The organism is Eggerthella timonensis (assembly GCF_900184265.1).
Lineage (GTDB): Bacteria > Actinomycetota > Coriobacteriia > Coriobacteriales > Eggerthellaceae > Eggerthella > Eggerthella timonensis.
The window spans coordinates 1,552,843-1,610,513 of record NZ_FXXA01000002.1 but is presented as its reverse complement, the minus strand read 5'-3'; the positions used below and the strand labels follow the sequence as shown (position 1 = coordinate 1,610,513).

The 57,671-nt window shown below is 64.8% G+C and carries 50 protein-coding genes (2 of these 50 only partly in view); 15 read left to right on the top strand and 35 right to left on the bottom strand.

All coding sequences use genetic code 11. The features are described from left to right. Positions 1–69 carry the final stretch of a tRNA preQ1(34) S-adenosylmethionine ribosyltransferase-isomerase QueA gene (queA, locus tag C1A15_RS06645; RefSeq protein WP_009304885.1) on the top strand. Its footprint begins 1,011 nt before the window's first position, so only the last 69 of its 1,080 coding nucleotides appear in the window; its start codon lies off the left edge, out of view; its stop codon occupies positions 67–69. Positions 70–236: 167 nt separating this feature from the next. Here the strand turns inward: queA and C1A15_RS06640 are convergent, their stop codons facing one another. The 8 genes from C1A15_RS06640 to C1A15_RS06605 form a co-directional block, all read right to left on the bottom strand. Continuing rightward, entirely contained in the window at positions 237–440 is a 204-nt protein-coding gene (locus C1A15_RS06640) for a cold-shock protein (RefSeq protein WP_009304886.1), read from the bottom strand. Positions 441–621: 181 nt separating this feature from the next. After that, positions 622–1,122 (bottom strand): hypothetical protein, encoded by a 501-nt coding sequence (locus tag C1A15_RS06635; RefSeq protein WP_101721821.1) that lies wholly within the window; start codon positions 1,120–1,122, stop codon positions 622–624. Between the two features lie 43 nt (positions 1,123–1,165). Continuing rightward, positions 1,166–2,248, bottom strand: coding sequence for a Holliday junction branch migration DNA helicase RuvB (gene ruvB, locus C1A15_RS06630; protein ID WP_101721820.1), 1,083 nt, complete (start codon positions 2,246–2,248; stop codon positions 1,166–1,168). Between the two features lie 47 nt (positions 2,249–2,295). Beyond that, entirely contained in the window at positions 2,296–2,889 is a 594-nt protein-coding gene (gene ruvA, locus C1A15_RS06625; RefSeq protein WP_101721819.1) for a Holliday junction branch migration protein RuvA, read from the bottom strand. After that, positions 2,886–3,464, bottom strand: a complete 579-nt coding sequence (gene ruvC / locus C1A15_RS06620) for a crossover junction endodeoxyribonuclease RuvC (protein WP_101721818.1) — start codon at positions 3,462–3,464, stop codon at positions 2,886–2,888. Before ruvC ends, ruvA begins: the two co-directional genes overlap by 4 nt. A 162-nt stretch (positions 3,465–3,626) precedes the next feature. Continuing rightward, positions 3,627–5,618: a sulfatase-like hydrolase/transferase gene (locus C1A15_RS06615; protein WP_245864953.1), complete on the bottom strand. Its 1,992-nt coding sequence runs from the start codon at positions 5,616–5,618 to the stop codon at positions 3,627–3,629. A gap of 76 nt (positions 5,619–5,694) precedes the next feature. Next, positions 5,695–7,686, bottom strand: coding sequence for a membrane protein insertase YidC (gene yidC / locus C1A15_RS06610; protein WP_101721816.1), 1,992 nt, complete (start codon positions 7,684–7,686; stop codon positions 5,695–5,697). Positions 7,687–7,951: 265 nt separating this feature from the next. Next, positions 7,952–8,752, bottom strand: coding sequence for a YebC/PmpR family DNA-binding transcriptional regulator (locus C1A15_RS06605; RefSeq protein ID WP_101721815.1), 801 nt, complete (start codon positions 8,750–8,752; stop codon positions 7,952–7,954). A gap of 695 nt (positions 8,753–9,447) precedes the next feature. Here C1A15_RS06605 and bfr point away from each other — a divergent pair. Both bfr and C1A15_RS06595 read left to right on the top strand, forming a co-directional pair. Then, positions 9,448–9,912: a bacterioferritin gene (gene bfr / locus C1A15_RS06600; RefSeq protein ID WP_101721814.1), complete on the top strand. Its 465-nt coding sequence runs from the start codon at positions 9,448–9,450 to the stop codon at positions 9,910–9,912. A 171-nt stretch (positions 9,913–10,083) separates the two neighbouring features. Then, positions 10,084–11,259: a phosphoglycerate dehydrogenase gene (locus C1A15_RS06595; RefSeq protein WP_101721813.1), complete on the top strand. Its 1,176-nt coding sequence runs from the start codon at positions 10,084–10,086 to the stop codon at positions 11,257–11,259. Between the two features lie 372 nt (positions 11,260–11,631). Here the strand turns inward: C1A15_RS06595 and C1A15_RS06590 are convergent, their stop codons facing one another. Then, complete coding sequence (locus C1A15_RS06590) at positions 11,632–12,564, bottom strand: diacylglycerol/lipid kinase family protein (protein WP_101721812.1); 933 nt, start codon at positions 12,562–12,564, stop codon at positions 11,632–11,634. 39 nt (positions 12,565–12,603) lie between these two features. Next, positions 12,604–13,788 carry an FprA family A-type flavoprotein gene (locus C1A15_RS06585; protein WP_101721811.1) on the bottom strand — a complete coding sequence of 395 codons (1,185 nt, stop codon included), beginning with the start codon at positions 13,786–13,788 and terminating at the stop codon, positions 12,604–12,606. Between the two features lie 228 nt (positions 13,789–14,016). Between C1A15_RS06585 and C1A15_RS06580 the strand changes: the two genes are divergently transcribed. Further along, the gene (locus C1A15_RS06580; protein ID WP_101721810.1) at positions 14,017–14,895 is read left to right on the top strand and encodes an SDR family oxidoreductase; all 879 of its coding nucleotides are present in this window, start codon (positions 14,017–14,019) and stop codon (positions 14,893–14,895) included. A gap of 76 nt (positions 14,896–14,971) precedes the next feature. Here C1A15_RS06580 and C1A15_RS06575 read toward each other — a convergent pair whose 3' ends face one another. The 3 genes from C1A15_RS06575 to aguA all read right to left on the bottom strand — a co-directional run bounded on the left by C1A15_RS06575 (position 14,972) and on the right by aguA (position 18,772). Next, complete coding sequence (locus tag C1A15_RS06575) at positions 14,972–16,465, bottom strand: APC family permease (protein ID WP_101721809.1); 1,494 nt, start codon at positions 16,463–16,465, stop codon at positions 14,972–14,974. Between the two features lie 68 nt (positions 16,466–16,533). Next, positions 16,534–17,577 carry a putrescine carbamoyltransferase gene (ptcA, locus tag C1A15_RS06570; RefSeq protein ID WP_101721808.1) on the bottom strand — a complete coding sequence of 348 codons (1,044 nt, stop codon included), beginning with the start codon at positions 17,575–17,577 and terminating at the stop codon, positions 16,534–16,536. Positions 17,578–17,650: 73 nt separating this feature from the next. Next, complete coding sequence (aguA, locus tag C1A15_RS06565; protein WP_101721807.1) at positions 17,651–18,772, bottom strand: agmatine deiminase; 1,122 nt, start codon at positions 18,770–18,772, stop codon at positions 17,651–17,653. 214 nt (positions 18,773–18,986) lie between these two features. Between aguA and C1A15_RS06560 the strand changes: the two genes are divergently transcribed. The 3 genes from C1A15_RS06560 (at position 18,987) to C1A15_RS16975 (ending at position 20,493) form a co-directional block, all read left to right on the top strand. After that, positions 18,987–19,763: a helix-turn-helix domain-containing protein gene (locus C1A15_RS06560; protein ID WP_180953016.1), complete on the top strand. Its 777-nt coding sequence runs from the start codon at positions 18,987–18,989 to the stop codon at positions 19,761–19,763. A gap of 95 nt (positions 19,764–19,858) precedes the next feature. Next, on the top strand, positions 19,859–20,083 hold the full coding sequence (locus C1A15_RS16980; RefSeq protein ID WP_180953015.1) for a type II toxin-antitoxin system Phd/YefM family antitoxin: 225 nt from the start codon (positions 19,859–19,861) through the stop codon (positions 20,081–20,083). Next, positions 20,080–20,493 carry a type II toxin-antitoxin system VapC family toxin gene (locus tag C1A15_RS16975; RefSeq protein WP_180953014.1) on the top strand — a complete coding sequence of 138 codons (414 nt, stop codon included), beginning with the start codon at positions 20,080–20,082 and terminating at the stop codon, positions 20,491–20,493. The genes C1A15_RS16980 and C1A15_RS16975 overlap by 4 nt, the downstream gene beginning before the upstream one ends. Here the strand turns inward: C1A15_RS16975 and moaC are convergent. Further along, entirely contained in the window at positions 20,490–20,990 is a 501-nt protein-coding gene (gene moaC / locus C1A15_RS06550; protein WP_101721804.1) for a cyclic pyranopterin monophosphate synthase MoaC, read from the bottom strand. The two genes, C1A15_RS16975 and moaC, sit on opposite strands and share 4 nt — an antisense overlap. Before the next feature lie 119 nt (positions 20,991–21,109). Continuing rightward, positions 21,110–22,111 carry a GTP 3',8-cyclase MoaA gene (gene moaA / locus C1A15_RS06545; RefSeq protein WP_101721803.1) on the bottom strand — a complete coding sequence of 334 codons (1,002 nt, stop codon included), beginning with the start codon at positions 22,109–22,111 and terminating at the stop codon, positions 21,110–21,112. A 355-nt stretch (positions 22,112–22,466) separates the two neighbouring features. Between moaA and C1A15_RS06540 the strand changes: the two genes are divergently transcribed. Further along, complete coding sequence (locus tag C1A15_RS06540) at positions 22,467–22,742, top strand: hypothetical protein (protein WP_101721802.1); 276 nt, start codon at positions 22,467–22,469, stop codon at positions 22,740–22,742. Positions 22,743–22,754: 12 nt separating this feature from the next. After that, on the top strand, positions 22,755–23,024 hold the full coding sequence (locus C1A15_RS06535) for a ribbon-helix-helix domain-containing protein (protein ID WP_101721801.1): 270 nt from the start codon (positions 22,755–22,757) through the stop codon (positions 23,022–23,024). Between the two features lie 62 nt (positions 23,025–23,086). Here the strand turns inward: C1A15_RS06535 and C1A15_RS06530 are convergent, their stop codons facing one another. The 11 genes from C1A15_RS06530 to C1A15_RS06480 all read right to left on the bottom strand — a co-directional run bounded on the left by C1A15_RS06530 (position 23,087) and on the right by C1A15_RS06480 (position 41,075). After that, positions 23,087–27,991, bottom strand: coding sequence for an InlB B-repeat-containing protein (locus C1A15_RS06530; RefSeq protein ID WP_180953013.1), 4,905 nt, complete (start codon positions 27,989–27,991; stop codon positions 23,087–23,089). 361 nt (positions 27,992–28,352) lie between these two features. Continuing rightward, positions 28,353–29,465 (bottom strand): sulfate/molybdate ABC transporter ATP-binding protein, encoded by a 1,113-nt coding sequence (locus tag C1A15_RS06525; RefSeq protein WP_101721799.1) that lies wholly within the window; start codon positions 29,463–29,465, stop codon positions 28,353–28,355. After that, on the bottom strand, positions 29,462–30,919 hold the full coding sequence (gene modB, locus C1A15_RS06520) for a molybdate ABC transporter permease subunit (protein WP_101723729.1): 1,458 nt from the start codon (positions 30,917–30,919) through the stop codon (positions 29,462–29,464). The genes C1A15_RS06525 and modB overlap by 4 nt, the downstream gene beginning before the upstream one ends. A gap of 80 nt (positions 30,920–30,999) precedes the next feature. After that, positions 31,000–31,932 carry a molybdate ABC transporter substrate-binding protein gene (modA, locus tag C1A15_RS06515; protein ID WP_101721798.1) on the bottom strand — a complete coding sequence of 311 codons (933 nt, stop codon included), beginning with the start codon at positions 31,930–31,932 and terminating at the stop codon, positions 31,000–31,002. A 187-nt stretch (positions 31,933–32,119) separates the two neighbouring features. Then, positions 32,120–32,722 (bottom strand): ABC transporter ATP-binding protein, encoded by a 603-nt coding sequence (locus tag C1A15_RS06510; protein ID WP_101721797.1) that lies wholly within the window; start codon positions 32,720–32,722, stop codon positions 32,120–32,122. A 217-nt stretch (positions 32,723–32,939) separates the two neighbouring features. After that, positions 32,940–34,028 (bottom strand): ATP-binding cassette domain-containing protein, encoded by a 1,089-nt coding sequence (locus C1A15_RS06505; RefSeq protein WP_101721796.1) that lies wholly within the window; start codon positions 34,026–34,028, stop codon positions 32,940–32,942. A 10-nt stretch (positions 34,029–34,038) separates the two neighbouring features. After that, positions 34,039–34,968, bottom strand: a complete 930-nt coding sequence (locus C1A15_RS06500) for an ABC transporter permease (protein ID WP_219618184.1) — start codon at positions 34,966–34,968, stop codon at positions 34,039–34,041. Continuing rightward, complete coding sequence (locus C1A15_RS06495) at positions 34,961–35,944, bottom strand: ABC transporter permease (RefSeq protein WP_101721794.1); 984 nt, start codon at positions 35,942–35,944, stop codon at positions 34,961–34,963. Before C1A15_RS06495 ends, C1A15_RS06500 begins: the two co-directional genes overlap by 8 nt. 203 nt (positions 35,945–36,147) lie before the next feature. Further along, positions 36,148–37,797 carry an ABC transporter substrate-binding protein gene (locus C1A15_RS06490; RefSeq protein ID WP_101721793.1) on the bottom strand — a complete coding sequence of 550 codons (1,650 nt, stop codon included), beginning with the start codon at positions 37,795–37,797 and terminating at the stop codon, positions 36,148–36,150. Positions 37,798–38,261: 464 nt separating this feature from the next. Next, the gene (gene ligA, locus C1A15_RS06485; RefSeq protein ID WP_101721792.1) at positions 38,262–40,403 is read right to left on the bottom strand and encodes an NAD-dependent DNA ligase LigA; all 2,142 of its coding nucleotides are present in this window, start codon (positions 40,401–40,403) and stop codon (positions 38,262–38,264) included. Positions 40,404–40,547: 144 nt separating this feature from the next. After that, a complete protein-coding gene (locus C1A15_RS06480) occupies positions 40,548–41,075 on the bottom strand; it encodes an HdeD family acid-resistance protein (RefSeq protein WP_101721791.1) in 528 nt (175 codons plus the stop codon). Between the two features lie 255 nt (positions 41,076–41,330). Between C1A15_RS06480 and C1A15_RS06475 the strand changes: the two genes are divergently transcribed. Then, positions 41,331–42,203, top strand: coding sequence for an NAD(P)H-hydrate dehydratase (locus tag C1A15_RS06475; protein WP_101721790.1), 873 nt, complete (start codon positions 41,331–41,333; stop codon positions 42,201–42,203). 68 nt (positions 42,204–42,271) lie between these two features. On the opposite strand, the gene C1A15_RS06470 is transcribed toward C1A15_RS06475, so the two are convergent. Then, entirely contained in the window at positions 42,272–43,885 is a 1,614-nt protein-coding gene (locus C1A15_RS06470) for a L,D-transpeptidase family protein (protein WP_101721789.1), read from the bottom strand. 187 nt (positions 43,886–44,072) lie between these two features. Between C1A15_RS06470 and C1A15_RS06465 the strand changes: the two genes are divergently transcribed. Both C1A15_RS06465 and C1A15_RS06460 read left to right on the top strand, forming a co-directional pair. After that, positions 44,073–44,630 carry a hypothetical protein gene (locus tag C1A15_RS06465; RefSeq protein WP_101721788.1) on the top strand — a complete coding sequence of 186 codons (558 nt, stop codon included), beginning with the start codon at positions 44,073–44,075 and terminating at the stop codon, positions 44,628–44,630. A 9-nt stretch (positions 44,631–44,639) separates the two neighbouring features. Continuing rightward, on the top strand, positions 44,640–44,912 hold the full coding sequence (locus C1A15_RS06460; protein WP_101721787.1) for a helix-turn-helix domain-containing protein: 273 nt from the start codon (positions 44,640–44,642) through the stop codon (positions 44,910–44,912). Positions 44,913–45,091: 179 nt separating this feature from the next. On the opposite strand, the gene acpS is transcribed toward C1A15_RS06460, so the two are convergent. The 5 genes from acpS to C1A15_RS06435 form a co-directional block, all read right to left on the bottom strand. Further along, positions 45,092–45,691, bottom strand: a complete 600-nt coding sequence (gene acpS / locus C1A15_RS06455) for a holo-ACP synthase (protein ID WP_101721786.1) — start codon at positions 45,689–45,691, stop codon at positions 45,092–45,094. Continuing rightward, complete coding sequence (glmS, locus tag C1A15_RS06450; protein ID WP_101721785.1) at positions 45,684–47,513, bottom strand: glutamine--fructose-6-phosphate transaminase (isomerizing); 1,830 nt, start codon at positions 47,511–47,513, stop codon at positions 45,684–45,686. Before glmS ends, acpS begins: the two co-directional genes overlap by 8 nt. 110 nt (positions 47,514–47,623) lie before the next feature. Beyond that, complete coding sequence (locus C1A15_RS06445) at positions 47,624–48,223, bottom strand: hypothetical protein (RefSeq protein WP_146001817.1); 600 nt, start codon at positions 48,221–48,223, stop codon at positions 47,624–47,626. 140 nt (positions 48,224–48,363) lie between these two features. Continuing rightward, positions 48,364–48,696, bottom strand: a complete 333-nt coding sequence (locus C1A15_RS06440) for a helix-turn-helix domain-containing protein (protein WP_101721783.1) — start codon at positions 48,694–48,696, stop codon at positions 48,364–48,366. 10 nt (positions 48,697–48,706) lie between these two features. Further along, entirely contained in the window at positions 48,707–49,246 is a 540-nt protein-coding gene (locus C1A15_RS06435; RefSeq protein ID WP_245865085.1) for a hypothetical protein, read from the bottom strand. A 328-nt stretch (positions 49,247–49,574) separates the two neighbouring features. Between C1A15_RS06435 and C1A15_RS06430 the strand changes: the two genes are divergently transcribed. Both C1A15_RS06430 and C1A15_RS06425 read left to right on the top strand, forming a co-directional pair. Beyond that, entirely contained in the window at positions 49,575–51,203 is a 1,629-nt protein-coding gene (locus C1A15_RS06430) for an FAD-dependent oxidoreductase (RefSeq protein WP_101721781.1), read from the top strand. 233 nt (positions 51,204–51,436) lie between these two features. Next, positions 51,437–52,867 carry a helix-turn-helix transcriptional regulator gene (locus C1A15_RS06425; protein ID WP_180953012.1) on the top strand — a complete coding sequence of 477 codons (1,431 nt, stop codon included), beginning with the start codon at positions 51,437–51,439 and terminating at the stop codon, positions 52,865–52,867. Between the two features lie 30 nt (positions 52,868–52,897). Here the strand turns inward: C1A15_RS06425 and C1A15_RS06420 are convergent, their stop codons facing one another. The 3 genes from C1A15_RS06420 to C1A15_RS06410 form a co-directional block, all read right to left on the bottom strand. Beyond that, positions 52,898–53,557, bottom strand: a complete 660-nt coding sequence (locus C1A15_RS06420) for a TetR/AcrR family transcriptional regulator (protein ID WP_101721779.1) — start codon at positions 53,555–53,557, stop codon at positions 52,898–52,900. A gap of 73 nt (positions 53,558–53,630) precedes the next feature. Further along, positions 53,631–56,261: a YhgE/Pip domain-containing protein gene (locus C1A15_RS06415; protein ID WP_101721778.1), complete on the bottom strand. Its 2,631-nt coding sequence runs from the start codon at positions 56,259–56,261 to the stop codon at positions 53,631–53,633. A 3-nt stretch (positions 56,262–56,264) separates the two neighbouring features. Then, positions 56,265–56,975, bottom strand: coding sequence for an ATP-binding cassette domain-containing protein (locus C1A15_RS06410; protein ID WP_245864951.1), 711 nt, complete (start codon positions 56,973–56,975; stop codon positions 56,265–56,267). A 642-nt stretch (positions 56,976–57,617) separates the two neighbouring features. On the opposite strand from C1A15_RS06410, the gene C1A15_RS06400 reads away from it, so the two are divergent. Continuing rightward, positions 57,618–57,671 carry the start of a VOC family protein gene (locus tag C1A15_RS06400; RefSeq protein ID WP_101721776.1) on the top strand. Its footprint extends 324 nt past the window's final position, so 54 of the gene's 378 nt are visible here — the first part of the coding sequence; it begins with the start codon at positions 57,618–57,620; its stop codon lies off the right edge, out of view.

Here is a 57,671-nt window from a genome sequence, read left to right as displayed (position 1 = left end):
GCCTACCGCCATGCCATCGAGGAGCGCTACCGCATGCTCTCCTTCGGCGACGCCATGTTCATCTGCTAGGTACGGCCAGCCGCCGTTCCGAAGCTGCGCGCACGCCCGAAGCACACGCTCCAGCAGGTTGTAACGTGTGTTTCGGGCGAATGCGCGCAGCTCGAACGCGACATCCCAAGCACAAAAAAATGGCCCCGCGTTTGCGGGGCCATTTCAGCATTCTATAGTTAGTCTGCTTATGCCTTCGTCACGTTGCTTGCCTGAAGCTTGCCATTCTGACCGGTCGTGACGTCGAACTGCACCGCAGCACCTTCGTCAAGCGTCTTGAAGCCGTCCATCTTGATCTCGGAGAAATGCACGAAGAGATCTTCGCCATCCTTCTGAGAGATGAAGCCGTAGCCCTTTTCCGGGTTGAACCACTTAACAGTACCTTCCGCCATTTTAAATCCTCTTTCCTCTCCTCGTCCCCGAGGAGGTAACACTGTGTGCTGCATGGCCGCAACACTCGCCCTCACCTCGAGGGCACATGCTTACTATACGCTATGCGACACCGAAAAAGCTCGGGATTCTCTTTTTCGTCCTTATTTTACCGATCCGTTGCATGAGGGTTATCGACCGCGCTTATCGGTCGGAGTCGAGAGGCGCTTCTATCACAGCCGACGGGACGATGGGCTCGGTGCCGTAGCCCAGCACGTCCATGGTGGAATCGGCCTCCTGCGCAAGCTCCGCGTCGGCCTCGTCCAGCAGCAGCGCCAGCTCTTCGGGCGTATCGGGCAGGTCGAGGTCGTAGGCGACGGCCAGTGCGCGCGCCTGCTCGGCGCGCAGGGCGGCCAGCTCGTGCTCGCCGGCCTCGCCCAGGTAGCCCGAAGCCAGCAGCAAGCTGCGCGCGATGTACTCGGACACGCGCGGATCGACCCCCGACACCTGCATGACGCTCGCGATGGACTCCGGCGACAGCGACAACAGCGTGGCGCCGTCGATATCGGTGGCGTCGCCCACGGCGCGCTCCAACATGTTGGCGGCGTCGCGCGGGTCGCGATCCTCCACCGCCCGCGACCAGCTGCGACGGATGGCTTCCGCGAACTGCAGCAAGATGCGCATGAGATAATCCTGTTCGAGCATGCGAGCTCCTTTCAAAGGCCCGGGCAAGCCCGGGCACGTGAGATTACGAGGATGACGGGACCTTGATTCCCAAGTGGTCGTAGGCCCGCTCGGTGCAGATGCGGCCCTTCGGCGTGCGCACGAGCAGGCCCTGCTGCATGAGGTAGGGCTCGTACACGTCCTCGAGCGTATCGGTGTCTTCCGACAGCGCCGACGCGAGCGTGGTCAGACCCACGGGACGCCCGCCGAACTGCACGGCCAAGAGCTCGAGGATGCGATTGTCCACCGCGTCCAGACCGAGCGCGTCCACCTCGAAGAAGCTGAGCGCCTGCGCGGCCACGTCCTCGTCGATGACGCCGTCGCCGCGCACCTGCGCCCAGTCGCGCACGCGCTTGAGCAGCCGATTCGCCAAGCGCGGCGTGCCGCGGCTGCGGCGTGCGATCTCGAGCGCGCCGTCTTCCTCGATGGCGACGTCCAGGATGGACGCCGAGCGGCGCACGATGGAGGCCAGCTCCTCGGGCGAGTAGTACTGCAAGCGGAACGCGATGCCGAAGCGGTCGCGCAAGGGGCCCGTCAACAGCCCGGTGCGCGTCGTGGCGCCGACGAGCGTGAAGCGCGGCAGGTCGAGGCGGATGGAACGCGCCGCCGGTCCCTTCCCCACCACGATGTCGAGGGCGAAGTCCTCGAGCGCGGGGTAGAGCACCTCCTCCACCATGCGGTTCAAGCGATGGATCTCGTCGATGAACAGCACGTCGCCCTCTTCGAGGTTCGTGAGGATGGCCGCGAGATCGCCCGTGCGCTCGATGGCGGGGCCGCTCGTCGTCTTGATGTTCGCGCCCAGCTCGTTGGCCACGACGGCCGCGAGCGTGGTCTTGCCGAGGCCCGGAGGCCCCGAGAACAGGATGTGGTCCACCACGTCGCCGCGCGCCTGCGCGGCCCCGATGAGAATGGCGAGCGACTCCTTGATCTTCGTCTGGCCCAGGTAGTCGCCCAGGCGCTTGGGGCGCAGGCTGCGGTCGAGCGCGAGGTCGTCCTCGGTGAGCGCAGGCGTCACGGCGCGCGTGCGAGCGCCGACGAGCGAGTCGTCGCTTCGCCCCGCGCCCGCTTCGAACACGAGCCCTTCTATTTCAATGCCGTTGTCAGCCATAGCCGCCTATCCGTCCCGACGGCGCGCGCGGCGCCGCCCGGCTTCGCCTAGTTCGTCCCTAATCGCTTCAGCGCATATTGTAGCAGCACGCTTTCGGCCGCGCCTTCGGGAGCGCCCTTGAGCGCGACGTCCGCCTCCTCGGACGTGAAGCCCATCGACAGCAGCGCCTCCCGCGTGCCCGCGAGGTTCGCCGCCGACGCGACTGCGGGCACCGCCTCGTCGAACAGGCCCGCCAGGCCCTCGTCGAACGAGCCCTTCAGCTCGAGGATGATGCGCGAGGCCGTCTTCTTGCCCACGCCGGGAATGCGCTGCACCGCGGCCACGTCCTGCGCCTGCACGGCGGCCACGAGGCCCGCGGGCGAGAACGCCGACAGCGCGGCGAGCGCCACCTTCGGCCCCACGCCGCCCACGCCGATGAGCCGCTCGAACAGCGCTTTCTCTTCCAGCGTGAGGAAGCCGAACAACGACAGTCCGTCGTCGCGCACCTGGAGGAACGTGTGCACCTCCACCGCCGCGCCCGCCTCGGGCAGCTTCGACAGGCTGGCCTGGGACATGCCCACGGCGTAGCCCACGCCGTTCACCTCGATGAAGGCGGTCGTGGCCGTCTTGGCCGCCAACACCCCTTTGAGAAACGCGATCATAGCCTATCCTTTCCAGCGGAAGCACCGCACGCGAGAATGCCGCGATCGGGAACGTCGTAGGCAGCGCACGCCGCGCCCGTGCGGCGCGCAAAGCCCTCGTGGGTGGTGTAGCAGATGGCGGCCGCCAGCGCGTCGGCGGCGTGGTCGGGCCGCGGGACGTCCTCGAGCGCCAGCAGCTGGCGCACCATGTACTGCACCTGGTCCTTCTCGGCCGAGCCCATGCCCACCACCGCCAGCTTGATCTGGCTGGGCGAGAACTCGAGCACCTCGAGGTCGCGCTCGGCGCAGGCCACGAGCGCCGCGCCGCGCGCCTGCCCCGTGGCGAACGCGCTCTGCACGTTCACGCCGAACCACACCGTCTCGATGCCCACGCACGCCGGTTCGAACCGCGCGATCACCGCGGCCATCTGCTCGTGGATCTTCCGCAGGCGCTGGGCCAGCGGCAGGTCCTTCGCCGTGGACACGCAGCCGTACGCCGTGCACGCGAGGCGCGGCCCGCGCTGCTCGACGATGCCCCAGCCCGTGTTGGCCAGGCCGGGATCGATGCCTAGGATGGTTCGTTCGGTGCGCGTCATCGGTTCCTTCTCGTCGTCGCGCGGGGCGTGTTGCAGCGGCCGCGTTTCGGTTGCAAACGTTTGTTCGTTCACATCCTAGCACAAAGCCTCGGAGTCAGCCCTCGGAAGACGCGCTTTTTCACAGCCTCGTCAGAGGCCGACGGCGGAAGCGGCGCGGCGCGATCAGCCGATGGGCCATTTCACACCGGTTTCGCGCCAATCGTCCCAGTTCATCGCATCGCCCTCGATCTCCCACTGAATGATGGACGTGTACACGTGCTCGGGACCCACCACCGACGAGGCGTTGTAGTAGCGGATGCGCGGAGCGTCGGGCACGTCAAACACGCTCATCCCGCCGTATGCGGAGGCATCGCCCCCGGCGGCTTCGAGCAGCGTAGCCGCGAGATCGACGTGCCCCGTAGGCACCGAAGAGCGCTTCACGGGCTCGTCCGAGCCGTACGGCTGCGTCGAAGGCTTCACCAGCATGATGGGGCTTGTCGGACGCACTATGTCTTCAGCGATGTACCACTCGCCATGGTCAGCGGTCACCACGATGGTGGCTTCGTCGTACAAGCCCAGCCGCTTAAGCTCCTCAAGGTACTCGCTCACGATATGGAGGGAGCCGAGCCCTTGCTCGATGGCGCCGGTTCCGCCCTCCACCGTCTCGGCATTGCGGTTCAACGTGTACGGCGGATGGGGACCTGCCAGGTGTATGACGCGGAAGCTCCCCTTCCCATCGAGGTCGGCGGCGCTCAGTCCCTGCTCTTTGAGAGTAGCGTAGTAGCGCGCGTCGTCCATGGTCCACAGCGCGTTCACGGCGCTCTCGGCACCGCTTCCCAGCGCGGCGCTGTTCACCTCGTCGGTGTAGAACCAGAACGGCGGCTTCAGCGCCCAAGGCAGATCGCGGTACAGCGAACACTTCACCAGCATCGCAACCGCCGACGGATAGTCCAGCCGGTTCTCGCGAAGCTTGATGTTCTCCACCCGATCGGACAGGGAGCCGATGGCATCGTTGATGTCGGTGGCATACAAGCACGTCTCGTATCCCTGCGCGTTGATGTCGTCGATCAGGCCATGCTGCTCGTACCAGTCGATGATCAACGACGTGGAGAAGCCCTTGTCGTCCTCGTCGAGAGCGCGCCCCGTCAGAATCGAGGCCATGGCGTAGCGCGTGGGGATCATCGAGCCTGTGGAGTTGTCGAACCAGGTGAACCCGGTGAACTCGTCGAGGCAGCCGGGCTCTTCCTCCAGGCCCTCCTCCAAAAACAGCGTGTCGTACGTATCCAGTACGAACATGATTATGTTGCCGTTCGACGAAACCTCCGAGACGCCGTCGGTGGTGACGGAGTGCCTCGCCGCGACAGGGGGTAGGCCGTCGGGCGCCGGCGCGGTGAGCAGGACTCCCAGGCTCACCGATTGCGCGACGACGCCCACCAGGCACAGCGCGGCGGCCGTGCCCTTGAACGCCAGCGACTTCCTCAGCGACAGGAACACCGCCGACCCGATGAGGACGATCCACACGACGGCGCTCACCACGGTGGCCGTGGTGTAGTCGTCCCAAACCACCTGCGTGCCGTCGGCTGCGGGAAGCGATCCGTTCAGGAACAGGGCCTGCACAAAGCCGGCCACGCCCACGGCCGCCACAACCGCGAAGCACACGTTGAACGCCCTTCCCCGCAACAGCGACAACGCTAAGGCTAGCACGACAGTGCCCGCGAGCCCGACGACGGCGAAGGGAACCCAGACGTCCGTCACCGTGAAAAGCAGGCTGTTAACGCTGCTGGCGACGATTTCCAGCGGAGCCACCACCGCGAAAGTGTAGACCAGCATCAGCGAAGCCACCAGCGAGAACAGGAAGCGCGCACGCCAGCACAGCGTCTCAGGCTTGTTCGACGCTTGCTTGGCCTTCATCCTGCGCGCTTCCGATTCCGCCCTATCGAGGCGGTCTCGGTAATCGAACGCAAGAGGATCGAGCGCGTGCACCGCGCTTTCAACCTGTTTTCCCTCGTTCTCGTCGATGCGCAGGATCCGCAGCAAGTGCTTGCGCACCCGGCGCCAAACGACACCGAGTACAGCCGAAAGCGCCACCGCGACGCCCGCAAGAGCCTGAATGGTGTAGGTCATGACGGAAGGATCGACGTAGGCATAGGCCGGCGGGGCGAAACCGAGCGTCAAAGCACCGGCAATCATTAGAGGGAACGCAATGTCGGACGCCGCAAGACCGACACGCGCGGTAAAGCGCGGCAGACTGCTATTCACCATGACACACCTCCTCGAAGACCCAATCAGCTTCGCCAACCCGGTCTGTCTGGAAGTCGATGCCGGCCTCGTCAGCCCTACCACCCTGCTTTGCCAACATGCGATCGAGCAGATACGCTCCGGCAGCCTCTGCACCGTGACCACTGTGGTAGATCATGCGTGAGCGCACCTCCTCGATGCGGTTTCGCCACGTTTCGGGACGAGAGATCATATCCTCCACGACATCGCCCAATCGAGACAGCTCCTCCACGGCTAACGACGCGCCGATCTGGTTGCGAATGGCTATATCGGTGGGCTCGATCCCCAGCTCCTGCCAATCAGAGTTGGTCGTCTTCATGGGAGTGTCCACAAACACGCACGGCTTCATGGTGGTGAACGAATATTCGCACGCGATCGAAGACCAGTCGGTGACCAGCACGTCGGCATCGTAGATGGAATCGGACGTACTGAAATCCTGTTCGAAGTAAAGGTCGTCGCGCGACCACGAGGCATAGCGTTGCTGCAGCGACTCCCACCGCGCGCGGTAACGCTTGGTGTACTCGGGGTGCGGGCGCACGATCACGCTGTATCCACGTCCCAGCAAAGGCTCGATGACTTCGTCGGCACACAGATCGAGCAGACAGTCCTCCTGCCACGAGGGAGCGATGAGGACGGCGGGGCGCTTCGACCTTGCAGGGTCGCCGGCTTTCTCAGCCTTGCGCGACTCGTAGGCCTCGATCTGTCGATCAAGCAGATCATAGCCGCATTCTACGAGGTTGCGCTTGGGAAGCCCCCGCATCTCCTCAACCCGTTCAAGCTCCGCCTTCTGATGTGGGCCGACGCACAGAACAGTATCGTAATGGTCGAAGGCCTCCTTCGTGCACACCAGATGCGTGGACGTCATATGATGGAACGCGTATACGTACTCAATGTCCTTGCGAATGTACGAGCGCTTGATGTAGAAGTTCTCCAGATCGTCCAATGTCATCACGGCCACGTCGCAATCGAGCTTCATCATGAGCGTGATCAGGCGTTTGTCGCCGATATAGTACGGTACGATGCGGGGGTTAGCCTCATGCAACCCGAACACCTGATCGTTGGGATCGCTGGTAACGTAATGGATGCTCACGTCGGAGTTGGCCAACAACCATTCGATAGCGCCTTGGAAGTACTTGTAGAAGCCGCTACGCTCAGAATAGAAAACGATATGCTTGCCGACCACGCTCACGAAGCGCCTGTAGTCCTCCTTCTCGCGCTTCGCCAACGGATCGCGCTTGTACCAAGGCATTTTGCGCGCCGTGAAAGCGTTGAGTTCGTCCAGCTCCACACGACTTGCAGCGAGTTCGGCATAGTCGATATACTTCTCAGGTCGGATGATCAGGTTGCACAGCGCCTGCACGACGATGGCCATCAGATTCGAGCATATCCAGTAGAAAGCCATGCCGGCGGCCACGTACACGCCCAGGACGAGGGACAAGACGATGGAAAGGCCGTTGGTGGTGTTCTTCTCCATCTTGGACTGCTCGCGCTGCAAGGGGTTGATGCGGTTCTGCGCGAAGCCCATCGCCACGGCCGACAGACCCGCCAACAGCGGCATGATCCACGAAAGCCCTCCGTCTTCGATGGGCACCATGCCCAAGAACTCGGTTCCCGGAGCGCCGTGGTCGGTGATGCCGTGGATCACCTCCACCAACCCGAACAGGACGAGGATCTGCGCCGCAAGCGGGATGAGCGAGAGAAGCGGATGGTAATGATGCTTTTTGTTCAGCTCGGTCTGCTTCTCGCCGATAGCCTCAGCGTCGCCGAAGTACTTCACCTTGATGCGGTTGAGCTCAGGCATGACCTCGACCATGACGATGCTGTTCCACTGGCACCACAGCGACAGCGGCATCAGAACGATCTTGATGATGACGGTGAACAGCAAAATAGCCATCCACCAGTTTCCCGTCAGGTCGTAGCACGGCTGCACGATGTACGAGAAAAGACGCGCGAGCGCTTCCAGCATGTTCGTTCTTCCTGTATCCCCCGTCGCGCGGAAAGGCGCGGTCAATGTAACAAGCGAGTAACGCACCATTATACACGAAAGCGTCGCGCCCAAAACGTCTAAGGCCGAGCGATGCCTTGGGCCGCGTCGACCGCGTAGGCCCCCGCATCAAGAAAAAGAACCGATCCAGAATGCTTCATGCGGGACGACCGCTTCCCGAACGCGAAAAACCGCCGCAAGCAGGAGGCTTGCGGCGGTTTTGCGTTCCGGGGCTGTTCCGAACCCGCTACTCGTCCAGGGCTTCGGCGATCTCGTCGGTGATGTCCATCACGTGGTAGACATTCTGGAGGTCTTCGAGCTCTTCGAGGCGATCGATGAGGCGCATGACCTTCTTCGCGTCGGAGACGCTCACCGTCGCCGGAGTGGTGGGCACCATGGTCATCTCGGCGCCCTTCGTGGCGACGTCGGCTTCCTCGAGCGCCTTCTTCACGGCCATGAGGTCGGAGGGGCTCGTGTAGACGATCCACTCGTCCTCAGCGTCCTCGTAGTCGTCGCCGCCCGCCTCGGCGACGGCGAGCATGAACTCTTCCTCGTCGGCCGCGGCGCCGTTCGGCTTCACCGGGTTCTTCTTGTCGCCGGTCTCGACTTCCTTGGGAACCATGATCTGGCCCTTGCGCTCGAACTGGAACGAGACGGAGCCGGACGTGCCCAGGTTGCCTCCCGCATGGCTGAACGCCGCGCGCACGTCGGCGGCGGTGCGGTTGCGGTTGTCGGTCAGCGCCTCGCACAGCACGGCGACGCCGGCCGGGCCGTAGCCCTCGTACACGACGGTCTCGTAGTTCGCGGCATCCTTGCCGGTGCCGAATGCCTTGTCGATGGCGACTTTGATCTTATCCTTCGGCAGGGAGTAGCCCTTGGCCTTCTCGATAGCGGCCGCAAGCGATGCGTTGTTGTCGGGATTCGGGTCGCCGCCCTCTTTCGCAGCCACCGTGATGTTGCGCGACAGCTTGGAAAACAAGGCCGAGCGCTTCGCGTCCTGCGCCGCCTTGCGATGTTTCGTGGTAGCCCACTTTGAGTGCCCTGACATATACGTCCCTTCCGTTGGTGCTTTTGCCAGCCGTTAATTCTAGCACACGAGTCAAATCCCCCGGTCGCCTTCCGCACGGTCTTCAAAAAACGGCACGGCGACGGGAGCTTGCGACGGGCAGGTTTGCAGCGATCGACGGCGCGACGGCATCTCCTCGAGCGTACCGCGATGCCGCGGATCCCGTTGCCGAACCGCCCCTCTGAGACAGCCCCTTTTTGGAACAGAATGGAGCGATTCGGCGCCGACCGGCCTCAAAATGGCAGAATCGCGAGGCGTGTGACTTTTTCTTGGGCATACCGGGCAAGGAACGCGAACCCGAATACGATCGACCAGGCATACCCCGCTTCGATGAGGAACGGATGCTTGCTCCGGCAAAATCACACACCTCGGAATCTCCGCTTGAAACGTGCCTTCCGCCGCCGAAAACGGCCGCGGCTCGCGAGATGCACGGTAACCATCCAGGATACGCAAGATGCCGCCGTCCTGGGTGGAGGCGTCGCGAGCCTGCGCAGTCGAAGGACACCCCGATGCCACCGTTCCACCCCTCGCCCTCGCGATCTTGACGGGACGGCGACGGGACGGCGACGCTTCGCGTAACCGGACGTCGCCCCTCATCTTCATCCCTACAATGAGGCGTCGAGGATCCCCGAAGGGCTGATCCTCCCTAGTATCGTGCCTTTGGAAGGAGCACTGCCATGAAGGGTAACCAAGAACTCGTCAATGCGCTGAACGACCTGCTCGCGAGCGAGCTGACCTCGATCAACCAATACTTCGTCCACGCCGAAATGGCCGAGGACTGGGGGTACGGCCGCCTGAGCGAGAGCTTCAAGAAGCGCGCCATCACCGAGATGAAGCATGCCGAGCGCCTCATCGAGCGCATCCTGTTCCTCGAAGGCACGCCCATCGTGTCGCACCTCAACGAGATGCACATCGGCGGCGAGATCCCCCAACAGGTGAACAACGACCACGAGCTGGAGCTCGAAGCGGTCAAGATGTACAACGAAGCCATCGTACTGGCCGGGCAGGTGCTCGACTACGCCACGCGCGACCTGTTGACCGAGATCTTGCGCGACGAGGACGAGCACGTCGACGAGCTGGAAGAGCTGCAGGACCAGATCGAGCAGATGACGCTGCCCACCTTCCTTTCCACGCAGAACTAGCCTTGCCTGCATGAGGCGCGAGCCGGGTGCGCGCTTTACCGAGATAAAGTGCGCACCCGCTGAACGGTAGTTGACAACAGGTTGCGACCTGAGCACTATAAGAGGATGTAGCAAGAACCGGCGACGAGCCGCGCACCGACGGAGCCGCCCGCCATCCTCGAAGGAGACCTCATGCGCAACATCCACTGCCTCAACAACATCTCGGCGTACGGCACCGACCTCTTCACCGACGAATACGAGCTCGTCGACGCCCTCGACCAGGCCGAGGGCGTTTTGGTACGCAGCGCCGCCCTGCACGACACCGTGTTCCCGGAAAGCCTGCTGGCCATCGCCCGTGCCGGCGCCGGCGTGAACAACATCCCGCTCGACCGCTGCGCCGAGGAGGGCATCGTGGTGTTCAACACCCCCGGCGCGAACGCGAACGCCGTGAAGGAGCTCGTGGTGTGCGCCCTCATGCTGGGCAGCCGCGACATCGCCGGCGGCATCGCCTGGTGCCGCGACAACGCCGACGACCCGAATATCGCGAAAGCGGCCGAGAAGGCGAAGAAGGCGTTCGCCGGGCGCGAGGTCAAAGGCAAGAAGCTGGGCGTCATCGGCTTGGGCGCCATCGGCGCCGAAGTGGCCAACATCGCCGTCGAGCTGGGCATGGACGTGTACGGCTACGATCCGTACGTGTCGGTAGGCGCCGCGTGGCGCATCTCGAGCGCCGTCCACCACGTGACGAACCTCGACGACATCCTCCGCACCTGCGACTACATGACCATCCACGTGCCGGCCATGGAAGGCACGATCGGCATGGTCGACGAGCGCGCCTGCTCGCTCATGAAGGATGGGGCCGTGTTCCTTAACTTCTCGCGCGACACGCTCGTGAACGACGAGGCGATGGCCGCCGCGCTGGCTTCCGGCAAGGTGCACGCCTACATCACCGATTTCGCGAACCCCGCCGTCATGCGGATGGAAGGCTCCATCGTGCTGCCCCACCTGGGCGCTTCCACCGCCGAGGCCGAGGACAACTGCGCCATGATGGCCGTGCGCGAGCTCATGGACTACCTGGAGAACGGCAACATCGCGAACTCCGTGAACTATCCCGCCTGCGACATGGGCCCCGTGCCCGACGGTCTGCGCCGCGTGGCCGTGCTGCACGCCAACGTGCCGAACGCCATCGCCCGCATCACGAACGTGTTCGGCGACGCCGGCGTGAACATCGAGAACATGGCCAACAAGTCGCGCGGCGACAACGCCTACACGATGCTCGACCTCGATGCCGGCACCCCGGGCCATCCCGACGACGCCATCGACCGCCTGGCCGCCATCGACGGCGTCCGTCGCGTCCGCGTGGTGAAGTAGCCGAAGGCGACGACCGCCAGGAAAAGCGTCGGGCCCGCATGCTGGAACGGCATGCGGGCCCGCTTCGTTAAAATCGCCCGAGCAGATCGCCTCGGGACGCCTTGGACAAAAATCCGAGTTTTCCTTATCCTGAATGCAGAATAAGGAAAAAACCACCTCCTCCACCAGGGGTTTCACAAACCATAAATGCCGTGGCACTTGATTTTCGCCAGAAACCTACAGATTGGAGGCGTTTTTGTCCATGATGCTTTCGGTCATCTTACCCGATGGGCGCGACGCTTGCAGGCTGCCGGACCAAGCTTGCCCTCCTTTGCCTCGAGCCGCCTCGCATCGTCAACCGCGGCATCCTCGGAAAGGATGCCGGCAGCCGCCTCATTTCGCGTCGAGAGCTTGCGGCACGAGGACGTCGAGAGCCTGAGGATCGACCGAAACCTCGAAGGAGCGGCCCTCGATCAGCTCGCCGTCCATCTGCGCGGGCGGCGGCTCGTCGAACTCGAGGCGCAGCGTACGGCACCGGCGCATCTCGATCTGCTTGAAGCGGGTGTGGGTTCCCGCCTTCGCGCGCAGGAAGATGTAGAGGGCCCGGGCCACGCCGACCGGCGGATGGGCGATGCACACGTCCAGCAGGCCGTCGTCGATGCGCGCATCGGGGCAGATCTTGAAGCCGCTGCCGTAGTAGGGGCCCACCTGCACGGCGAACATGACGGACAAGGACTCCTCCGGCTCTCCCCCGTCGAACGATGCGCGATACCGTCGCACGTCGAGATGGCGCAGCAACTGGTTCACGCCGGCTTCCATGTACAGCGCCGTGCCGGTGCGGCCCGTGCGCTTGCGACGGTCCATCGTGTCGATGGCGATGGCCGCGTCCAGGCCGAACGAGAGCGTCTCCACGAACCAGTGGCCGTTCACGCGACCCACGTCCACGGGCAGCGCGCGGGCCGCCAGAAGCTGCGCGCACGCCTCGTCCACGTTCTCCGATATGCCGAGCGTGCGCGCGTAGTCGTTGCCCGATCCCACCGGGATCACGCCGAAGGCCGGGCGCTCGCCGGCAGGACGGCGCATGATGCCGTTCGCCGCTTCGTGGATGACACCGTCGCCGCCGAGCGCGATCACGGTCGAGCAGCCTTCGGCGCGCTCGGCCATCTCGCTCGCATGACGCGGCCCGGCCGTGCGCGCGAGCACCACGGCGTCCTCGCCCAGCGTGGCGCGCAGCAGCTTCGCCGCTCGCTCGGCCGCCGGGCCCCCGTTGCCGTTCTGGGCGGCAGGATTCGCGATGAGCAGCACCTTCTCCCAACCCTTGTCCACAGGCGTCCCTTTCCCTTTGCTCTTCCTCGTCCGGAAACCCTATCGGCCGATCGCGCCGGCGACAGCCTCCTGCAGCTCCTTCAAGCTGGGCGCATCCTCGATCCACTGGTGCGAAAGCGTGCCCAACGACAGGTCGAAACCGCAGTTCGCGAGCACGTCCGCCACCTCGTCGGGGCCGTTCGTCCCCCAGCCGTACGAGCCGAACGGGATGCCCACGCGCCCCTGCCAGCCCGCTTTCGGCGACAGGCCTTTGAGGTAGCAGAGGAACGCGGCTACCGTGGGCATCATGGAGTTGTTGAGCGTGGGCGAGCCCACGGCCACGTACTTCGCCGACAGAACCTCGGTCATGATGTCGGAGATGTGGTTCGCCTTGAGGTCGAACAGCCGCGCCGGCACGCCGCGCTCGATGAACGCCTCCAAGATCTCGTGCGCCATGGCCTCGGTGGTGTGCCACATGGAATCGTACACCACCACGGCGTACTCCTCGGGCTGAAGCGAGCTCCAGCGCGCGTACGTCTCCATGATCTCGGGGACATGGCTGCGCCAGATCACGCCGTGGCTCGGCGCGATCATGTCGATGTCAAGGCCCTCGAGCGCCCCCAACGCGCGCTCCACGTGGCGCGAATACGGCATGACGATGTTCGCGTAGTACTTCTTGGCCTGGGCGAGCACCTCGGGCAGGCCCACCTCGTCGTCGAAATGCTTCGAGGACGCGTAGTGCTGGCCGAAGGCGTCGTTCGAGAACAGCACGCGGTCGACGTCGGAATAGGTTGCCATGTTGTCCGGCCAGTGCACCATCATGGTCTGCGTGAACGCAAGCGTACGTTTGCCGATGCAGAGCGTGTCGCCGGTCTTCACGGGCACGTAGCCGCGGTCGCCGTAATGGGCCGCGAGGCCGCTCACCCCGTACGGAGCGCTCGCGTACACGCGCGCATTCGGCGCGAGCTCGCACACGGCGGGCAGGGCGCCGGAATGGTCCTGCTCCACGTGGTTCGCGATCACGTACTCGATGCGCGCGGGATCCACCACCTCGCGCACCCGCTCCAGAAGCTCGCCCGCGAAGGCGGGCTTGCAGGTGTCGATGAGCGTGGGGTGCTCGTCCATGATGAGGTAGGCGTTGTACGTGGATCCCCGGTCGGTCGTATAGCCGTGGAAATTCCGCTCGTTCCAGTCGATGCCGCCCACCCAGTACACGTCGGGCTTCACTTCAACCGCATGCAGCATAGCATCCTCCCGTCTCGTAGGTTCGCGAACCAGTATAGCGAAACCGAGCGAGCGCCTGCCCGCATTCCCTCAAATGAGAGCGATCAGGCCGCATTCGGACGGGACGAAGCGCTTCCAGCGGCGTCGTCGTTACCGGACAGCGGAGACGGGGTAACGCCTCGGGCGGCCCCGGCGCGGGCATCTGCCGCTGCGCTACGCTGCCGACACGAACCGTGAAAGGAGGCTTCCATGCCCGAACTCGTAGAACTGGAAACCCAAGCCCCGAAAGCGGGCTATGCCATGGACGACGTCCGCGCGAACATCGATCCGAAGCCGCAGCTCGAAAGCGACCGCTATCGCCCGGCGGGCAAGCTGGAGGGCAAAGCGGCCCTCGTCACCGGTGGGGACAGCGGCATCGGCGCAGCCGTCGCCATCGCGTTCGCCAAAGAAGGCGCCGACGTGGCCATCGCGTACTACTCCTCCGACGACGACGCGCAAGCCGTGGCCAACCGCATCCGCGAGCTCGGCCGGCGTGCGCTCGCGTTCAGGGGCGACGTGGGGGACGAGGCGTTTTGCCGGAGCATGGTCGAGGGAATCGTGGCCGAGTGGGGCCGCCTCGACGCGCTCGTGAACAACGCGGGCGAGCAGACGCCTGCGGAAAGCATCCTCGATCTGGAGCAGGAACAGCTGGTCCGCACGTTCCAGACCAACCTGTTCAGCATGTTCTACCTGGTGAAAGCCGCCCTCCCCCACCTGCCCGAAGGCGGCGCCATCGTGAACACCACCTCGGTGACCGCCTACCAGGGCTCGCCGAACCTGCTGGATTATTCCGCCACTAAGGGGGCTATCACCGCGTTCACCCGCTCGCTTTCCGAGAACGACGACCTCGTGAGCCGCCGCATCCGCGTGAACGGCGTGGCACCCGGCCCCATCTGGACGCCGCTCAACCCCGCCTCGTACGGTCCGGACAGCGACAAGGTGAGGCACTTCGGCGAATCCACGCCGATGGGGCGCCCCGGACAGCCCTACGAGCTGGCCCCCGCCTACGTTTTCCTGGCGTGCGACGACTCCAGCTACGTGTCGGGCCAGGTGATCCACGTGAACGGCGGCACCGTGGTGAACGGGTAGGCGCCCGCGGTCCTCGGCGCGGCGGGAAACGCACGGACCCGTGCGCTCCCGCCGCGCGAAGAAAGGTTCGAGGCGGCTATCCGCGCTCGAATTCCAGATCTCGCTCGGCCGCTTCCTCCAAACCCGCTTCCACCGCCGGATCGAGGTAGCCGTGCGCCGCGTCCCACTCCTCGGGGTCGCCGTCGAGGGCCATGCCGCGGTACTCCTCCGTGCGCTTGCGCGCCGATACCACGCGCACGATCTCGCCGATCACCGCAAACGCTACGACGCCGATGAGCATGGGGATCTTCGAGAGCTCTTCCTCCGAGCCGTTGAGCGGCACGATGGTGGCGATCATCGACAGGATGAGCAGCACGACGGGCACCCAGCACGCCACCGTGGCGGCCGCCGTGCCCCCGGGCATCCGGAAGATGCGCGGACGGTTCGGGTCCACCTTGCGCAGCTTCAGGAACGCGGGGAACATCGGCATGTAGCAGATCAGAAGGAACACGATGTTCATCGAGAAGAAGATCCAGAAGAACCCGTCGAGTCCCACGGCCGACATGACGGGCGACACGAGCACGAGCGCGCTCGCGATGACGCCGTTCACGAGCGCCGCGCCGGTGGGCACGCCCTTCTTGTTGAGCCGCGCGAACACGCCGGGCATGTTCTTCTTGTCGGCCGCATGGGCCGCCACGTAGTTCACGCCGAACGACCAGCTGATCATGTTGCCGAACAGCGTCACCAGGAAGACGACGCCGATGGCGATGAACAGCAGGCTGCCGTTGCCGGCCATGATGGCCACCGCGTCCATGATGCCGGAATCGAGCGACACTTCGTTGGACGGGATGGCCGCGCCGATACCGAACGAGCTGAACAGGTAGATGGCCGCGATGGCGATACCGCCGGCGATGATGGCCGTGGGAATCTGCTTCTTCGGGTTCTCCATGTCGTTCGCGAACACGGCGATGGCCTCGAAGCCCATGAAGTTGAACAGGATGATGGACAGGTACGTGAGGCTGCTCGCGTCCATCGACGGCAGGAACGTGGACGGCGACATGTCGCTGGCGAAGCCGTTCGTCACGGCGTAGTAGATGCCGAGGCCGCCCACCGACACCGCGATGAGCACCTTCAGCACGGCGGACAGGTTGAGGATCCATGCCGAGTCCGACACCTTCGAGAAGCTCATGAACACGACGATCCACACGAAGGCCAGCTCGATGGCGAGCGTCGGGATCAGATCGAGCTCGAAACCGGTCATCAGCGCGATGGTCTCGGGGAACAGGAAGGCGAGCGACGCCATCCACAGCGGGAAGTTGATCCAGTAGTACCAGCTCACGCGACTGCCCCATGTGTCGCCGAACGCGCGGCGCACCCAGTCGGCGATGCCGCCCTCGTCGTCGGCGTACGTGGTTCCCAGCTCGCACACGATAAGGCCGTACGGCATGAGGAACGCGATGATGAGGAAGATCCACCAGAAGAACTGGGAGTTGCCGATGGCGGCGGCGGGAGCGGCCGCTTCAGCGACGAACACGACGCAGATCACCGTGAGGATCGCGTCGATCATGCGGAATTTCTTCTTCTTGGCCATGCGGCTCCCCTTTCAAGAGCGAATGTCCCAAATGGGGACAGTCCCCATTTGGGACATTTTGGCGTTTGCTACTTGCCGATCTTCGCCAGCACCGCGTTCATGCGGGCCTCGGCGGCGTCGGCGGCGGCGTCGTCCTCCGGCAGCTTGGGGCAGAGGTAGGCGAGGATCGCGCGGATGGAGTGCTTGCGGTTCTCGGCCTCGACCCAGCACAGGCTGCGCTCGGGATGGTCCATGACCTCGTCGACGACCTCCTCGCCGCGGGTGGCCGGCAGGCAGTGCAGGAACTTGGAGTCCGGGCCGGCGAAGTCCATCATGTCCATGGTCACCTGGTACTTGGGGTAGAAGACGTCCATGTAGCTCTCGCCGCCCTCCTCCTCGTCGTAGAGGCCGTACCACACGTCGGTGTAGACGAAGTCGGCGCCCTTGATGCACTCGACGTCGTCGGAGACGGTGACCGTGCCGCCGGAGACCTTGCAGTTCTCCTCGGCGATGGCCATGATGTCGACGGTCTTGTCCACCACGAGGCCGCCGTCGGTCACCTGATGGCCCTTGGGGCCGAAGTGCACGAAGTCCATGCCCATCTTCGAGGCGATGAACATGAGCGAGACGCACACCTGCGTGGCGTCGCCGACGAAGGCGAGCTTGCAGTCTTCGATCCTCTTGCCCTCGGGCATGTTCTCGATCATGGTCAGAAGGTCGCCGAGCTCCTGGGTGGGGTGGTTGTAGTCGGACATGCCGTTGATGACCGGCGCGGCGGAGTTCGCGGCCAGGCCCACCACGTCGGGGTGGCGGTTCACGCGGGCCATGAGGATGTCGACGAGCGAGCCCATGACGCGGGCGGTGTCCTCGAGGGTCTCGTGGCCGCCGAGCTGGATGGTGCCCGGGCCGAAGAACTGCGCGTGGCCGCCCAGGTCGGTCATGGCCGTCTCGAAGGAGATGCGGGTGCGGGTGGACACCTGCTGGAAGATCATGCCGAGCGTGCGGTTCTTCAGGATCAGCGGGTAGCGGCCGCCCTCCTTGATCATCGCCTTCATGGAGCGCGCCAGCTCGATCATGTCGAGCAGCTCTTCCTTGGTGAAGTCGTTGGTGTCGATGTAGTCCTTGACGGTCACGATGCCTCCTTCATGAGGGAAGCGGGCCGTTCAGAACGGCCCGCACACGGATGTAACGGTTCGCGCGATCTGCCTAGCCCAGCTTCGCGGCGATAGCGGCCGGATCGGGCTGCTGCAGCGCCATGCAGTGGATGTTGCCGCCGCACAGCGACCACTCGCGCGTGTAGATCTTGATGATCTCGCGGTCGGGCATGAGCTCGGCGAACATATCGCACGCCACCTGGTCCATCGGGTCGCCGTACTGGGGGACCAGCAGGCCGCCGTTCACGAAGTAGCTGTTGATGTACGTGATGGCCAGCGGCAGGTCGGCCTCGCGCGACGCAGCGTCCTTGCAGAGGTCCACGCCGGCGCTCTCCTCCTCGGAGATGCGGATGATGCCGGGAATCGGGATCTTGTGGATCTCGAATTTCCGCCCCTTCGCGTCGGTCGCCTCGGACAGCACGTCGTAGGCGGCCTTGAGGTTCGGGTACTGCGGGTTGTCCTCATCGTCGGTCCACGAAAGCGCCAGCACGCCGGGGCGGATGAAGAAGCACACGTCGTCGATATGGCCGTCGGTCTCGTCGAACGCCATGCCGTCTTTCAACCAGATGACCTTCTCGAGGCCCATGTACTCCTTGAAGTACCACTCCACCTCTTCCTTGGTGAGATGCGGGTTGCGGTTGTGGTTGAGCACGCTGTTCTCGGTCACGATGAGGGTGCCTTCGCCGTCGATCTGCATGGCGCCGCCCTCGAACACCATCTTCGTGGCGTCGTATGCGTCGTAGTTCTCGAGGTCCAAGAGCTTCGTGGCGAATTCCTGGTCGCGCTTCCACGGGAAGTACAGGCCGCCCTCGAGCCCGCCGTACGCGTTCCATCCCCAGGTCACGCCGCGCATGTCGCCCTTGTCGTTCACCACGTAGAAGGGGCCCTTGTCCTGCGCCCACGCGTCGTCGATGGTCATCTCCACCACGCGCACGCCCTCGGGAAGGCGGGTGCGCGCGTTCTCGTACTGGTCGGCCGAGCAGAACACCGTGAGCGGCTCGTGCTTGATGATCTCCTTCGCCACTTCCACGAGGACGGCCTGCGCGGGCTTGCCGCCGTTGCGCCACGTGTCCTGGCGCTCGGGCCAGATGAGGAAGTCCTGCTTGCGCGGCTCGAACTCTCCGGGCATGCGGAATCCGTCTTGCTTCGGCGTGCTGTCGGTGATGATCTTCATGGTGCGCTCCTTCGCTGATCGTCGTGGGCGTTCCCACCTGATGGCCCCATCCTACCGACGCGCGGCGCGCGGCGTCAGTACCCGCGAGGAGGGCTTTTCAACAGTACCCCTTCGCGTCGAGGTACCCGATCGGGTACCTCGACGCGAAGGGGTGCGGATATGGTACGATTGCCATCGAAGCGGATGGCCGACGCGAAGGGAAACGGGGAAACCCATGGTGGAGCTGAGCGACAAGCGATGGCGAGCGATCGACGACCTCCTGCTCACGTTCTACGCGGCGACGGATCTCGCCGACCTGCGCCGGCGGGCGATGTGCGGCTTGCACGCCCTCGTGCCCTACGACAAGGGATTCTTCGATCTGTGCGATTGCAGCGAGAGCGGCCGCTTCGTGTTCTTCGACCCCGTCTCGACGGACATGACCGACGAGGAGCTGCTGTCGTACTACCAGAAGTACGAACCCGGCGACTACACGACCTGGCTGTTCTCGGTCAACGATCCGGTGGTGTACCGAGACTCCACCTTCGTCACCGACGAGATGCGCGACCGATCGGAGCTGTACCGCGAATGGATGATCCCCATGGACGTCCACTACAGCATGGGCAGCACGCAGGTGGGCAACGGGATGATCTACGGCTCCATCACCCTGTTCCGCACGCGCGCGTCGGGCGACTTCACCGAAGAGGAAGAGGAATGCCTCGCCGTGCTGAACCGGCACCTCTCGACGTATTTGGCCGTGACCTATCCCGCCGGGCTCAAGCGCGACGAAGGTAAGCCCGTGGTGGCGGGCACGGGCCTCACGGCGCGCGAGCAGGAGATCGCCGCGCTCATCGCCGAGGGGCTGGGCAACCAGCAGATCGGCCTGCGCCTGTTCATCTCGGAGAACACCGTGAAGAAGCACGTGAAGAGCATCTATCAGAAGATGGGCGTCTCGAACCGCCACCAGCTCATGGCCGAACTGTATCGAAGCGCCGCCATCGTGGTGGACGCGTAGGCGCTTTCTTCGAAGTGTTGAAATGAGTTTGTACAAAATTTTTCATTTTATTGTACAATATAAGCACGACCTGTAAGCACGACAGGAGGTGCACCATGACGCCGACCACGATTCCGGCATCGGAGTTCCGACAGAATTTCGGGAAGTATCTATCCCTCGTGGATGTGCAAGACTTCCAGATCACCAAGAACGGGAAAGTCATCGGGCTTTGGACGAACCCGCATCGCGACAAGCTCGCCCTCGTCGAGCGCTTGGCGGGCAGCGTGCATGCCGAAATCGACCTCGAACGCGATCGCGAAGAACGACGAGATCGACAGTGAGGGTATTTCTCGACACGAGCGTCATCCTCGATTACCTGTTGGACAGTCGGGGCGCATTCCACGAGCCCGCCGTACAGCTCATGAGGCTCGTCGCAACCGACTGGCTGGAAGCCGGGTTCTCTACGTCTCAGGCGACCGATCTATACTACAGCTTACGGAAAGCGGCGGGAGACGAAACAGCCCGGTACGCTTTGCGCGGGCTGTTCACCCTATGCGAGCTGTACCCCACGCCCGTTTCGGCATGCGTCGATGCGCTGGAGCTTCCCATCGACGATTACGAAGACGCTGTGCAGATAGAAACCGCTCGAACGAACGGATGCGACTTCATCATCACGAGAAATCTGCGCGATTTCGAAGACTCGTCCGTTCCGTTCATCGACCCCATCGGGTTCTTAGCGCTGCGCCGTTAGGCGCGCTCCCAAAGGCCGGACTTGCCGCCTTCCTTCTTGAGCAGGCGCACGTCGGTGATCTCCATGCCGCGGTCGACGGCCTTGCACATGTCGTACACGGTGAGGCATGCCACGCTCGCGGCGGTGAGCGCCTCCATCTCGATGCCGGTCTTGCCCGTCACGCCGCAGGTGCAGGTTACGTGGATGCCGACGAGGCCGTCGGCGCGCTCGCCTTCGGCCACCGGCGCGCACTCCACCTTCGCCTTCGTGATGTTGAGCGGGTGGCACATGGGGATGAGCGCGCTCGTCTGCTTGGCCGCCATGACGCCGGCCACGCGGGCGCACGCCAGCACGTCGCCCTTCGCCGCCTTCCCCTCCACGATGAGCGCGAGCGTCTCGGGATGCATGGCGATGAAGCCCTCGGCCACGGCGATGCGCTCGGTGTCGGCCTTCTGCGACACGTCCACCATGCGCACGTCGCCGTGCTCGTCGATATGGGTCAGCTGCTGCTCGGTCATGGGTGTCTCCTTGGTTCGTGGTCTTGCAGGTTGGAAGGGCGCAGGTTGGCGCGGTAAGCCAGCGAGAAGGGACGAGGTGCGTCGGCAGGTTCCGACGGTCGGCAGACCGTCGGACCGCCTCAGCCTCCGATTTGGCTCATGCCGCGCTCGGTGCCCACCTTGTCGTGGTGCTCGTCGGGCTTCGCGCCGAGCGCTTCGGCGAACACGGCGCGCGAAGCTTGCGCATCGCCCGAGCGCAGCGCGCCTCGCAGGTCGTACTCGTCATCCGAGAACAAGCACGGACGCAGCTTGCCGTCGGCCGTCAGGCGCAGGCGGTTGCACTCGCTGCAGAAATGGCGCGACAGCGGCGAGATGAACCCCACCGTGCCCAGAGCGTTCGGGAACTCGAAGTAACGCGCCGGCCCCCACCCCAGCGGGCGGTCGTCGCCGGCCGGCACGAGCTCGTCCATCACTGCGGCGCGGGCGCGCTCGTTGATGAGATCGAACAGCTCCTCGCTGGGAACGACGTCGTCCTTGCCCCAGCCGCAGCCGTGGCTGCCCGAGCTCTCTCCCACGGGCATGTACTCGATGAATCGCACGTGCAGCGGGCGGTCGATGGACAGCTTCGCGAACTCCAGGTAGTCCTGGTTCAGGCTGCGCACGGCGACGGCGTTGATCTTCACCGGGTTGAACCCGGCCGCGAGGGCGGCGTCGATGCCGTCGAGCGTCTGCTGCAGCTCGCCGCGACGCGTGATCTGCTTGAACTGCTCGGGATCGAGCGTGTCGAGCGAGATGTTCACGCGCGATAGGCCCGCCTCCTTGAGGTCGGCCGCCATCTTCGGCAGCAGCACGCCGTTCGTGGTCATCGACACGTTCTCGATGCCGGGCGTGTGCGCGATAGCGCGCACAAGGTCCACCACGCCGAGGCGCACGAGCGGTTCGCCGCCCGTCAGGCGGATGCTCCGGATGCCCATGCCCGCCGCAACGCGTACCGCTTCCTCCATCTCCTCGATGCGCAGGATGTCCTCGTGCGCGAGGGACTGCACGCCTTCCTCGGGCATGCAGTAGATGCAGCGGAAATTGCAGCGGTCGGTGAGCGATATGCGTAAATAGTCGATGGTACGACCATGGCTGTCTTTCACAGGACCAGCTCCCTTCTCGTCCGAGAATATAGTATAGGCCATCCTTTACCTCGCATGCGCTGCAATATGGCAAATGGAACAGCGTGCATCAGATCCGGGAGCAATGCGCGCTGGAAACACGGGCACGGCATATGGAATCGGCGTGGGATCGGCGTTGAAAGCGCATCGGATTCGGAGGCGCGCCGCGTTGGATGCGCGTCATCGGCGCGTGAGACAAGGTTTCTACCCTGGAAGAGGGAACGGAAAACGGAAGGGAGCACGTCAGGCGGCCGACTCCTCGCCCGCCCTCCTGCGCCCTTCTTGCAATCGCTCCCCATTTCGTATTATAATTTCGTATCACAAAAGGATGATCGCCATGGATCTGCCCGAGCAACGCGTCGTCGTCCATCACCGCATCCGCGAGCGGCATCCCGACGTGACGGAAGACGACGTGCGCACGGCGTGGAACAGCCAAATCAAGCGTCGCAAACGCGAGGAGCTGCACCCTCCCCAATACGCCGCCGTGGGCTTCGACGCGAAGGGACGCTTGCTCCAGATGGTTGCCGTGTACGATCCGTTGAACGACGTCGTGCTCATATTCCACGCCATGAGGGCGACCTGGAACATGCTGAACGAGCTTGGATTGTCATAGTGAGGAGCAGTCATGGAAACGCTTTGCACCGAAGACGGGATCGAGATAACCGACGAGCTCGTCGAGCAATGGGCTGCGCCTTGGGAGCGTGGGGAAATTCCGGGCACCCCCGGCAAGATCGTGGTCGGACGCCCCCGCATCTCGACGGAGGATCTTGCCACGGTCACGTTCAAGCTACCGAAATCCCAGGTCGACGCGCTCGACGAAACCGCGAAGCGGGCCGGCGAGACGCGCTCGCAATTCCTGCGCGCGCTCGTCGCCGAGGCGATCTCGCAAAGCTGACCCCCGTATGGGCACGGGGAGCGGGCTCTTGCTTCCCACTCCCCGCTCGCGTGGACGGCGGCTCAGCCGCGGCTGCGACGGCGCTTCGCCGCCACGACGATCGCCGCTGCCGCCAGCACGACCAGCGCGATAGACGAAGCCGCGAGCCAACCCGCGCCGTCTCCCGTCGCAACGAGCTTCTTGGGCACCTGCGCCTGCGGCAGCGGCTTGGAAGAGGGTTTCGCGCCGTCATCGTCGACAACGGCATCGTCGCCTCCGCTGCCGGAGCCGCCTCCGCCGGAGATTGCCGTCCACTTGGCATACAGCGTCATCGAGCGATCGACCGGCACGGCGAAATCGTACGCCATCGTCAGCGCCTCGTCGGAGAACCAGCCTCCGAACGCAAAACCCTCGCGCTTCGGGTCGACAGGCTTCGATGCCTTCTCGCCAAGCTTCAACGTCTGCGCCTCGATAGCCGTACCGCCGTTCGATTCGAACGTCACCGAGACGGTGTCGGAGGTCAACAGGGCATAGGTGGAAAACGCGCTCGCATAGAAACGCACGATGCCCTGCTCGCGATCGACGCTTTCCGGATAGATGATCTCGGTCGCTCCCTCATGGACATGCGCGATGCGCACGTGCTTCCCCTTGACGAGGTCTGGGTCCACATGGATTTCGAACAGGAGCGGCGTGCTCACCTCGTTGAGCGAAACGGTCCTCTGGTCTTTGACGCCCTCATCGCCCACCACCTTCACGGTCATCTCGACGCCCAGATCCAAGTACAGCGCCACGCCCTCGCTATCGTTCACGACGCTTCCGATGGCCTGCTGCTCGCCCTCTTCGACGTCCGACGCGCCCTTCTCCTCGAACCTGAGCGAAATGACGACCGACACCGTGTCGTCGGATCCTGCCGCTTCGAGCACGTCGGCCACCGCCTGCGCGTCCTGCGCGCTCATCCCCGCAGGAACCTCGCCGTTGCCGATGGACTCAAGGGACTTTTGCGCGTGCTCGGCCGCCGCCCTCACCGCCTCGTCCGGCACCGCCGCGTACGCCGAGCCATCCCCGCTCGCTTGCGGCAGCTCCACCTGGATCTCCACATCGGCATCGGGAAGCGGCACCGCGTTCCACTTGGCATAGTACGTGATGGCACCCGCCTCGAACACCGCGGGAAGCTGCGTCACTGGCGCGGTCAGCGCCTTGTCGGCATACCATCCGGCGAACGCGTAGCCTTCGCGCATCGGCGCAGGCAGCGACCCGCGGACGGGCGCGCCCGTAACGCCCACGAGATCGTCGGCCTTCGACCCGCCGTTCGCCTCGAACACGATGCGCGCCTCGTCGGCCGTATAGAAGAACGTCGCTTCCTTGTCGTACGCGTCGAGCGTCACCTGCTGGACCTTCGAGCCCTTCACCGTGTACCCCGCAATGTCGAGAGCGGCTTCCTCGTAGGTTTGGCCGAAGGTGCGCTCGCCCACCAGCTTGTCGTCGGCGAGCTTCGTGTCGGTGCCGTCCAGGAAATAATGCACGGTGTAACGCACGTCGGCGTTCGCCGCCCAAGAACCGGTGATGACAACCTTCTCGGCGGGCATCTCGAAGGCGACGTCCTTCGACCAGCCGGAGAACGTGTAGCCCGTCATCGTCGGAACGGCGGCGGGCTCCACCGTCGCGCCGTACGCGACCGAAGTCGTCTGCGGAACGGCAGGGGCGCCGACGGGAACTGCGCCCGCGTAAGCGTACGATACCTCGTAGGAGTTGCGGTCGTAGAAGAGCTTGAGCACGAGGCTGCCATCGCCCTTGACGGCGCCAGAAGCCAGCGAGCCCGGAGCGTCCTCGCGATACGAGAACCCGGTGAACGTCTTGGGCGCGGCCGTGACCGCGGAATCGGTCATCCCCTCCAGCTCGTCGGCGGCAACCAGCTGGTAGACACCGTCGAGGCTCTGCCGATAATGCTCGACCCTGTACGCCGTATCGCCGTTGGCCGTGAACGAGCCCGTGAGCTCAACGTCCTCGTCGGGCATGGTGTAGCCCTCGGCGACGCCCCAGCCCCCGAACGTGTAGCCGGGGGCGGTGGCTTGAGCGGCCGTCGCGACCGGAGCCCCGTAGCGAAGCTGCCGGGCGTCCGGCAGCGCCGAGGCGCCGTCGGGAACCGTGCCCGCGTAAGCGTAGCTCAACGTGTGCACGTTGCGGTCATAGCGGATCTCGACGACCGTCGAACCGTCGCCGGCGATCATTTTCTGGCTGACAGCCTTCGCCGTGAAACCGGCCACCTCGAGAGCAACCGCGCTCGTCTCGGCATCGGTCGTGCCGGAAAAGGACTGGGTTTTGGCCGCGTCGAGCGTGTACCCGTCGCCCTCGACGTTCTGGAAGTAATGCTCGACCGCATAGGCGGTGTTCGCGTTCGGCGTCCATGTGGCGACGTAGGAGCGATCGCCCGTGGAGTTCTTGGCGATCGTCACGTTCATGGCCGCATTATCGAGACCGGTGCCCGTCCAACCCGCGAACGCGTACCCGACCTTCGACGGGTTCGCAAGCACGACGTCATCGTCGAAGTAGGTGTAGGAAACGGGGTTGCTCGCCCCCTCCTCCAACGTGCCGCCAGCCAGATCGTACGAGACGGCATACGCGCGCGGCACCACGGCACCGGGGTCGTCGATGGCGTCGAGGGCGATCTGGGAATATTTATCACCGTCGAAGTGGTCGGAAACATCCGTCGAGAACGTGCCGCCGGTGATGAAGAACTTGTCCGCCCCGCTCACGATATAAACGCCCGTCCCCCCGATGAAGCGACCGCCGGAAATGGAAGCTTCCATAACGTACGACGGATCGGCTTCCTGTTCATTGGCGAACAGGATCGCATCACCGTCGGCAGAGGTGTTCTCGAAAATGCCCCCCGATACGTCGATCTTGATGGAGCCCGCATACTCTTCCGCATTGGCGCCAAGCGGATTCACCGCAACGAGCGCTCCTGTGTATTTTCCGGTTTTACCGTTTCCGGCAGCAGCTTCGGGATGTCGCTGTTCCGAAGCCTTGAACGTGCCGCTCTCGATATTCAGCTCTCCCGAGCGAATCTCAATCGCCCGGGCCGTTCCCTCGAGAACCGCATCGCCCGAAACGTTTGTCACGCCCGCCGAAGGCAGGTAGAGCGTCTGCTCGCCGCCCTTGAGCACCCCGCCCGTGATGTCGATCTGGTACCCGGCATTTGCGCTTTGCCCGTTCGCCGCCAAGCAGACCCCGCCATCTTCCCAGGTTCCCCATTGGTTGTCGAGCACGCCGCCCGAGACGATTGTATGGGTGCCGGAGCCGTTCGTGCCCACAAGGTAGTACACGCTTTCGACGCCCTTCAAGGTTCCGCTTTCAAGCTTGAAGGTGCCGTGGTTGTCTACGAAAGCGCGCAGTACGCTGCTTCCATCGCTCGGGGCGATCGCGGTTATCAAACCCTCGCCCACGCTATCCCTGATCGTTAGCCCGCCCCCTGGATGCACTTGGAACAGCCCTTTGTGGGCGTTGTTTCCCGACATCGCGCTCAAATCGAGCGTCACGCGCTTGCCTGCGAGGTCGAGCGTGATCGACTTGTCCATCAGATAGGCGAAAAAATTGTTGCCCATCGGAAAAGTATCGGCGTCAATGGCGACGTCCCTCAGCAACGTCACCGTGTCGCCATCGCCCGCATCGGCAATCGCGCCGGCCAGCGTGGCGTACTTCATGTCGCCGATGGCCGCCTCCCGCGCATCGGCTACCGTGAATGTGCCGTCGCCGTTGTCGAGCGCTCGATATCCCGGAGCGCAATAGGCGCTCGGATCGGACGCAAACGTGCCGCCGACGATCGAGAGCTTGTCCGCCTTATCAAAACCGACCGTGTTGCCCACATTCGACCCGCCGACGAAAGAGCCTCCCGAGATGGAAGCGTTCAGGTCGTACAGTCGGCCATCGCCCACCTGCTCGTTCACGAACACGAGCGCATCACCGTTGACGGCAGCGGTGTTCTCGAACGTGCCGCCGGTGACGTTGATTGAGATATTTCCGGCGTAGCCCGTCTCTTTTGCATCGAGAGGGTTGACCACGACAAGCGCGCCGGTATAAGCGCCAGTCGTGCCGCTTCCCGCGACTGCGTCCATTCGACGCGATTCGGTGGCCGAGAAGGTACCACCTGCAATGTTCAGCTCTCCTGCGCGAATCTCGACCGCGCGCGCGGTTCCTTCGAGAACCGAATCCCCTGAAATAGTCGTAACGCCTGCTGAGGGAAGATACAGCGTCTGCTCGCCGCCCTTGAGCGTTCCACCTGTGATGTCGATAGAAAATCCTGCGTTTGAGGACTTCCCATTCGCCCCGAGGCAAGCACCGCCGTCTTTCGACGTTCCCCATTGGTTATCGAGCGTGCCCCCTTTGATGAGAACACGAGCGCTTGGTCCGTTCGTGCATACCAGGTAATACACGCGCTCGACGCCCTTGATCATGCCGCCCTCAAATGCGAAGTAGCCGTAATTGTCGATTAAGGGTCGCGCCGAATACGATCCCGCCTTCGGCGGCAGTGCCGTTATCGTTCCTCCGGTTCCGCTGTCCTTGATGGTCAGTCCGCCATCGGCGTTCACCCTGAAGACGCCTCGCTCATCATTGTCGTGGTTTTCAATGGCGATCTCGCTCATGTCAAGCGTCACCGTTTTGCCGGCAAGGTCCAAGGTGATGTTCTTGCCGCTAATATAGTTGTAGAATGCGCCCTCGTCAGCATCAGACGCTTTGATCTCAGCAGCGTCAATGGTGACGTTGTTAAGCATCGCAACCGTTTCGCCGTCCATCGCGCCATCGATAGCTTCTTTGAGCGTTGCGCACGTCGCTCTAACGGAATGATCAGAGTGCAAGATCGCCGCAACGCCTTCGGCCGTCGGCTCTACCGCCTCCTCGCCCCAAGCTAGCGCCGGGACGTTGATGGACGCGATCAGAGCGAATGTCAGGATTATCGCAAACAACCGATTGACGCGCTTCTTCCACTTCATAGCTTCGCCCTTCTCCCATGCCCCTACGTTGTCTCCCATGCTTGTGGAAGATCGCCCGTCGAAAAAAGCAGCTCTCTTGCTGCACGAAGCGGACGATCCTGTCAATACCATTCAAATAGTAATTTACACCTCCCCCCGGGTCAATAAAATTAGTCGTGGATAAGGATGCGCGGGGACAAACACCGTGATTAGCGTAACGAACGCATGCTGCACGAAGCGGGCGGCCCGCAATCGCATCTCAAGACTCGTCAGCGGCAAGGCCGAAAAGCAAACGAACCGCCGAAGCAGGCGGTTCGCAGCAATTCATTCATGTCACAAGCGCGGCCTCGCGAGCGCCGAGCGGCCCGCATTGGCCCTTTCCCTACCGCGACACCAAATACACCTTGTCGGGCGGGATGCGGATCCAGAGCTCCTCGCCCTCGTACGGCAGTCGCTCGGACGGCACGGACAGCTTGTCGACGCGCCAGAACAGGTGCTGGTGCAGGTATTTCATCTCGTCGTCGGTGCGGGCCACCGTGGGCGCCTCGGTCTCATCGCGATCGAGGAATCCCAGCAACACGGTGCGCTCGAAACGCGAATCGCTGACGCGGTCGACGCGCACGCGATAGCAGTTCTCACCCGGGCCGTCGGCGCGCTCGAGGAAGAACGCGCGAACACCGAGCGCCCTCACGTCCTCGGGCACCTCCTGGCGCGCCGTCGCCTCGATCCCCCACTTCGGCAGGCGCACGCGATGCTCGCCCGCACGCACGGCGACCGTGGCGTTCTTGCAGCCCGACAGCTTCACGCCCGCGAGAGACTGCGGCCGGTTCACCAGGTCGTCGCCAGTGCCGGTCTCGGTGATGGAGCCGGCCTCCACCACGGCGATGCGGTCGCAGAAGCGCAGCGCCTCGTCGATGTCGTGGCTCACGTACAGCACGGTGCCGGAAAACGCGTCGAACAGGCTGACGAGGTTCTGCTCGAGCACGCTCTTCAAGTGGGCATCGAGCGCCGAGAACGGTTCGTCCAGCATGAGGATGCCCGGGCGCGCCGCCAGCATGCGCGCGAGCGCCACGCGCTGCTGCTGGCCGCCCGACAGCTGCGCCGGATAGCGCTTGTCGAACCCGTCGAGCCCGAAGCGCTTGAGCTCGGCGGCCACGAGCGCACAGCGGTCGGCCTTCGACACCTCGCGGCCGATGCCCGCAGCGACGTTCTCGGCCACCGTGAGGTTCGGGAACAGCATGTAGCTTTGGAACAGCAGAGCCGTCTTGCGCTCCTGCGGCGTGAGGTTGATCTTCCGCTCGGAGTCGAAGAACACCCGGTCGTTCACCACGATCCGCCCCTCGTCGGGCGTCTCGATGCCGGCGATGCAGCGCATGGTCAGGCTTTTCCCACAGCCCGACGCGCCCAGGAACCCGAGCGTCTCGTCGCCCGCCTCGAACGCCACGTCCAGCGAAAACGACGAGAACGTCTTCCTTATGTCCACCTGTAGGCTCATGCTTCGACCCTCCTGCGGTACTTCGTCGTGCGCCTGCTCCATAGGTTGATGAACAGGATCACGACGAAGCTGAACGCCATGATGACGGCCGTCCAGAACAAGGCCACGTCGGTGTTGCCGTTCATCCATTCGAAGTAGATGGCGATCGGGATGGTGCGCGTGACGCCCAGATAGTTGCCGGCCAGAAACAGCGTCGCGCCGAACTCTCCGAGGGCGCGCGCGAACGACAGCACGGTGCCCGCCGCGATGGACGACCACGACAGCGGCAGCATGAGCTTGAAGAAGATCTTGGCGTTGCTCCAGCCCAGCGTGCGGGCCGCGTCGAGCATGTTCGGATCGAGGTTCTCGAACGCGCCGCGCGCGCTGCGGTACATGAGCGGGAACGCCACCACCACGGCCGCCAGCACGGTGGCCTGCCAGCTGAAGATGAGCGGGAAGCCGATGTCGATGAACCACTGTCCCAGCGCCGTGTTCTTGCCGAACGCCAGCAGCAGAAGAAAGCCGCACACCGTGGGCGGCAGCACCATCGGGATGGTGAAGATGGAATCGGCGACGTCCTGCGCACGCACGGGGATGCGCAGGCTGAAGTACGCGGCCGCCAATCCCAGGATGAAGATGAACACGATGGCGGTGAGCGTGGTCTTGAGCGTCACCCACAGCGGGCTGTAGTCGATGCTCCGCAAGAACGACGAGAGCGCCGCGAGGCCCTCGGGGGCGCCGACGACGCTTACCCGGTCGGCGGGCGAGAGCGTGGCGAAATCGGCGTGGGTGAGCCGCACGTGGGAAGGGTTGGACGCGTCGGTGACGTCGGAGCCGTCGGCGCCGATGACGCAGGCGTAGTACTCGCCCGGTTCGAGCTCCTGGTCGAAGCGGTACTCGACGCCTCCGTACTCCACGACCGGCTCGTTCGAGAATATCCAGTTGCCCTGGCGCCCCAGCACCGAGCCACCTTTTGAGTTTTCGGAATCCAAGGCGATGATCAGGCTTTTAAGATACGATCGGCTCTCCGACGAGCTCTTGTCGAACCCGTTTTGCTCGGCGACGCCGTGCGGCACGTAGACCACGATGCAGGCGTCGGAAGCGATCACCGCGAGGCTGCCCGGCTCGTCGGAGACGAAGTAGCGGTAACCCTCGTAGACGCCGTCGACGTCGCCGTTGCTGCCCACCTGGGAACGCGAGAAGTTCTCGAGCGCGAAGGGGCTGCCGTCGATCGACGCCGCCGTGCCGTCAGCGTCGAGGTTCACGGCATCGTCGGATGCCGTGTCCTCCTGCGCCGTCTGCGCTGCGGGAGCGCCGGCAGGAGCGTTGGGCGCAGCGAGATCGCCTTCGTCGTCGGCGTCTGCGCGGGCGATGCCGGGGACGAAGGCGATCGCCAGCGCCAACGCGCATGCGCCGAGCAGCAGCGCGGGACGCGGAAAGGCGCGGGCGATGCGGTTGATGAGCGTGTTGATCATGAGGCGTCCTTGTCGCACGGAAAGGATGGGATCGAGCGATCCCATCCTTTCCTCATCACTATACCGTATGCGTGCGGGCTTTAGGAAACGAGTTCGAAGCCCCACTCCTGCCACAGCTTCTTGGCCTCCGCATCGGTGGTGGCCCACTCGATGAACTCGCTCGCGGCCTCGGCCTGCGTGGAGTCCTTGCAGATGGCGGCCGGGTAGACGATGTTCTTATGCGTGTCGGCCGGCACGACGCCGATAACCTTCACGCCGCCGAAGCGGTACACGTCGGAGGTGTACACGAACGCCACGTCAACGGCGCCGGACTGGGCCTGCTTGCACACGTTGCCCACGGAGCTCTGCAGGTTGACCTTGCCCTCGAGCGGCGTGCCTTCGTAGGAGCCGTCGGTTCCGGCGCTGTCCTTGCCCGTCTTGCCGTCGGCATCGGTGAAGCAGCCGATGGTGGAAAGCGCCTGGTTGGCGTAATTGCCGGCCGGCACCGACGCGTCGCCCACGGCCACGGAGTAGTCGCCCGTGGCGAGGTCGTCGAGCGTGAAGCTCTGGTCGGCACCGTACGTCTTGGCCAACTCGGTATCCTCGCCTGCGACCATCACGAGGTCGTTCTTGAACATGTCGAAGCGCGTGGCCTCGTCGACGTAGCCCTTCTCCACGGCGTCGTCCATCTTCCCCTTGGAGGCGGAGATCAGCACGTCGGCGTACGCACCGCCGGCCAGCTGTTCGTTGAGCTCGCCCGAGGACAGGTACTGCGTGTCCTTGAACGTCACCCAGGCATGATCTTGCGCGTACAGCTCCTGCACGGCGTCCATGGCCTTCGACAGCGAGTTCGCGGCGAACAGCTGCAGTTCCACGGCGTCGTGCTGTTCGGCCTTGTTGGCCTGGTCCTCGGCTTGCTGCTGCGGCTCGGCCGCTTGCTGCTCGTTGCTCGACGAGCATCCGACCAGCGCGAACGCGCCCACCAGGGCGAACGCGCACGCGGCCGCGAGCATGATGCGAATGTGCTTCTTCATGGATTCCCTTCCCTGACGCTCCCATCCCGACGGCGCTCGGACCGGGGAGATCGCGTACGCGGCGCAGAGTCCTCGCTCGGTTCAAGCTGCCCTCATATTATTCTTTTCAATGATTATAGTCAAACTCGAATATTGTCAAAAGAGCATGTTTTCAGTGCAGAATGTCCTGGATCGAGACGCTCCGCCCCTAGACGCGAGCGAGGTGCACCACACGCGTGGCGATGCGCTCGGTGAGCGCGGGCGAGTGCGAGACGAACAGCATCCCGATGCCGCGGTCCTGCGTCTCGGCGACGAGGAACCGCCAGATCTGGGCCTGGGTAACGGCGTCGAGCATGGTGGATATCTCGTCGGCCACGAGATAGCGCGGGCGCGCCGCCAGCGCGCGGGCGATGCAAAAGCGCTGCAGCTCGCCGCCCGACAGCTCGTGCGGGAAGCGCGTGAGCCAGCGCTTCTGGATACCCAGGTCATCGAGCAAACGTTGCGGCACCTCCCCCGCTTCGGCCAGCGTCTGCTCCATGCGCATGCGCGGATCGACGGCGGTCTCGGGGTGTTGCAGGATCAGCTGCACGGGGCACGCGCCGCGCTTCGGCAGCGGGGATCCGTCAACGAGGATCGCGCCCGCTTGCGGGCGCTCGTAGCCGGCCAGCAGTCGGCAGAGCGTGGTTTTGCCGAATCCGGAAGGCGCGCTGACGGCCACGCGCTCGCCCGCATCGACGACCAGGTCGAAGTCGCGGTAGAGCGGCGTGCGCATGCCGGGATGCGCGAAGGTGATGCCGCGAGCCTCTAACATAGTGCAACCTCCTCCGCCGGGGCAGACGCGAGAGGGGCGCGTTGGCCGAAGTGCATTTGGTGGCAGAAATTCGCGGGTATGCGAATGTTTGCAGCCTTCTGCAAGCCCCTTTCGACATCGCAGACGGCAAAATCCCTGATCGCGATATTTCTCGCTCTGCGATTCATTCGCATACCCGCAAATTTCTGCCAGATTCCCGGCACCCGACCGAACGATTCTATCCGCAGCATGCGCGCCCCTCCCCGTCATCGCCTGCCGGCGCCTCGAAATCGTGCTCGGGAAGCGCATGCCACAGTTCGCGGCTGAACGGATGCTGCAGCAGGTCGGGCGACGCGAAGTTCGCGACGGCCGTCTCTTCCACCACGGTGCCGTCCCGGAACACCGCCACGCGATCCGCCACGCGCAGCGCCAATTCGATGTCGTGCGTGATGAGCAGCACGCCGTTGCCCGCGTCGGCGAACTCGCGAAAGTCGTCGAGCGCGCGAACGGCCAGCTCCAGGTCGAGGCCGGGCGTAGGCTCATCGGCGATGATGACGCGCGGGTCGTCCATGAGCGCGCAGCACAGCAGCACCCGACGGGCCATGCCGCCGGACAGCTCGTGCGGGTACTTCCTCGCCGTATCCTCCGGCAAGCCGTAACGCTCGAACAGCTGCGCGCGCCGACGACGGCGCTCCTCGCGCGGCACCTGCGTGCGGCCGAACCCCTCCACCTGACGGCCCACCTTCATGAGCGGGTCGAGATTGTTCACGCTCTGCGGCACGAGCGAGATGCCGCGGCCGCGCAGCTGGGAAAGCGTCGACGCGTCCTGCTGCCGCCCATCGAACCAGATGCGCCCGTGCACGCTGGCGTTCGGCTCGAACAGCCCCAGGATGGCGTCGGCCAGCAGCGTCTTGCCGGAGCCCGATGCGCCCACCACGGCCACGATCTCGCCAGCGTGCACGGAAATGCTCAGCCCGCAGATCACTTCCACCATGCGCTGCTTCGCGCGAAGATACGGCGCATCCTCGTCGTACATGCGGAATCCCACGCTCAGGTCCTCCACCTGCAGCAGATGATGGCCATGCTCGTGATGGGAGACCGGCGCATGCGTATGATGGTGGTGCTCCTGCGCATCCTCGTGCGAAAGGGCCTCGTGGGAAGCAGCACCTTCCGCAGCGAACGCCTCTTCCCGCAGCTCCTTCTGCGAGGAGGGATCGCCGAGCAGCTCGTCGGTGAGACGTTCCAGCTCGGCCGCTGCCTCGTACAGCGCACGCTCGCGCGCGGCCAACGGCTCGGGAAGAGGATTGCTCTTGCTCGCTTCGTCCATGGCCCTTCTCCTATTCCTGGGAGCTGTGGGGGTCGACGAGCTTGCGAAGGTTCGATCCCGCCACGTCGAACAGCAGCACGGTGGCGATGAGCGCGAGACCCGGGAACACGGCGAGCCACCACATGCCGGCCGACAGATACGCCATCGACTCGCTGAGGATGACGCCGATGGCCGGCTGCTCGGGCGGCAGGCCGAAGCCGAGGAAGGTGACGGCGGCCTCGTGCAGGATGGCGTGCGGAAACAGCAGGATGAGCCCCACGATGAACTGCGGCAACACGTAGGGCAGCATGTGCTTCGCCGCAATGCGCACCGGATTCTGTCCTAGCTTGCGCGCCACCGACACGAACGCGGACTGCTTGCATTGCAGGATCTCCGCTCGGATGACGCGGGTGAGGCTGGGCCAATGCGTCACGGCCACGCCGATGGTGACGCCCCAGAACCCCTTCCCCAGCGCGAACGAGATCAGGATGAGCAGGACGATGTGCGGGATGCCCAGCATGAGGTCGATGAGCCAGGTGACCGCCGCGTCGGCGCGCTTTCCGCCGAGCGCCGCCACCGCGCCCAGCACGAGCGCGATGAACGCCGATACCGTCGCCGCCAGCAGGCCCACGAGCACGCTCGTGGACAGGCCCGCCAGCGTGCGCAGCAGCATGTCGCGCCCCATCCAGTCGGTGCCGAAGGGGTGCGCGAGGCTGGGCGCGAGGTTCTTCTGCGAGAAATCGGTGACCGTGGCGGCATCGGTTGCGGCGACGCCCGCCACCACCACGGCGGCAAGCGCCGCGATGGCGATCGCGAACGCCGCCAACGTCAGCTTGCGATTGCCCACGCGCGCACGGCGCGGCGCATGCAGCACCGGCGAATGTCCCCAATGGGGACAGGCACCTTTGGGTACATTTGGGACGTTCGGGGCCGTCAAAGCCTCGTCGGCGACGCTAGCCACGGGCCTCCCCCTTTCGGATGCGGGGGTCCACCACGCCGTACAGCGTGCTGGCGATCAGATTGCCGGCGAACACGAAGGCCGCTGAGAACAGCGCGATGCCCACGAGCAGCGCCACGTCGCCCCCGAGGCCCGCCGTCACGGCCGCCTGGCCGAGCCCCGGATACGAGAACACTTGCTCCACCAGCACCGACCCCCCGAAAATCTCGGAGATGGACGCGAATTGCAACGTGAGCGCCGGCAGCGCGAGGTTGCGCAGCCCGTGGTGGCACAGCGCGCCCCATGTCGACAGCCCGCGCGCGCGGGCGAAGCGCACGTAGTCGCTCTCCAGGACGTCGATGGTCTTCTCGCGCGTGTGCAGCGCGATGTTCGCCACGCCCACCACCGACAGCGTGAGCGCCGGCAACGCGAGGTGGTGCAGTGCGTCGGCCAGCGTCACGTCGGCGGCCGACACCCCGATGGGCACCGAGAAGCCGAACGGGAACCAGCCGAGCTGCACCGAGAACACGATGAGGAACACGAGCCCCAACCAGAACGTGGGCACCGAGGCCAGCAGGAAGCAGTACCCCTTCACGATGCGGTCGACGAGCCGCCCGCGCATCGCCCCCGCGAGGATGCCCAGCGCGAAGCCCAGCACGCCGCTGATCACCCAGGCCGTGGCCATGAGCGCCAGCGAGTTCACCGCCCGCGTGGCGATGACGTCGATCACCGGGGCGTTGAACCGCAGCGACGTACCCAGGTCGCCGTGCAAGAGGTCGGCGAACCAGTTGACGTAACGCTCCCAGAGGGGCGTGTTCACGCCCCAGTACTCGGCCAGCTGCGCGCGCTTGGCCTCGCTCATGTTGATGTAGGCCGTCTGCCCCACGTTCGCCTGCACGGGGTCGATGGGAGACACGCTCACCAGCACGAACGTCACTATGCTCACGGCAAGCATGAGCAGGACGAACTTCAAGATATTCCGAACAACAAATCGCGGCATACGCCTACTATAACCTCACAAGTCCAAATACCCCACAACAATCCCCCTCAACAAGCGCAAACGGCGACCAGTCAGCCAACGCACAAGTCCACCACTGTCAGCGTGAGGGGCGGGCAATGCCCACCAAGCGAGTTCCGCAGCGAAGCGAGGACTGTCTGAGCGACTGGGCATGGCCCGCCCCTCACGCGCCGGCAATGAAAAACTTACGCCCAAGACCACTGGTCGACGTTATTCACCAGCGACCAGCCGTGGCCGTGCGGATGGGGCTTCTGCTCGGCCACCTTGAGGTTCTCCCTGGCGAAGTACAAATGGTCGATGTTCGCGAACCACACCCACGGCGCGTCGCCCTGGGGCGCGATGCCGGACGAGCCGTCCCATTGAGCCTTCTGCCACAGCTCGAACGAGTCCTCCACCTGGGGTTTCGCTAACGCCTCATCGAGGTACGCATCGGTAGCGGCGCTCTCGTAGCAAGCGTAGTTGCCCGTGCCCTTGGAATAGAACAGGTTGTACGTCTCGGTGGGGGCGTTCGTGCCCCAGCCCCACACCACCGGATCGGTGAACTGGTGCGGATACAGATCGTCCCAGCTCGCGCCCTTGACGGCAATCTCGATGCCGAGCTCCTTCATCTGGTTGGAGAACTCCTCCGCGATGCCCTGGCGCACGGTGTCGCCGGCCGAGTAGTACAGGTTCATCGAGGCGCGCGTGCCGTTCTTCTCGCGAATGCCGTCCGAGCCGACCGCCCAACCGCCGTCGTCGAGCAGCTTCTTCGCCCGCTCCACGTCGGTGGCGCATTTCATGTCGGGCGACGACCAGGGCATGCCGTCGCCCACGCTGTAGGCGACGGTGCCGAAGCCGTTCAGCACGTTGTCGATCATCTTGTCGCGGTCGACGCCGTAGTTGATGGCCTGGCGGATGGCGAGATCGCAGGTGACGTCGTTGCCGGCGGCCGCCTCGCCCTTCTCGTCGGTTTTCGAGGCGCCCGCCGGGATGGTCGGCAGCGAGATGCCGCGCGAGTCGACGGACGCGCAGTTCAGCAGGTCGTAGCCGCTCGGCTGCTTGTCCGCGAACGTCGCGGAGGTGTACGCCACGTCAACCTGGCCGGACTGCGCCGCGGCGAGCGAGGCGTCCTCTTCCATGAACACGACCACGACGCGCTCGATCTTCGGCGCCTCGCCGTAGTAATCGGGGTTGGCCTTGAGGATGACCTGCTGGCCCTTGTCCCACTGCTCAAGCAGGTAGCGGCCCGAGCCGATGGGGTTGTCGCCGTACGTGTCGCCGTAGGCATGCTCGGGCACGATGCCCACGACGGCCAGCGTGTACAGCAGCGCGTTGAACGGCTTCTCCATAGAGATGACGACCGTGGCGTCGTCCTTCGCCACGGCCTCCTTCACCATGGACATGTCGCACTCGGACGCCTCGGCGTTCAAGATGCCGTTGATGGTGAAGGCCACGTCGCGCGCCGTGAGCGGCGTGCCGTCGGTGAACCTCGCGTCGTCGCGGATGGTGAACGTCCACGTCATGCCGTCCTCGGACGCCTCGTACGACGTGGCGAGGTCGTTCTTGAAGCTGAGATCCGTGTCGGTGGTGATCAGCGTGGACTGGATGAGCGGCTCGTGCACATGTTCGCCGCAGCCCCACGACACGAAGGGATCGAAGCCCGCCGCCGGCTCGGAGCCGGTGGTCATCGACACGATGACCTGCGAAGGGGTTTCCTCGCCCGCGGTGGTCGGCGTGGCTTCGGCCGGCTTGTCCACCTCGCCGCTCGTGCAGCTGGCCAGCAGCCCACCCAGCGACAGCGTCGCCGCCGTCGCGCCCGTCAGCTTCGCGAAGTCGCGCCGCGTCAGTGTTGTCATGCGAATCCTCCCACCCGCTGCGACGGCTCCCTCGCGATCCGGCGCAGCACCTCATGCTCATGTGTTACGATTTCCAATTGCGTAACACACTATACCAGAGGTTTCCCCTTGATGGTGTTACGAATTTCATTTCCGTAACTCCCCTGGGTGAGCGGCGGGCAGAACCTGGCGAACGCGAACCGCGGCGCGGCGTCGGACGGCCTGCACCCACGCAACCGGGCGCGACGACCGGACACGCAAATCAGCTCGAAGTAAGCGATTTTTTCGTTTTGCGAACGATTCGCCGCTCTGAGAGGCTTCCGGCTGCCGTCGGGCGCGAAACTTCCCGCATCGTCCCAGGTCAGCTTTTTCCGATTCGGGGGAAACCGGCCGGATCGCACCCTGAGTAGCCGCAAAACGCAAAAATTGCTTAGAATTCGGCGATTCGCGTGTCCCGGCCTTTGCTCGCTCGGGGACGATGGAGGTCAGCTCGCTGCTTCGGGCTCGGGAGCCTCGCCCGTCGCCAAGATGCGCAGCAGAGCCGCTTCGTCCAGCACCGGGACGCCGAGCGTCACGGCCTTGTCGTACTTGGAGCCGGCGGCCTCTCCGGCCACGACGAAGCTCGTCTTCTTCGACACGCTGCCCGACACCTTCGCGCCGCGCGCCTTGAGCGCCGCACCCGCCTCGTCGCGGGTCATCCCGCTCTCCACGAGCGAGCCCGTCAGCACGAACGTGAGGCCCTCGAGCGTTTGCGGCAGCTGCTCGGCAGGGTCGCCCGCCTCGTCGGCCATCGCCACGCCGCGCTTGCGCAAGCGCTCGATGACGGCCACGTTGTCGGGCGTGCGTAGGAACAGGTACACGCTGCGGGCGATCTTCGGGCCCACGCCGTCGATGGCGGCCAGGTCTTCCTCCGAGGCCTCCATGAGCGCCTCGATGGACGGGTACGCCGCCGCCAGCAGCTCGGCGATGGTCTTGCCCACGTGGCGTATGCCGAGGCCGAACAGCGCGCGGGCGAACGGGCGCGCACGGCTCTCGTCGATGGCGGCCACGAGCTTCTTCGCCACGGTGGACCCGAGGCGGATGGGCTCGCCTTCCTTGTTCACGCGGCCCATGTCGACGAGCGACAGCTCCACCTCGTCCAGCGTGTAGTAGTCGGCCACGTCGGTCAAGCGGCCGCTCTCCACAAGGCGCGACACGATCTCCTCTCCCATGCCGTCGATGTCCATGGCGCCGCGGCTGGCCCAATGGAGCAGCCGCTCGAGCGCCTGCGCCGGGCAGTCGATGGAGATGCAGCGGAAATCCACCTCGCCCTCTTCGCGGATGACGGGCGAGCCGCACGACGGGCACGTGCGCGGCATCTCCCAGCGGACGGCGTCGGCGGGGCGCAGCGCCAGCACGGGGCCCAGCACCTCGGGGATGACGTCGCCCGCCTTGCGCACGATGACGGTGTCGCCGACGCGCACGTCTTTGCGCTGCACCTCGTCCTCGTTGTGCAGCGTCGCGCGCGCCACGGTGGATCCGGCCACCGACACGGGGTCCATCTCGGCAACGGGCGTCAGCTTGCCGGTGCGCCCCACCTGCACGGTGATATCGCGCAGCAGCGTCGTCTTCTCCTCGGGCGGGAACTTGAACGCCACGGCCCAGCGGGGAGCGCGGGCCGTGTAGCCCATCGACTCCTGCTGCGCGAACGCGTTCACCTTCACCACTACGCCGTCGATCTCGTAGGGCAGATCCTCGCGGCGCTCGATGGCGCGCTTGCAGAACACGTGAACCGCCTCGCGCGTCTCGCACAGCTCGACGTCGGGGTTCACGTGGAAACCCGCCTCGCGCAGCCATGCCAACAGCTCCCACTGGCCCTCGACGGCCAGGGCGCGCTCGTCGGCCACCGCGTAGATGAACGTGGACAGGTCGCGGTTCGCCGTGATGGCGGGATCCTTCTGGCGGAGGCTCCCCGCTGCGGCGTTGCGCGGGTTCGCGAACGCCTGCTTGCCATTGGCCTCGGCGGCGACGTTGAGGGCGTCGAAGCTGGACTTCGGCATGTATACCTCGCCGCGCAGCTCAACCGGCGCCTCCGCGTCCCGCAGCCCGTCGAGGGCCGCCTCGCGCAGGCGAAGCGGCACGTCCTTCACCGTGCGCATGTTGGCGGTGACGTCTTCGCCGGTGGTGCCGTCGCCGCGCGTCGCCGCGCGCACGAGGCGGCCGCCCTCGTAGGTCAAAGCGATGGACGAGCCGTCGATCTTGAGCTCGCATACCACGGGCACCATGCGGCCGAACGCCTCCACCACGCGCTCGATCCACGCGTCCAGCTCCTCGAGGTCCATGGCGTTGTCGAGCGAGTACATCCGCCGCTCGTGGCGCACGGGGGCGAACTGCTCGCCCACGTAGCCGCCGACGCGCTGCGTGGGACTGGACGGGTCGATGAGCTCGGGATGGGCCGCTTCCAGCTCGCGCAGCTCGCGCATGAGCGAGTCGAACGCGGCGTCGGAGATGGACGGCGCGTCGTTGGCGTAGTACAGGTAGCTGTGGTGCTCGATCTCGCGCCTGAGCGCGTCGATGCGCGCGGCCGGATCGCTGGTCGCTTCCGCGAGCGCCTGCTCGTCGAGCAAGGATTGCTGTTCGTCTGCCATGTTCTCCACCGTTTCGCACTATCGGGAAGAAGGCCCCGAACGATTCGGGGCCTTCGCCTGTTTTCCTCGGAATTCTACCACGAGCCGCGACCTCGCTGCGCGCTCGGCTCAGGGTTTCAGCAAACGTTCCATGCGCCGCCTTCGCTACGCGAGCATCGCCTTACCGGTGTTCCAGCCGTAGAAGATGAGCGATGCGCCGCGCATCAGGATGAACACGGACAGGAAGACGCCCAGCATGGCGGGCGCGATGAAGAACGTCAGGCCGCACAGCGCGCCGACGATGCCCGAGAATAGCATCCAGCCCCACATGGACACGCCCATGTTGCGGACCTTGAACGCCCCGATGGCCTCGAATACGCCGAACACGATGAAGAACGCGCCGATGAACCACGCGAGCGCGCCGGCCGACACGAGCGGGTTCACGAGGAACAGGACGCCCAGCACGATGTCGAGCGCCGCGTAGGCCAGCGCCCAGCCCGACAGGTTCATGGCCTTGCGGAAGCGGAAGTAGTTGACGATGTCGAAGATGCCCGACACGAGGAACGCCGCGCCGGCGATCACCGTGATGGTGACGAGCGCCAGGCCCGGCGCGAAGAGGAAGAACATGCTGCAGATGACGAGCAGGGCGCCCGCGATGATGAGGCCCCAGTCGTGCTTGTTGGTCGTATCCATGAGATGCGCTCCTTGGTCGCTGTGATCGCGCCGCAGACGCGCCGAAAGGCGGGTTGCGACGCGATAGTGTTGTTCCTGCTATTTTATCGCGCGCGAGAAGCGGAACGCGCGGCTCCGACATCTGTTTACGCACGGTTACGGGCCGATCCGGCATCGCGTTACGCTTTCGCGCCCCCGGTCGCGCTCGCCCGCGATACGCGGTAGAATGCGAGCACGCGCAACCTCGCGCTCCCCGAAAGACAAGGCGGTGTGCCCATGCAGGACGTCCGGGAATACAGCAACGACGAGCTGGTGGCCCTCGTGCCGCTGCCGGCCGACGACGCGAACAAATACACGCGCGGCACGCTGGGCGCCGTCGTGGGCAGCGAGCGCTATCCGGGCGCGGCGTGCCTGGCGGCCTACGCGAGCCAGCGCATGGGCGCCGGCTACACCGAGGTGTTCACCCATCCGTCGGCCGTGCCGCTCGTGCAAGGCTATCGGCCCTCCCTCGTCGTGCGCCCCCGCGCGGCCCTGACGGCGAGCTTGCCGGCCTCGACGCCCGGCAAGCCGCGCGCCTATCTCGCGGGCTGCGGCTTCGATGCGGACGACGGCGCCACCGACAAGCTCGTCCACTTCGTGCTCAAGCACGCCGACGCGCCCGTGCTCGTGGACGGCACCGGGCTGAACGCGCTCGTCTCGGAAAAGGGGCGGCGTCTGCTGAAGCGGCGCTTTCTCAACGAGAACCCCACCGTGGTCACGCCGCACGCAGGCGAGGCCGCACGCCTCGCGCGCCCCTTCGACCTGCCCACCGACGACCCGGGCGCGCTCGCGCAGGGGTTGTCGCTGGCATACGGCGTGATCGCGGTGGTGAAAGGACCGGTCACGTACGTCTCGGACGGGGAGCGGATCGTGCGCATGACGCACGGCACCCCCGCGCTGGCCAAGGCGGGAACGGGTGACGTGCTGGCCGGCATGACGGCGGCGCTGCTGGCGCAGGGGCTCGACCCGTTCGAAGCATGCGTGCTGGGCACCGAGCTGCACGGCCGTGCCGGGTTGGCCGCGGCGGCCCGCTGGTCGACCATCGCCGCGACGGCGGAGGACGTCATCGCATGCATCCCCGACGCGCTCGCGGAGCTCGTGGGCGCGTAGGAGCCTCTCCATGGCGAGCGCAGCCCGCGTGTCGAAGGACGCGGGGGCTGCGCGACGGGCCGGCGATCCTACCAGTGGCTCACCACGACGTCGCCCACTTCGATGAGGTCGTAGAGCTGCACCGACTTATCGGGCGGCAGGTTGACGCAGCCGTGGCTGCCGTAGCCCGAGGAGTAGCGCGAGCCGCCGAACGCGGACTGCCAATCGGCGTCGTGGAAGCCGATGTAGTTCTCCACGAACGGCATCCACGTTTTCACTTCCGTCTTGTACTCCGGCTCGCCCGTCTCGGGCTCCATCTGGCCTATCAGCTTCGACGGGCTCTCCTTGCCGTTGACCACGTACACGCCCTCAGGGGTGTCGTGCTCGCCGTCCGGCGTGCCCGTGACCACGTCCGACTCCCATATGAGGGCGCCGCTGTCGTCGTAGAAGCGCGCGTGCTGCTCGTCGAGGTCGACGTCGATGTAGCGGTTGCCCCAATCGCGCCCGTGCAGGCCGTCGTAGGCGCCTGCCTCCTGCTCGCAGGGGATGGCCACGTCGCCGGTCTGCGCGGAGCTCACGCCGTTCATGACGGTCTCCTTGAGCTTGCCCTTGTCGATGATCCAGCCGTACACGCCGCCCGATACGGTGACGTCCTTGCCGTCGGCGCGCGTGAACGTGCGGCGAGCCTGGTAGGTGTTGCACGCGGATGCCATGTCCTGCACCCAAGCGGCCACGAGCTCCTCGTCGATGCCCACCGACGCGTCGTCGCGCAGGCGCATCCAATCGGCTATCTGGTCGGCATCCACCTGGGCCACGGGCGTGTCGCCCAGGTTGAGCGAGAAGTCGGCTTTCAGCAGCGCGTTCGCGTCGTCGGCCGACTTCGCCAGACGTTCGTCGTCCGAGAACAGCGTGGGCTGCTGCAGCGCGTCCTCGGTGAGGGCGACGGACGTTTCGAGCTCGGCGACGGCCGCGTTCACCGCCTCGACCACCTTGTCGGCATCGAGCGCGGTGCCGGTCGTCTCGGCGCGCACGACGAACCGCGAGCTGCCGCCGTCGTAGTCGAGCCCGGCGTTGCGCGGCGCTTCCGCCTGCTCGTTGAACGCTTCGACCGCCTTGCGCACCGATTCGTCCAGCTTGCCGTTCGAGGTGGCCAGCTTGTCGGTCTCGTCGTGCGTGGCGAAGATCTCGATCGGCCACGCCCAAGGGCTGGCATCGGCGTGCATGGCATCCGTCACGCTCTCGCTGTTGATGGCCGTGCCCATGTCTGACGAGGTGAGGGTCAGCGAGAAGCCCTGCCCCGAGACGTTCAGCTGGTAGCTCTTCGCCACGTCGGTGAGCAGGTCCTGCACTTCGGCGGTGGTTTTCAGCGACACGTCCTTGCCCATGATGGTGGTGTTCGGCATGAAGCGGTCCGTGAACGTGAACGCTCCCGCCAGATAGACGATCGCGACCACGCCCACGAGCGCACCGAGGGCGATGAGGGCGGCCTTCTTGGTGAACGCAGGCTTTTGCCGCGACGGGCCGCGCTGGTTGTCGGGAACGCCGAATCCGCCGGGCGCGCCGTGAGCGGGCGCCTTGCGCCCGCCGCGCGAAGCCGGCACGAACGAGGTGAACTGATCGGGAGGCGGGAAGTCGTCGGCATCGTGGGAGGGCGTCGCCTGACGGCCGTCGGGTTGGCCTTGCGTGTCGTGTTCCGGCGTCATAGGGCGCCTCCTCGTCTCTCCGTGCGTATGCTTCAATTCAAATTAGATGGTTCACTCCTGAAATTCAATCCTTTCGCTTAATAAATTAAAAGAATCGGTTAACTTTATACGCTGAGAGGCAATCTGAGAAACTATAATCGCTTACAGCATCATTGAGCCACGTAGCCCCGGAGAGGAGCACTGCCCCATGCGCTCGAAGAACGCCACACTCACAAAGGTCGCCCTGTCTCGCATGGCGAAAGCAAGCAAGGTCATCGCTGTCGCGCTCAGGGCCGTCTTCGTCGCCACGTGCGCATTCGTAGCTCTTCTTCTCGCCCTGTATTTCTACCAGCTCGGCACGTTTGACGGGGAAATCGACATCGTCGCTCTGCTGATGAGCGTCGCGTACCATGTGCTGACTGCCGCAGTGTTCTGTTTGACCCTGTTCGTCGCTATCAAAGTGTTCGACGACATCGCACGGGGAACCTCCCCGTTTACGGAAAAGCAAGCGAGCAGGATCCGCCTGATCGGCATCCTTCTCGCGGTTGGGGTGGTATTGGATATCCCCTCGTTGGCAATCGACCCCTTGATGGTGCAGTCCAGTCAGGTGCATCTCGGCATCGGCCCGGCACAAGATTCGCAGGCGGGCAATCCCGAGCTTCGCATAAACATGCCCCTTGTATACGGAGCGGCACTATCGTTTTTCCTATCGTACGTGTTCAAGTATGGCGCCCTGCTACAGCGCCTTACAGACGATACGGTGTAGGCGATCCTTATGGCGATTATCTTCAACCTCGACAAGCTGCTGGCCGCGAAGAAGATGCAGTCGGTAGAGCTCGCGGCCGAGCTCGACTGCACCGTGCAGACCGTGTCGCGTATCAAGAACGGCAAGATTCGAGCGTTTCGCATCGAGACGCTCGACGAGCTCTGCCGCATCTTCGATTGCCAGCCGGGCGACCTGCTGGAATACATGGAGGACGACGAAGCCCGCCGCCGCTTCGGCGACGGCTTCTGGAACGACTACCGAAGTTTCTTCGACGAGCCTTGAGCGAAAAACGCGAGTTTTCTCGCACGGATTTTCGCATGCGCACATGACCTGATGCTTTGCGCGCAGCGCAAAATCTGGTTGGTTTTGAGCGCGGAGCGAAGTTCGCAAAACGCCAAAATTGCTTGAACCTGCACGATTCGCATGTCGAAGGCGCGGCGGCCTCCGCCCGCGCCGCCGGTCTACGCGCGCGGCTCGGCCTCCGCCGCTCCCGTCTCTCCCGCCGTCGGCTTGTCCATCTCGTCGAGGAGGCTGCGGGCTTCCTTGAACTGCTTCGCCAGCTCCTCCATGGGGTTCACGCGTTCCTCCTGCGCACGCACCGACTCCTCCGTGATGGCGAGCGCGCAGGCCACGGCGTCGGTATGCGTGTACGACAGCGACAGCGGCAGCTCGCGCACGCCCTGCTCGGCGGCGATCTCCTTCGCCCGTCCATGCAGCACCACGAAAGGACGGCCCTTCGCGTTGCGGCGCACTTCCACGTCGTGGTTGGCAACGCCGCGCGAGAACCCGGTGCCGAGCGCCTTGAGCACGGCCTCTTTCGCGGCGAAGCGCGTGGCGTAGTGCACCTCGGGGTTGGCCGTGGATTCGCAGTAGGCGCGCTCTTCTTCGGAGAACACCTTTTCGCGGAAGCTCGGGGTGCGCTCGAGGATGCGCCGCATGCGAGCGATCTCGACGATGTCCACGCCGAGGCCCACCGCGCCTTCGACGCCCTCGAACGCCGACGACGCCGCCTCGGCGGCGCTGACGGTCGCGGCCTGCTGGGCCGCCGCCTCCCTACTCAACGGTCACCGACTTAGCCAGGTTGCGGGGCTGGTCCACGTCGCAGCCGCGCTCGACGGCGATGGCTCGCGCGAACAGCTGCAACGGTACGCTGGCCGTGATAGCCGAGAAGGCATCGCGCACCTTCGGGATGTAGATGACATGGTCGGCGTGGTGTTTGATATCCTCGTCGCCCTCGGTGGCGATGGCCACCACCATGGCGCCGCGCGCCTTCGCCTCCTGCAAGTTCGACACGAGCTTGTCGTACACGGGGCTCTTCGTGGCCACCGCGATGACCGGGAAGCCCTCGTCGATGAGCGCGATGGGACCGTGCTTCATCTCGCCGGCCGGATAGGCCTCGGCATGCAGATAGCTGATCTCCTTGAGCTTGAGCGCGCCTTCGCACGCGATGGCGGCGCCCATGCCGCGCCCGACGAACAGCGCGCTCGAAGCGTCCTTGCACGCGCGCGCCGCTTGCGTGATGGCGGCATCGTCGGCCAGTATGCGCTCCACCTGCTCGGCCGTGTCGGCCAGCTCGTGGAACAAAAGGCGCACCTGGTTCGTCTTGAGCTTGCCCTTGACCTGCGCAAGCAGCATGGCGAGCAGCGTGAGCGACACCACCTGGCCCAAGAACGACTTCGTGGACGCCACGGCGATCTCCTTGTTGGCCTTCGTGTAGATGACGCCGTCGCTCTCGCGCGCCACGGGCGATCCCACGACGTTCGTGATGCCGAACACCTTCGCGCCCTTCACGCGCGCGTCGCGGATAGCCGCCAGCGTATCGGCGGTCTCGCCCGACTGCGACACCGCCACCACGAGGGTGGACGGCGTGATGATGGGGTTGCGGTAGCGGAACTCGCTGGCCACCTCCACCTCGCAGGGGATGCGCGCCCAGCCCTCGATGAGGTTCTTCGCGATGAGGCCGGCGTGGTAGCTCGTGCCGCACGCGATGACGTACACGCGGTCGATGAGGTTGAGCTCCTCCAGCGAGAGGTCCAGCTCGTCGATGGCCAGCGCGCCGTTCACGAGACGGCCCGCCAGCGTGTCGCGGATGACGCGCGGCTGCTCGTGTATCTCCTTGAGCATGAAGTCGGGGTAGCCGCCCTTCTCGGCCACGTCGAGATCCCAATCCACGTGCGTGACCTCCGGCTCGTACGCCTCGCCCCGCACGTTGAAGAACGTGGTGGCCGTAGGCGTGAGCTTCGCCAGGTCGCCGTCGGCCAGAACCACCACGTTGCGCGTGTCGTCGATCATGGCGATGATGTCGGAGGCCACGTACGCCCCGTCGTCGGCGAGCCCCACCACGAGCGGCGAGTCCTTGCGCGCCGCAACGAGGGTGCCGGGCTCTTGGTCGCTGACGGCCGCAATGGCGTACGCGCCGATCAGGCGCTCGGTGGCATCGCGCACAGCTTGCAGCAGATCGTTGCTTTCGCGCAGGTTCTCTTCAACCAGGTGCGCGATGACCTCGGTGTCGGTCTGGCTCGTGAACTCGTGGCCGCGGCCTTCCAGCTCTTCGCGCAGCTCGGCGAAGTTCTCGATGATGCCGTTGTGCACGACGGCGACATGGCCGTCGCAGGAGGTATGGGGATGCGCGTTCGCCTCGCTCGGGCGGCCGTGGGTGGCCCAGCGCGTGTGGCCGATGCCGCAGGTGCCGGTGAGGTTAAGGGGCTCGACGAGCCGCGCGAGGCCGCTCACTTTCCCCTTGCAGTGCACGACTTCCAGCTTGCCGTCCTGTTCGACGGCGATACCGGCCGAGTCGTAGCCGCGATACTCAAGTCGCGACAGGCCTTCGATGAGGATGTCCTTGACGGGACGCTTTCCAGTGTATCCGACGATTCCGCACATAGTTGGCTCCTTGGTGCTCGGGTTCGCCGATAGTGTAGCGCACCGGTTCCGCACGCGCGAACGCGCGTCGGGCGAAGTCGCACATCCGCTCAATAAACGCATCTTTCCCGTCAACGAAGAGGGCGGGCTCGCCTCCCCTGCTCACCGCGCCGTGCATGCATCTGCGCCCTCAGATGCTTGACGAGGATGAGAGCAAGGTTGAAGGGATAGAGCAGGACGAGAACCTTCCACACGAGAGCCGAGCAGGCGGTGCAGATCAGGCCGAACGCCGTGGACGACGCGACGAGCGCCGAAAGCGCCGCCATCGAGGACGCCGAAGGGTCGGAACAGTCGCCCTTTGCCCGCACGCGCGTCGCCGCATGCCAGGCCAGGCACGCGAGCATACCGGCGCCGACGACGGCGAGCGCGTCCGCCGCTGCCGCATCGACACGAGACGGGGACGTCAGGAGGGCCGCGCACAGCACGCCGAACGCCCCTGCCGCGATCGTCGCGGTCTCCATGCGTTTGCCGGCCGCCGCCCGGGCAGCGTCATCGGGCGAAGCCGTCAGATAACAGGCGTTGAGCAGCGCGCATACGAACGGGTAGGCTGTCAGGAACGCCAAGACCCAGGTGGCTACGAACATGCCGAAAGACCACTCCACGAGCCAGCTCCCCTGAACGGCGCACAAAGGCACCGCGACCAAGAAAGCCGCCGCTACGGAGAAGGACACGATGCCTTCGTCGACCATGCGCAAAAGCAGTGCGAAACGGGCCGTGCTTCCCCCTTTGCTCAAGACTAGTAAGCAGGAATACTAGCAGCATATTTATCGCTAAATGATAAAAGTCGCGTTCTTCCGGCGAACGGCGCTCCTCATTCGTTTCCGAGGTCTAAATCGATCTCGTACACACGCTCGGGGGCGGTCCGCTTCAAGCCCGTCTTGATGCGGACCTCCCCGACTTTGCGGCGCTCTTCGACCAGACGGTCGAACTCCTCGTCGGTGACGATCTTGAGGATGTCGCCCGGCTGGCAATCGAGCTCGAGGCAGATTTCCATGAGCGTGTCCATCCTGATGCCGCGCATCTTCGCCTGCCGTATCCTCGATACGTTGACCTTCGTGTGGCCGGTGGCGCGCGCAAGGTCGTTGCTGCTCTTGCCGCGCTCGAGCAGCATCGCTTCCAATTCGACTATCAGGTGCTTTCCCATATTCAAGCCCCTAAAGGTAATCGTCCGAATCGGCTTGCAACAGCGCCCCGTACTTCCAAACAGAAGAAAGCGAGAAACAAACGATTGCCCCGACGAGGGATTTGACGTCGATGCGCATGGTTGGATACCTTCTTGACTGATCGGAAACGACGCCTAGATCAACATCTCCAATGTGTATCATCTCGATGAAGTCTGGTGAAATGAAGAGGTTGAGAACAACCCCAACGACGAACATCCAAGCGATGATCTTGATCTGCTTGGCATGCGCGAAAGTAAAAGGAGAGCGACCTTGAGCCACGTCTTGGGCAACGCTTCTCATGACCAAGAGCATCGCGGCGTACGTAACATTTATGAGGACGGACGACACAAACTGGAATACCACATACGGATCGGGCGTAATCGACGAAGAAGCATAGCTGAAAATCTCTAGAGCAACGAGCGCGACCAAGTAAACGCATAACGCGACGAAAAGCACCAAGAACAATACGCCCAACTTCGAACCGAGCGTCTGTATCTTCGCAAGCGACTCTTCAATTCTTCGCACTGACATCGTCAGCACAGGCTTCCTATATTGAAGGTTTCTTCAGAGGCAGCGAATGCATCCCGAGGTCGAAGCAGATAAAACCGAGGCCTATGCTCGGACAAACACCATACGTCGCACCTTCACTGTAGAACAGCATATCTATCTCCTTTCTTAATGTTGACCGTATCTATACTATTACAATTTCTATCATAAATAGTCGAGGTTTATGGTGAGGTTTATAGCTTTAAACCTCTTCTTCCCCATCGGTCGATGCGGCCAACCGCGCAGACGGGCCATAGTGCGGGGCGTCGAAAGAGGCGCCGAGACAGGCGCTGTCCAACCGGAAGGGGAAACCATGAAAGATTTCTTGAACGTCACGCGCCGCGATGCGCTCAGGCTCGGCGGCGTCGCCGCGTTAGGCGCGCTCGGCGCGAACGCGCTGGCCGGATGCACGCCGCAGCACGCATCCTCCGCACATGCCACCGCCGCTCAGACGCAAGCAGGCCCGAGCTTCCTGCAAGCGCCAGAGCCCATCACCGACTTCGCCGCCACCTACGAGTACGATGTCGTCGTGGTTGGCGCAGGCGAATCCGGGCTGTCAGCCGTGCACTCCGCACTCGAGGCCGGCGCGAGCGTCGCGTGTGTGCAGAACATCGGCACGGCTCAGACGACCGGCAACATGGCGGCATCTATCGATCTCACACAAACCGACGAAGCCGCCGTGCAGGCCTGCGTGAGCTTCATCAACTGGAAGAGCGACTACCGCTCGAACCGCGACCTCGTGAACGTGTGGGCGCACAATTCTCAGGAAGCCCTCGCGTGGTGGGCCGACGAGGCTGCCCAGGGCGGCGTGGAGTCGAAACCGCACGAGGCGACACTGTCGTACAACGGCTACGACATCCACCTCCACGCGAACACGTACTTCCACGTGGAAGGCAACCACAACGCAGCCGCACTCGTCATTGCCGAGCGCCTCGCCGCGGCCGGCGCCGAGTTCTTCTACAACACGCCCTGCGTGCAGCTGCAGCAGGAAAACGGCCGCGTCACGGGCGTCATCTGCAAAAACGATAAGGACGAGCACCTTCTGTTCAAGGCAGGCAAGGGCGTCATCCTCGCCTGCGGCGACTACTCCAGCAACCAGGACATGCTCGATTACTACGCACCGGACACGAAGGGCTTCTCGCTGTTCACCACGTTCCGCGACGGCAGCGCGCTGTGCGCCGGCATGTGGGCAGGCGCGCTCATGACGCCGACGACGCACACGAAGATGATCCACGGCGAACCCGCCGCCGTTCGCCTCGAGATGCCGTTTCTGTTCCTCGACGTCCACGGCGACCGCTTCATGGACGAAAGCTGCTGCCGCATGGGCTACATGAACAACTTCGCGCGGCCCTACTTGGCCGAGGCCGGGTTCCAGGATTCCACCGCCGCCAAGTTCTTCAGCATCGTGCCCAGCACGTGGGAGGACTACTTCGAGGAGTGGAAGGCGGAGGCGCCCTTCGACATCTCGCAGTACAACGGCGACAACAAGGTGAATCCCGAAAAGTGGATCAAGGCCGACACGGTAGAAGAGCTGGCCGACGCCATGATCGCCTACGCACAGGAGAACGACTGGACCGCGATGCAGCTGGACAAACAGCGCATCGTGGAATCCATCTCCCGGTACAACGAGCTGTGCGCCGCCGGACGCGACGAGGACTTCGGCAAGGCGGCGAAGTATCTCGTCCCCATCGAGGGCGGCCCCTACTACGCCGTCCCCCGCGGCTCCAACAAGCTGCCTGCCATCCTGGGCGGCCTCGTGGTGAACGCCGACCACCAGTGCCTGAACGAGCAGTTCCAGCCCATCGACGGCCTGTTCGCCGTAGGCAACGCGTCCGGCCAGTTCTTCGGCGGCGTCGACTACCCCATGGACATCGAGGGCCTCTCCATCGGGCGCGCCATCACGTCGGGCTACGTCGCAGGCGCGCACGTCGCCCAGCGGTAAGTCGAAACCCAGCCCACTCGTGCCGCCGCCTTGACCCCTCCCCCCAAGGCGGCGGCCCCCCGTCTCTCTGCCGGCATCCCGCACGCGCATTCGCCCGAAACACACGCTCCAGGGAGCTGATGCGTGTGTTTCGGGCGAATGCGCGCATAGCAGTCGAGCTTCCCGAAGATAGGAGGCCCCGAGGAGACGCAACCGCGCTCGTGCTCGGAGGATCCGCTTGCTATAATGGCGGCATGGAAACCCTCAAGCGATCCGACGGGCCTTCGAAGCTGGCCTACCTCGACACCATCGTCCCCTACCTCTTCGCGCTCGGATGCGCGCGAGCATGGATGACGCTGACGTTCGCCGCGCCCATCCAGGCCGTCGCGGCGCCCTTCGACCCGCATGTGGTGTTCGACTATGCGTACTGCCTGCTCGCGCTCGCCATCGCGCTCACGGCCCGCCGCGTGGTGCCGTTCTGCAGCCGAAGATGGACGAAGCCCGCAGCGCTGCTGGGCATGCTGGGCGCATCGATCTGCCTCGTGCTCGCGCAGGGCGCTCCCTTCGACGCGACCGGGCTGCTGGTCGCGGGCGGCGTGGCCGGCGGCATCGGGTTCAGCGTGTTCCTGCTCCTTTGGGCCGAGACCATCGGCGCGCTCAGCCTTATCCGCATCGTGCTGTACACCGCGGCATCCACGTTCACGGCCGTGGTCATCGTGTTCTTCTGCGAGGGGTTCGACGAGCTGCGCAGCAGCATCGCGCTGGTCGCGCTGCCCGTCGCGGCCGTCGCCAGCGTGGCGTACGCGAACCGCGCACTGCCCGCTTCCGAGCGGCAGAAATCCACGTACCCACGCTTTTCGTATCCGTGGAAGCTGTTCGCCCTGTTCGCGGTCTACTCGTTCGCGTACGGCCTGCGACAGCAGCAGCTGGCCGCGGGCGCAGGCATGCACTCGTCGCTGTCCACCGCCCTCACCATGGCGGCCCTGTTCGCGTTCGTGCTGCTGCTGTCCCAACGCGTGGGCATCGGCGTGTTGTACCGCTCGCCGTTGCTGCTCATGGTGTGCGGATTCCTGTTGATCCCCGCCGAATCGCTGTTCGGCGCGAGCGTGTCCAGCTACTTCATCTCCATGAGCTACTCGCTGATGACCGTGCTCGTGTCGCTTCTGCTGTACGACATCTCGAAACGGCTCGGCATCGCCGTCGTCGCGCTCGCCAGCGTCAAGAGCGTCGAGCAGGTGTTCATCATCTGGGGAAACGATGCGGCGAACGCGCTTGCGCAGCTGCTTCCGAACGGCGTCCACGAAACCGCCGTCACCGGCCTCGTGGCGGCGCTTGTGCTGGTTGCCACCTTCATCCTGTACTCGGAGCGCGAGCTCACCTCGAAATGGGGCGTGTCACTGCTGGAATCGGGCGGCCTCATCGAGCGCAGCGCCGAGGAGGAACGACTGGAAGCGCGCTGCGACGAGATCGTGAAGCGCTATCGGCTCAGCCCGCGCGAGGACGAGATCCTGCGGCTCATCGCCCGTGGCAAGACCGGACCCGCCATCGAACGCGAACTGTTCATCGCCGAGGGGACGTTCAAGGCCCACACGCGGCACATCTACGAAAAGATGGGCATCAACAGCCGCAAGCAGTTGCGCGACATCATTGGCGTGGACGACAGGGAGCGCCCCGAGCGCGCCTGACGGCCGCGCCCCGAGTCCCACGCCCTGCTTCTAGTCGAGAATCCCCGGACGGGCGTTGGCGTGACGGACGAAATCGGCGATGCGCTCGATGAAGCCCTCTTTGCCGCCGATCGCCTGCGCCCCTGCTCGCTGACGCGACGGCGCGCTCGTCAGCAAACCTTCGTCGCCGATGTAGTACAGCGTGGTGGTCAGCACCATGCCGATGAGGGCCACGGCCTCAAACGCGGGGTCGATCTCGGGCCGGATGATGCCCTCTTGCTGGCCGCGCGCCAGCTGGCTCTCCAGCACGTCGAGGAGACGGCCTTCGTAGCTGCGCATGGATTCCGACCACACGCGCCCCTCGCGCCACAGCTCGGACACGAAAAAGCGTCCGAACGCTTTGTTCTCGAAAATGCGCGTGGCGAACAGCTCCACCATGCCGGTGAGCGCCACGGGCGCGCTGGGGGCTTCCGCGGCGATGCGCTCGAAGCCTTCGATGAGGTCGCCGATGCCCTCCTCCAAGATGCTCTCGGCCATGGCGGCCTTGCTTTTGAAGTGATAGTACGCCACGCCCTTCGACACGCCGGCCGCCTCGACGATCTCGTCGACCGTGGCCGCCGAGTACCCCTTCTCGCCGATCACCGCCAGCGCCGCGTCCAGCAGCTGCTTGCGCGTCGCGCACGCTTTCTCGGTGCGCTTCGTTCCCGCCATTGCATCACCCCCGCGGCCCGGCGTGACACGCCGGGCCGTTCGTCTGTTATTCCTCAGTGTACCAGTTCGAAGGCTATCCCAGCTGCAGCACCGGGTGCAAGTCCTCCATGCGCACCGTGCGCTTGCGGTACGCCACGAGGCACGTGAGCGCGAAGCACACCGCGCCTATGGCGAACAGCACGAGGCAGTCGAAGCCCACGATGCCGTAATCCAGGCCCGTCATGATCTGGCGCATGCCCTGCACCACGTACGTCATGGGCATGTACGGGTTGATGGCCTGGAAGAAGTCCGGCGTCGTCTGGATGGGGAACGTGCCGGCGCAGGCCGTCAGCTGCAACATGAGCAGGATGATGGCCACGAACTTGCCGGGGAACCCGAACGCCGCCATGAGCACCTGCATGATGGCCGCGAACACGAGCGCCGTGAGGTAGCCCATCGCGTAGAACGCGGGCACGTTGTCGATTTGCAGCTGCAAGCCGAACTGGAGCACCACCATGAGCAACGTCGCCTGGATGAGCGAGAAGAACGCCACCGGCAGGTAGTTCGCGAACGCCACCGTCACGGGGTTCGCGCCCGACATGATGAGGCGGCTGTTGAGCGGCTTGAACACGAAGCCCGCCACGAGGCCGCCCACCCACAGGCCCAGCGCCATGAAGTACGGGGCGAAGCCGGTGCCGTAGTTCTTCACCGTGGTGTAGTACTCGTTCACGAGCTCGATCGGGTCGCTCATCACCTCGGACTTGCCGTCGATGTTCGAGGTCTGATCGGCTGCCGTCTTCGCGCCGTCGGCAAGCGCGCCGGCCAGCTCGCCTGAGCCGTCCACCGCATCGGCGAGGCCCGTGGTGAGCGTGCCGCTGCCTTCCTCAAGCTGCGTGGCGCCGTCGGCGATCTGCGCGGAGCCGTCCTTGGCGCTCTGCGCGCCTGCGGCCAACTGGCCCGCGCCGCTCTTGGCCGACTGCGCGCCGTCGGCGAGCTGGGAAGCGCCGGCATCGAGCTGGCCCGCCCCCGACACCGCCGAAGCCGCGCCGTCGTTCACCTGGGAGGCGCCGGAGGCCACCCGCGAGGAGCCGGACACGAGCTCGGACATGTTGTCGTTCACCTCGCTGGCGCCGGAACTGAGTCGTTCGACGGAAGCTACCAGCGCGGGAGCTGCGCCCGCGAGCTCGGCGGCACCGTCGCTGATGCGCTGGGAACCGGCTTGCGCTGCGGCCAAACCCGACCCCAGCGTGCCGAGTCCGCTCGTGACCGAGGAGGAGCCGTATGCCAGCGTGTTGCCAGGAGTCGAGGCGTCGCCGATGCTCGCGACTGCTTCGGACAAGCCGCTCGATACCGCTGCCGTTCCGCCGATCAGGGTCTGAGGGCTCGAAGCGTCCCCCAACGTTGCGACGGCACCGGCTAGCCCGCCCGACACCGCCTTGCCCTGCGCAAGCTCCAAAGCCCCCGCATTGACAAGCTGGGCTGCCGCTGCTTGGGAGGAAGGGTCGCTGCTGTTCTGCAACGCCGTGATGGCCGTAACCAGCGCGCCTTCGAGCGATTGGGCCCCGTCTTGCGCGGTGGATAATCCCGATTGCAGCTGCACGAGACCGCCGTTAACCCGATCGGCGCCGCTTTTGCCGTTTTCCAACCCCGATGCAAGCGTCGCAAGCCCGTTCGTGACGGTGCCGGACGTGTATGCAAGCGTCTGGCCGGGCTCCTCGGTCGAGCCGATGCTCGACACCGCTGTCGCAAGCCCTTCGGTGATCTGCCGCGATCCGCTTGCCAGCTCGTGAGCGCTGTCGGGCAGACCGCTCGTTGCTTCCGCCAGCTCGCTGGCGCCTGCGGCCACCTTGCTGGTGCCGTCGGATTGCAGCTTCGACGCGCCGCTCGACACGCCGTCGGCGCCTTCGGCAACCTGGCTCGCGCCGTCATGCAGCTGGTTCGCGCCCGCCACCAACGACTGCGTGCCGTCTTTCAGCACGGATGCGCCGCTGCTCAGCGTGCCCAAGCCGGCGTCGAGGGACGACGCGCCGCCGACGAGGCTGCCCAGGCCGGTGTCGAGCGTCAGCGCACCGTCCTTGAGCGTGCCGAGGTTCGATGTGATGGCGGAGCTTCCGTCCTTCGCCGTCACGAGGCCGTCTTCCAAATCGCCCGCGCCGTCGGCCGCCTTCTGGATGTCCTTGCCCGAGTCGGCCACGCGACCGAGAACCGTCGTCCAGTACTCGGTGGCCACCGTGTCGCTCACGCGCGTGCGCACCTCTTTCCACACGGTCTCGCCGATCTGGGACGCCAGCATGTTCTCGCTCTGGTTGTAGTCGATCTTCAGCTGCGCCTTCTCCGGGCTGTCGCCATCGACCGACGCCACGCTCGCCGAGAAGTCGGAGGGGATCGTGCACGTCATGAAGTACGTGCCGTCTTCGAGTCCCTTCTGCGCCTCGTCGGCCGACACGAAATGCCATTGCAGGCCGTCGTCGGTGTCCTTGAGCTCCTGCACCACGTCGTCGCCGAGGTTGCGCTGCTCGGCGGAGATGATCGCGCCCTCATCCTCGTTCACCACGGCGACGGGCACCGTGTTCAGGCGTGCGTACGGGTCTTGGAACGCCGCCAGATACAGCGCGCCGTACAAGAGCGGCATGATGGCGATGGCAGCGATGACCACCCACATCACCTTCGAAGCCGTGATGTTCTTCCACTCGAGCCCTGCAAACCGCAAACCCTTGAAGCTCATACGCTACTCACCGTCCTTCGAAAGGTACACCGTCGCGTCGGCCATGGCGGCCAGGTCGCGCTCCACCACGCCCACGACGATAGCCGCGTTGCGCGTGCGCGCCGCATCGAGCAGCAGCTCGACGAGGGCCCCCGACTGCGACATCGTCAACTGGCTCTCCACGTCGTCCACCACCACAGCGTCGGGCTCGCCCACGAACGCGAGCGCGATGCCGAGCTGCGTGAGCTTCTGCGACGTGAGGTCCTTCACGCGCACGTTCGCCACGTCGGCGAGCTGCCACTGCTGCAGGTAGCCCGTCACCGCCTCGCGGCGCGGCTTGCGGCCGTACAGCTCGAACTCGGCGCCGAGCGCATACGCCGCCGTCAGGCTTTCCTGCAGGTCGTTCAAGCCGCCGAACAGGCCCAATCCTACGCGACGTTCCGCTTTCGCGCGCTGGCGCGGCAGCTCGAAACCGCCCACGGTCAGCGTGCCCTCGGTCTGCTTCATGCGCCCCGCCAGCGTGAGCAAGAGCGCCGTCTTGCCGCTTCCGTTGCGCCCGCGCACGGCCACCAGCTCGCCGCGATGCACATCGACGTCCACGTCGCGGTACGCGAACCCCGCGTAGGTCTTGAGCCCCAACCCGCGCGCGCTGATGTACGGCGTGCCGTCGAACGCGGCGTCCTCGCGCACGAACGTGCCCGATTCCGGGCGCGCCAGCGTATCCTGCATGTCCATCACGTCCTTCGTGTCGTGCGTCAGCCCACTTTTTTGACTGACTAGTCAGTTTTTCATACGGAAGTATAGCATCTTCGCGGAAAGGTGCAAGCGCTTCACGCGAACTCGCAGAACCCGTCGGAGCTTGTCAAAACCCGCCCAAACCGCGTCTTCCCCATCGCATCAAGCCGAAAACGCTCCTCGCGGTCGCAAAAACCGCCGCGATGAAACGACTTCGAGGCATCGAAGCGTGCACGACCGCTCGCCAGTCGCCATTGCCCCGAAACCTGAGCGCGTTTTCCCAAATCGCGAAATACCAAGGGTACGCGGATCTCTCGTCGAGCTTCACAGCGCCGGTTTTTGCGACTCGCAGGTCGGTTTTCGCGAACAAACCCGGCGTCAACGGCAGCGCGAATCGCACGAACAAATGTTTCACGTGAAACATTCACGCAGCACGACGCGGCCGGCCTTCTTATCGAGCGCGTTGCGCCGGCGCTCGACGGGACGCGCGTTCACAGACTACTCTCGCACCGACGGAGCGCCCCCTCCCCTCCTCTTCGGGAGTTCCGTTGAGCGGCCGTCATACGACCGTGATCTCGGGTATACTTCCAGCGAACGAACCGCGCGCACCCGCGCGCGAGGCTGCGCAGAGAAGGAGCCGCCATGAAAGCGAAGATGATCCACCGTTGCATCCACGTCCTCGATCTGGACGCGTCG

Bases quoted from the DNA above. Each gene is read 5' to 3' on its own strand.
- C1A15_RS06480 (WP_101721791.1), bottom strand. From the start codon at position 41,075: ATGGATACGACCAACAAGCACGACTGGGGCCTCATCATCGCGGGCGCC.
- C1A15_RS06460 (WP_101721787.1), top strand. From the start codon at position 44,640: ATGGCGATTATCTTCAACCTCGACAAGCTGCTGGCCGCGAAGAAGATG.
- C1A15_RS06510 (WP_101721797.1), bottom strand. From the start codon at position 32,722: ATGTTAGAGGCTCGCGGCATCACCTTCGCGCATCCCGGCATGCGCACG.
- C1A15_RS06605 (WP_101721815.1), bottom strand. From the start codon at position 8,752: ATGTCAGGGCACTCAAAGTGGGCTACCACGAAACATCGCAAGGCGGCG.
- ruvC (WP_101721818.1), bottom strand. From the start codon at position 3,464: ATGACGCGCACCGAACGAACCATCCTAGGCATCGATCCCGGCCTGGCC.
- C1A15_RS06410 (WP_245864951.1), bottom strand. From the start codon at position 56,975: ATGGACATGCAGGATACGCTGGCGCGCCCGGAATCGGGCACGTTCGTG.
- C1A15_RS06585 (WP_101721811.1), bottom strand. From the start codon at position 13,788: ATGCTGCATGCGGTTGAAGTGAAGCCCGACGTGTACTGGGTGGGCGGC.
- C1A15_RS06535 (WP_101721801.1), top strand. From the start codon at position 22,755: ATGGAAACGCTTTGCACCGAAGACGGGATCGAGATAACCGACGAGCTC.
- moaC (WP_101721804.1), bottom strand. From the start codon at position 20,990: ATGACCGAGCAGCAGCTGACCCATATCGACGAGCACGGCGACGTGCGC.
- C1A15_RS06415 (WP_101721778.1), bottom strand. From the start codon at position 56,261: ATGAGCTTCAAGGGTTTGCGGTTTGCAGGGCTCGAGTGGAAGAACATC.
- glmS (WP_101721785.1), bottom strand. From the start codon at position 47,513: ATGTGCGGAATCGTCGGATACACTGGAAAGCGTCCCGTCAAGGACATC.
- C1A15_RS06540 (WP_101721802.1), top strand. From the start codon at position 22,467: ATGGATCTGCCCGAGCAACGCGTCGTCGTCCATCACCGCATCCGCGAG.
- C1A15_RS06470 (WP_101721789.1), bottom strand. From the start codon at position 43,885: ATGACGCCGGAACACGACACGCAAGGCCAACCCGACGGCCGTCAGGCG.
- yidC (WP_101721816.1), bottom strand. From the start codon at position 7,686: ATGCTGGAAGCGCTCGCGCGTCTTTTCTCGTACATCGTGCAGCCGTGC.
- C1A15_RS06595 (WP_101721813.1), top strand. From the start codon at position 10,084: ATGCGCAACATCCACTGCCTCAACAACATCTCGGCGTACGGCACCGAC.
- C1A15_RS06420 (WP_101721779.1), bottom strand. From the start codon at position 53,557: ATGGCGGGAACGAAGCGCACCGAGAAAGCGTGCGCGACGCGCAAGCAG.
- C1A15_RS06430 (WP_101721781.1), top strand. From the start codon at position 49,575: ATGAAAGATTTCTTGAACGTCACGCGCCGCGATGCGCTCAGGCTCGGC.
- C1A15_RS06635 (WP_101721821.1), bottom strand. From the start codon at position 1,122: ATGCTCGAACAGGATTATCTCATGCGCATCTTGCTGCAGTTCGCGGAA.
- modA (WP_101721798.1), bottom strand. From the start codon at position 31,932: ATGAAGAAGCACATTCGCATCATGCTCGCGGCCGCGTGCGCGTTCGCC.
- C1A15_RS06440 (WP_101721783.1), bottom strand. From the start codon at position 48,696: ATGGGAAAGCACCTGATAGTCGAATTGGAAGCGATGCTGCTCGAGCGC.
- C1A15_RS06465 (WP_101721788.1), top strand. From the start codon at position 44,073: ATGCGCTCGAAGAACGCCACACTCACAAAGGTCGCCCTGTCTCGCATG.
- aguA (WP_101721807.1), bottom strand. From the start codon at position 18,772: ATGAAGATCATCACCGACAGCACGCCGAAGCAAGACGGATTCCGCATG.
- C1A15_RS06490 (WP_101721793.1), bottom strand. From the start codon at position 37,797: ATGACAACACTGACGCGGCGCGACTTCGCGAAGCTGACGGGCGCGACG.
- ligA (WP_101721792.1), bottom strand. From the start codon at position 40,403: ATGGCAGACGAACAGCAATCCTTGCTCGACGAGCAGGCGCTCGCGGAA.
- C1A15_RS06580 (WP_101721810.1), top strand. From the start codon at position 14,017: ATGCCCGAACTCGTAGAACTGGAAACCCAAGCCCCGAAAGCGGGCTAT.
- C1A15_RS06575 (WP_101721809.1), bottom strand. From the start codon at position 16,465: ATGGCCAAGAAGAAGAAATTCCGCATGATCGACGCGATCCTCACGGTG.
- C1A15_RS06425 (WP_180953012.1), top strand. From the start codon at position 51,437: ATGGAAACCCTCAAGCGATCCGACGGGCCTTCGAAGCTGGCCTACCTC.
- modB (WP_101723729.1), bottom strand. From the start codon at position 30,919: ATGATCAACACGCTCATCAACCGCATCGCCCGCGCCTTTCCGCGTCCC.
- C1A15_RS16980 (WP_180953015.1), top strand. From the start codon at position 19,859: ATGACGCCGACCACGATTCCGGCATCGGAGTTCCGACAGAATTTCGGG.
- C1A15_RS06505 (WP_101721796.1), bottom strand. From the start codon at position 34,028: ATGGACGAAGCGAGCAAGAGCAATCCTCTTCCCGAGCCGTTGGCCGCG.
- C1A15_RS06475 (WP_101721790.1), top strand. From the start codon at position 41,331: ATGCAGGACGTCCGGGAATACAGCAACGACGAGCTGGTGGCCCTCGTG.
- ruvA (WP_101721819.1), bottom strand. From the start codon at position 2,889: ATGATCGCGTTTCTCAAAGGGGTGTTGGCGGCCAAGACGGCCACGACC.
- C1A15_RS06530 (WP_180953013.1), bottom strand. From the start codon at position 27,991: ATGAAGTGGAAGAAGCGCGTCAATCGGTTGTTTGCGATAATCCTGACA.
- C1A15_RS06560 (WP_180953016.1), top strand. From the start codon at position 18,987: ATGGTGGAGCTGAGCGACAAGCGATGGCGAGCGATCGACGACCTCCTG.
- C1A15_RS06495 (WP_101721794.1), bottom strand. From the start codon at position 35,944: ATGCCGCGATTTGTTGTTCGGAATATCTTGAAGTTCGTCCTGCTCATG.
- C1A15_RS06435 (WP_245865085.1), bottom strand. From the start codon at position 49,246: ATGTCAGTGCGAAGAATTGAAGAGTCGCTTGCGAAGATACAGACGCTC.
- C1A15_RS06640 (WP_009304886.1), bottom strand. From the start codon at position 440: ATGGCGGAAGGTACTGTTAAGTGGTTCAACCCGGAAAAGGGCTACGGC.
- bfr (WP_101721814.1), top strand. From the start codon at position 9,448: ATGAAGGGTAACCAAGAACTCGTCAATGCGCTGAACGACCTGCTCGCG.
- C1A15_RS06525 (WP_101721799.1), bottom strand. From the start codon at position 29,465: ATGAGCCTACAGGTGGACATAAGGAAGACGTTCTCGTCGTTTTCGCTG.
- ruvB (WP_101721820.1), bottom strand. From the start codon at position 2,248: ATGGCTGACAACGGCATTGAAATAGAAGGGCTCGTGTTCGAAGCGGGC.